The sequence below is a fragment of the Pseudomonas sp. YA1 genome (assembly GCF_058680555.1).
On sequence record NZ_JBZWBG010000023.1, the window covers coordinates 56,842 to 111,578 of the forward strand.

The 54,737-nt window shown below is 61.9% G+C and carries 58 protein-coding genes, 3 tRNA genes and 1 pseudogene; 47 read left to right on the forward strand and 15 right to left on the reverse strand.

What is annotated here, in order from left to right; translation table 11 throughout:
- Positions 1–73: 73 nt before the first annotated feature.
- Positions 74–1,033, forward strand: a complete 960-nt coding sequence (locus AC4OR5_RS26730) for a tRNA dihydrouridine synthase (RefSeq protein WP_058160369.1) — start codon at positions 74–76, stop codon at positions 1,031–1,033.
- Positions 1,034–1,047: 14 nt separating this feature from the next.
- Here the strand turns inward: AC4OR5_RS26730 and AC4OR5_RS26735 are convergent, their stop codons facing one another.
- Both AC4OR5_RS26735 and AC4OR5_RS26740 read right to left on the reverse strand, forming a co-directional pair.
- A complete protein-coding gene (locus AC4OR5_RS26735) occupies positions 1,048–1,794 on the reverse strand; it encodes an SDR family oxidoreductase (protein WP_003091407.1) in 747 nt (248 codons plus the stop codon).
- Between the two features lie 16 nt (positions 1,795–1,810).
- Complete coding sequence (locus tag AC4OR5_RS26740; protein ID WP_058156326.1) at positions 1,811–2,614, reverse strand: glyoxalase/bleomycin resistance/extradiol dioxygenase family protein; 804 nt, start codon at positions 2,612–2,614, stop codon at positions 1,811–1,813.
- Positions 2,615–2,771: 157 nt separating this feature from the next.
- Between AC4OR5_RS26740 and AC4OR5_RS26745 the strand changes: the two genes are divergently transcribed.
- Positions 2,772–3,221 (forward strand): Hsp20 family protein, encoded by a 450-nt coding sequence (locus AC4OR5_RS26745; protein WP_003091405.1) that lies wholly within the window; start codon positions 2,772–2,774, stop codon positions 3,219–3,221.
- A gap of 43 nt (positions 3,222–3,264) precedes the next feature.
- Here AC4OR5_RS26745 and AC4OR5_RS26750 read toward each other — a convergent pair whose 3' ends face one another.
- Positions 3,265–4,593, reverse strand: a complete 1,329-nt coding sequence (locus tag AC4OR5_RS26750) for an SGNH/GDSL hydrolase family protein (RefSeq protein WP_058156325.1) — start codon at positions 4,591–4,593, stop codon at positions 3,265–3,267.
- 111 nt (positions 4,594–4,704) lie between these two features.
- On the opposite strand from AC4OR5_RS26750, the gene AC4OR5_RS26755 reads away from it, so the two are divergent.
- Positions 4,705–5,616, forward strand: coding sequence for a LysR family transcriptional regulator (locus AC4OR5_RS26755; protein ID WP_058156324.1), 912 nt, complete (start codon positions 4,705–4,707; stop codon positions 5,614–5,616).
- A gap of 79 nt (positions 5,617–5,695) precedes the next feature.
- Complete coding sequence (locus AC4OR5_RS26760; protein WP_003115018.1) at positions 5,696–6,073, forward strand: RidA family protein; 378 nt, start codon at positions 5,696–5,698, stop codon at positions 6,071–6,073.
- Positions 6,074–6,165: 92 nt separating this feature from the next.
- Here AC4OR5_RS26760 and AC4OR5_RS26765 read toward each other — a convergent pair whose 3' ends face one another.
- Positions 6,166–7,059, reverse strand: coding sequence for a LysR family transcriptional regulator (locus AC4OR5_RS26765; protein ID WP_003111186.1), 894 nt, complete (start codon positions 7,057–7,059; stop codon positions 6,166–6,168).
- Positions 7,060–7,221: 162 nt separating this feature from the next.
- Here AC4OR5_RS26765 and leuC point away from each other — a divergent pair, with 162 nt between their 5' ends.
- The 16 genes from leuC (at position 7,222) to AC4OR5_RS26845 (ending at position 25,536) form a co-directional block, all read left to right on the forward strand.
- A complete protein-coding gene (leuC, locus tag AC4OR5_RS26770) occupies positions 7,222–8,646 on the forward strand; it encodes a 3-isopropylmalate dehydratase large subunit (protein ID WP_003091399.1) in 1,425 nt (474 codons plus the stop codon).
- A gap of 11 nt (positions 8,647–8,657) precedes the next feature.
- The gene (leuD, locus tag AC4OR5_RS26775) at positions 8,658–9,296 is read left to right on the forward strand and encodes a 3-isopropylmalate dehydratase small subunit (RefSeq protein ID WP_003091398.1); all 639 of its coding nucleotides are present in this window, start codon (positions 8,658–8,660) and stop codon (positions 9,294–9,296) included.
- Positions 9,297–9,367: 71 nt separating this feature from the next.
- Positions 9,368–10,129: a class I SAM-dependent methyltransferase gene (locus AC4OR5_RS26780; protein ID WP_003091396.1), complete on the forward strand. Its 762-nt coding sequence runs from the start codon at positions 9,368–9,370 to the stop codon at positions 10,127–10,129.
- Positions 10,130–10,187: 58 nt separating this feature from the next.
- Positions 10,188–11,270 (forward strand): 3-isopropylmalate dehydrogenase, encoded by a 1,083-nt coding sequence (leuB, locus tag AC4OR5_RS26785; RefSeq protein WP_003091395.1) that lies wholly within the window; start codon positions 10,188–10,190, stop codon positions 11,268–11,270.
- A 69-nt stretch (positions 11,271–11,339) separates the two neighbouring features.
- Positions 11,340–12,452, forward strand: a complete 1,113-nt coding sequence (asd, locus tag AC4OR5_RS26790) for an aspartate-semialdehyde dehydrogenase (RefSeq protein WP_003111187.1) — start codon at positions 11,340–11,342, stop codon at positions 12,450–12,452.
- 101 nt (positions 12,453–12,553) lie between these two features.
- A complete protein-coding gene (locus tag AC4OR5_RS26795) occupies positions 12,554–13,564 on the forward strand; it encodes an aspartate-semialdehyde dehydrogenase (protein WP_003091393.1) in 1,011 nt (336 codons plus the stop codon).
- 168 nt (positions 13,565–13,732) lie between these two features.
- Entirely contained in the window at positions 13,733–16,507 is a 2,775-nt protein-coding gene (gene fimV / locus AC4OR5_RS26800; RefSeq protein ID WP_058156323.1) for a motility hub landmark protein FimV, read from the forward strand.
- A gap of 21 nt (positions 16,508–16,528) precedes the next feature.
- Entirely contained in the window at positions 16,529–17,386 is an 858-nt protein-coding gene (gene truA, locus AC4OR5_RS26805) for a tRNA pseudouridine(38-40) synthase TruA (RefSeq protein ID WP_023125586.1), read from the forward strand.
- A gap of 89 nt (positions 17,387–17,475) precedes the next feature.
- Entirely contained in the window at positions 17,476–18,111 is a 636-nt protein-coding gene (locus tag AC4OR5_RS26810; RefSeq protein WP_019485538.1) for a phosphoribosylanthranilate isomerase, read from the forward strand.
- A 268-nt stretch (positions 18,112–18,379) separates the two neighbouring features.
- Positions 18,380–19,252 (forward strand): acetyl-CoA carboxylase, carboxyltransferase subunit beta, encoded by an 873-nt coding sequence (accD, locus tag AC4OR5_RS26815; RefSeq protein ID WP_003104199.1) that lies wholly within the window; start codon positions 18,380–18,382, stop codon positions 19,250–19,252.
- The gene (gene folC, locus AC4OR5_RS26820; RefSeq protein WP_058160368.1) at positions 19,249–20,538 is read left to right on the forward strand and encodes a bifunctional tetrahydrofolate synthase/dihydrofolate synthase; all 1,290 of its coding nucleotides are present in this window, start codon (positions 19,249–19,251) and stop codon (positions 20,536–20,538) included. The genes accD and folC overlap by 4 nt, the downstream gene beginning before the upstream one ends.
- Positions 20,539–20,541: 3 nt before the next feature.
- Positions 20,542–21,201: an SPOR domain-containing protein gene (locus tag AC4OR5_RS26825; RefSeq protein ID WP_023104566.1), complete on the forward strand. Its 660-nt coding sequence runs from the start codon at positions 20,542–20,544 to the stop codon at positions 21,199–21,201.
- Positions 21,202–21,274: 73 nt separating this feature from the next.
- A complete protein-coding gene (locus AC4OR5_RS26830) occupies positions 21,275–21,817 on the forward strand; it encodes a CvpA family protein (protein WP_003113932.1) in 543 nt (180 codons plus the stop codon).
- Between the two features lie 221 nt (positions 21,818–22,038).
- On the forward strand, positions 22,039–23,544 hold the full coding sequence (gene purF, locus AC4OR5_RS26835; protein ID WP_003091383.1) for an amidophosphoribosyltransferase: 1,506 nt from the start codon (positions 22,039–22,041) through the stop codon (positions 23,542–23,544).
- A 16-nt stretch (positions 23,545–23,560) separates the two neighbouring features.
- Entirely contained in the window at positions 23,561–24,772 is a 1,212-nt protein-coding gene (locus tag AC4OR5_RS26840; RefSeq protein WP_058156322.1) for an O-succinylhomoserine sulfhydrylase, read from the forward strand.
- On the forward strand, positions 24,769–25,536 hold the full coding sequence (locus AC4OR5_RS26845; protein ID WP_023106180.1) for an SDR family oxidoreductase: 768 nt from the start codon (positions 24,769–24,771) through the stop codon (positions 25,534–25,536). The genes AC4OR5_RS26840 and AC4OR5_RS26845 overlap by 4 nt, the downstream gene beginning before the upstream one ends.
- Positions 25,537–25,630: 94 nt before the next feature.
- Here AC4OR5_RS26845 and xcpQ read toward each other — a convergent pair whose 3' ends face one another.
- On the reverse strand, positions 25,631–27,604 hold the full coding sequence (gene xcpQ / locus AC4OR5_RS26850) for a GspD family T2SS secretin variant XcpQ (RefSeq protein WP_023108529.1): 1,974 nt from the start codon (positions 27,602–27,604) through the stop codon (positions 25,631–25,633).
- A gap of 4 nt (positions 27,605–27,608) precedes the next feature.
- Entirely contained in the window at positions 27,609–28,316 is a 708-nt protein-coding gene (gene xcpP, locus AC4OR5_RS26855) for a type II secretion system protein N (protein WP_042173362.1), read from the reverse strand.
- A 219-nt stretch (positions 28,317–28,535) separates the two neighbouring features.
- Here xcpP and xcpR point away from each other — a divergent pair, with 219 nt between their 5' ends.
- From xcpR to AC4OR5_RS26920, 13 genes are all read left to right on the forward strand, one after another.
- Complete coding sequence (xcpR, locus tag AC4OR5_RS26860) at positions 28,536–30,044, forward strand: GspE family T2SS ATPase variant XcpR (RefSeq protein ID WP_003091377.1); 1,509 nt, start codon at positions 28,536–28,538, stop codon at positions 30,042–30,044.
- Positions 30,044–31,261 carry a GspF family T2SS innner membrane protein variant XcpS gene (gene xcpS, locus AC4OR5_RS26865; protein ID WP_003091376.1) on the forward strand — a complete coding sequence of 406 codons (1,218 nt, stop codon included), beginning with the start codon at positions 30,044–30,046 and terminating at the stop codon, positions 31,259–31,261. Before xcpR ends, xcpS begins: the two co-directional genes overlap by 1 nt.
- Before the next feature lie 4 nt (positions 31,262–31,265).
- Entirely contained in the window at positions 31,266–31,712 is a 447-nt protein-coding gene (gene xcpT / locus AC4OR5_RS26870; protein WP_003130409.1) for a GspG family T2SS major pseudopilin variant XcpT, read from the forward strand.
- A gap of 6 nt (positions 31,713–31,718) precedes the next feature.
- Positions 31,719–32,237 (forward strand): GspH family T2SS minor pseudopilin variant XcpU, encoded by a 519-nt coding sequence (gene xcpU, locus AC4OR5_RS26875; RefSeq protein WP_003110066.1) that lies wholly within the window; start codon positions 31,719–31,721, stop codon positions 32,235–32,237.
- The gene (xcpV, locus tag AC4OR5_RS26880; protein WP_023106183.1) at positions 32,234–32,626 is read left to right on the forward strand and encodes a GspI family T2SS minor pseudopilin variant XcpV; all 393 of its coding nucleotides are present in this window, start codon (positions 32,234–32,236) and stop codon (positions 32,624–32,626) included. Before xcpU ends, xcpV begins: the two co-directional genes overlap by 4 nt.
- A complete protein-coding gene (gene xcpW, locus AC4OR5_RS26885) occupies positions 32,623–33,336 on the forward strand; it encodes a GspJ family T2SS minor pseudopilin variant XcpW (protein ID WP_023108526.1) in 714 nt (237 codons plus the stop codon). Before xcpV ends, xcpW begins: the two co-directional genes overlap by 4 nt.
- Complete coding sequence (gene xcpX, locus AC4OR5_RS26890; protein WP_023436422.1) at positions 33,333–34,334, forward strand: GspK family T2SS minor pseudopilin variant XcpX; 1,002 nt, start codon at positions 33,333–33,335, stop codon at positions 34,332–34,334. Before xcpW ends, xcpX begins: the two co-directional genes overlap by 4 nt.
- Entirely contained in the window at positions 34,331–35,479 is a 1,149-nt protein-coding gene (gene xcpY / locus AC4OR5_RS26895; protein WP_058160367.1) for a GspL family type II secretion system protein XcpY, read from the forward strand. The genes xcpX and xcpY overlap by 4 nt, the downstream gene beginning before the upstream one ends.
- 1 nt (position 35,480) lies before the next feature.
- The gene (xcpZ, locus tag AC4OR5_RS26900) at positions 35,481–36,005 is read left to right on the forward strand and encodes a GspM family type II secretion system protein XcpZ (RefSeq protein WP_003091369.1); all 525 of its coding nucleotides are present in this window, start codon (positions 35,481–35,483) and stop codon (positions 36,003–36,005) included.
- A gap of 138 nt (positions 36,006–36,143) precedes the next feature.
- Positions 36,144–36,219, forward strand: a tRNA-Val gene (locus AC4OR5_RS26905).
- Between the two features lie 16 nt (positions 36,220–36,235).
- Positions 36,236–36,312 (forward strand) — tRNA-Asp (locus AC4OR5_RS26910).
- Between the two features lie 114 nt (positions 36,313–36,426).
- Positions 36,427–36,503 (forward strand) — tRNA-Asp (locus AC4OR5_RS26915).
- A gap of 346 nt (positions 36,504–36,849) precedes the next feature.
- Complete coding sequence (locus AC4OR5_RS26920) at positions 36,850–37,083, forward strand: hypothetical protein (RefSeq protein WP_058160366.1); 234 nt, start codon at positions 36,850–36,852, stop codon at positions 37,081–37,083.
- Here AC4OR5_RS26920 and AC4OR5_RS26925 read toward each other — a convergent pair.
- The 4 genes and pseudogenes from AC4OR5_RS26925 to AC4OR5_RS26940 form a co-directional block, all read right to left on the reverse strand.
- A pseudogene (locus AC4OR5_RS26925) lies at positions 37,045–38,016 on the reverse strand (recombinase family protein); the annotation flags it as partial. The gene AC4OR5_RS26920 and the pseudogene AC4OR5_RS26925 sit on opposite strands and share 39 nt — an antisense overlap.
- Complete coding sequence (locus tag AC4OR5_RS26930; protein WP_058160364.1) at positions 38,013–38,357, reverse strand: hypothetical protein; 345 nt, start codon at positions 38,355–38,357, stop codon at positions 38,013–38,015. The pseudogene AC4OR5_RS26925 and the gene AC4OR5_RS26930, both read right to left, overlap by 4 nt.
- Positions 38,358–38,520: 163 nt before the next feature.
- Entirely contained in the window at positions 38,521–40,221 is a 1,701-nt protein-coding gene (locus AC4OR5_RS26935; protein ID WP_058160363.1) for a type IV secretory system conjugative DNA transfer family protein, read from the reverse strand.
- Positions 40,222–40,233: 12 nt separating this feature from the next.
- Complete coding sequence (locus AC4OR5_RS26940; protein ID WP_058160362.1) at positions 40,234–40,545, reverse strand: hypothetical protein; 312 nt, start codon at positions 40,543–40,545, stop codon at positions 40,234–40,236.
- A gap of 115 nt (positions 40,546–40,660) precedes the next feature.
- On the opposite strand from AC4OR5_RS26940, the gene AC4OR5_RS26945 reads away from it, so the two are divergent.
- Positions 40,661–41,260 (forward strand): hypothetical protein, encoded by a 600-nt coding sequence (locus tag AC4OR5_RS26945; RefSeq protein ID WP_058160361.1) that lies wholly within the window; start codon positions 40,661–40,663, stop codon positions 41,258–41,260.
- Between the two features lie 60 nt (positions 41,261–41,320).
- Positions 41,321–41,536, forward strand: a complete 216-nt coding sequence (locus AC4OR5_RS26950) for a hypothetical protein (protein ID WP_058160360.1) — start codon at positions 41,321–41,323, stop codon at positions 41,534–41,536.
- 709 nt (positions 41,537–42,245) lie between these two features.
- On the opposite strand, the gene AC4OR5_RS26955 is transcribed toward AC4OR5_RS26950, so the two are convergent.
- Entirely contained in the window at positions 42,246–42,812 is a 567-nt protein-coding gene (locus AC4OR5_RS26955) for a recombinase family protein (protein ID WP_058160359.1), read from the reverse strand.
- 333 nt (positions 42,813–43,145) lie between these two features.
- Here AC4OR5_RS26955 and AC4OR5_RS26960 point away from each other — a divergent pair, with 333 nt between their 5' ends.
- The 3 genes from AC4OR5_RS26960 (at position 43,146) to AC4OR5_RS26970 (ending at position 44,758) form a co-directional block, all read left to right on the forward strand.
- A complete protein-coding gene (locus AC4OR5_RS26960; protein ID WP_058160358.1) occupies positions 43,146–43,532 on the forward strand; it encodes a hypothetical protein in 387 nt (128 codons plus the stop codon).
- Positions 43,533–43,609: 77 nt separating this feature from the next.
- Complete coding sequence (locus tag AC4OR5_RS26965; protein WP_127891032.1) at positions 43,610–44,005, forward strand: hypothetical protein; 396 nt, start codon at positions 43,610–43,612, stop codon at positions 44,003–44,005.
- Between the two features lie 12 nt (positions 44,006–44,017).
- A complete protein-coding gene (locus tag AC4OR5_RS26970) occupies positions 44,018–44,758 on the forward strand; it encodes a hypothetical protein (protein ID WP_058160357.1) in 741 nt (246 codons plus the stop codon).
- A gap of 16 nt (positions 44,759–44,774) precedes the next feature.
- Here AC4OR5_RS26970 and AC4OR5_RS26975 read toward each other — a convergent pair whose 3' ends face one another.
- Together AC4OR5_RS26975 and AC4OR5_RS26980 are read right to left on the reverse strand one after the other, a co-directional pair.
- A complete protein-coding gene (locus tag AC4OR5_RS26975; RefSeq protein WP_058160356.1) occupies positions 44,775–45,632 on the reverse strand; it encodes a hypothetical protein in 858 nt (285 codons plus the stop codon).
- A 98-nt stretch (positions 45,633–45,730) separates the two neighbouring features.
- Positions 45,731–47,083, reverse strand: a complete 1,353-nt coding sequence (locus AC4OR5_RS26980; RefSeq protein WP_127891033.1) for a hypothetical protein — start codon at positions 47,081–47,083, stop codon at positions 45,731–45,733.
- A 76-nt stretch (positions 47,084–47,159) separates the two neighbouring features.
- On the opposite strand from AC4OR5_RS26980, the gene AC4OR5_RS26985 reads away from it, so the two are divergent.
- The 7 genes from AC4OR5_RS26985 to AC4OR5_RS27015 all read left to right on the forward strand — a co-directional run bounded on the left by AC4OR5_RS26985 (position 47,160) and on the right by AC4OR5_RS27015 (position 51,998).
- A complete protein-coding gene (locus AC4OR5_RS26985) occupies positions 47,160–47,765 on the forward strand; it encodes a hypothetical protein (protein WP_127891034.1) in 606 nt (201 codons plus the stop codon).
- A 9-nt stretch (positions 47,766–47,774) separates the two neighbouring features.
- Positions 47,775–48,125: a hypothetical protein gene (locus tag AC4OR5_RS26990; protein ID WP_147482393.1), complete on the forward strand. Its 351-nt coding sequence runs from the start codon at positions 47,775–47,777 to the stop codon at positions 48,123–48,125.
- A 389-nt stretch (positions 48,126–48,514) separates the two neighbouring features.
- Positions 48,515–49,324, forward strand: a complete 810-nt coding sequence (locus tag AC4OR5_RS26995; RefSeq protein ID WP_224791597.1) for an antirestriction protein ArdA — start codon at positions 48,515–48,517, stop codon at positions 49,322–49,324.
- 1,240 nt (positions 49,325–50,564) lie between these two features.
- The gene (locus tag AC4OR5_RS27000; RefSeq protein WP_124128748.1) at positions 50,565–50,888 is read left to right on the forward strand and encodes a hypothetical protein; all 324 of its coding nucleotides are present in this window, start codon (positions 50,565–50,567) and stop codon (positions 50,886–50,888) included.
- Between the two features lie 78 nt (positions 50,889–50,966).
- Positions 50,967–51,446 (forward strand): hypothetical protein, encoded by a 480-nt coding sequence (locus AC4OR5_RS27005; RefSeq protein ID WP_058160354.1) that lies wholly within the window; start codon positions 50,967–50,969, stop codon positions 51,444–51,446.
- Between the two features lie 16 nt (positions 51,447–51,462).
- Positions 51,463–51,720, forward strand: a complete 258-nt coding sequence (locus AC4OR5_RS27010) for a hypothetical protein (protein WP_058160353.1) — start codon at positions 51,463–51,465, stop codon at positions 51,718–51,720.
- A 29-nt stretch (positions 51,721–51,749) separates the two neighbouring features.
- Entirely contained in the window at positions 51,750–51,998 is a 249-nt protein-coding gene (locus AC4OR5_RS27015) for a hypothetical protein (RefSeq protein WP_058160352.1), read from the forward strand.
- Between the two features lie 25 nt (positions 51,999–52,023).
- Here AC4OR5_RS27015 and AC4OR5_RS27020 read toward each other — a convergent pair whose 3' ends face one another.
- Both AC4OR5_RS27020 and AC4OR5_RS27025 read right to left on the reverse strand, forming a co-directional pair.
- A complete protein-coding gene (locus AC4OR5_RS27020) occupies positions 52,024–52,341 on the reverse strand; it encodes a helix-turn-helix domain-containing protein (protein WP_058160351.1) in 318 nt (105 codons plus the stop codon).
- Entirely contained in the window at positions 52,338–52,736 is a 399-nt protein-coding gene (locus tag AC4OR5_RS27025) for a type II toxin-antitoxin system RelE/ParE family toxin (protein WP_199266416.1), read from the reverse strand. Before AC4OR5_RS27025 ends, AC4OR5_RS27020 begins: the two co-directional genes overlap by 4 nt.
- A gap of 201 nt (positions 52,737–52,937) precedes the next feature.
- Here AC4OR5_RS27025 and AC4OR5_RS27030 point away from each other — a divergent pair, with 201 nt between their 5' ends.
- Together AC4OR5_RS27030 and AC4OR5_RS27035 are read left to right on the forward strand one after the other, a co-directional pair.
- Complete coding sequence (locus tag AC4OR5_RS27030; RefSeq protein ID WP_058160349.1) at positions 52,938–53,819, forward strand: hypothetical protein; 882 nt, start codon at positions 52,938–52,940, stop codon at positions 53,817–53,819.
- A gap of 66 nt (positions 53,820–53,885) precedes the next feature.
- Entirely contained in the window at positions 53,886–54,653 is a 768-nt protein-coding gene (locus AC4OR5_RS27035; RefSeq protein ID WP_127891037.1) for a hypothetical protein, read from the forward strand.
- Positions 54,654–54,737: the final 84 nt, after the last annotated feature.

Consider the following 54,737-nt stretch of genomic DNA (forward strand, 5'->3'; position numbering starts at 1 on the left):
CAGGCATTCGCACTTTGTTCCGGGCGGCGGATTCTCTAGAATCCGCCGCCTGTCATTTTCGAGGTAGTGGTTCGTGCAAATCGCCCTGGCGCCGATGGAAGGTCTGGTGGATGAAATCCTCCGCGACGTGCTGACCCGCGTCGGCGGCATCGATTGGTGCGTCACCGAATTCATCCGCATCACCGATCGCCTGCTGCCGGCCACGGCTTTCCACAAGCTGGCGCCGGAGCTGCGAGACGGCAGCCGGACCCGCGCCGGGACGCCGATGCGTGTGCAGTTGCTCGGCTCCGATCCTGCGTGCCTGGCGGATAACGCCGCGTTCGCCTGTGAGCTGGGCGCCCCGGTGATCGACCTGAACTTCGGTTGTCCGGCCAAGACCGTGAACCGCTCGCGCGGCGGCGCGGTATTGCTCAAGGAGCCGGAGCTGATGCACGACATCGTCGCCGCCGTGCGTCGCGCGGTGCCGAGCGAGATTGCTGTGACCTCGAAGATGCGCCTGGGCTACGACAGTCCCGACGGCGCCCTGGATTGTGCGCGGGCCCTGGCCGACGGCGGCTCGGCCCATGTAGTGGTGCATGCCCGGACCAAGGTCGATGGCTACAGGCCGCCGGCGCACTGGGAATGGGTGGCGCGGGTGGCCGAGGCGGTGCGCGTGCCGGTGTTCGCCAATGGCGAGGTGTGGACGCTCGACGACTACCTGCGTTGTCGCGAGGTCAGCGGGGTGGAGGACATCATGCTCGGTCGCGGCCTGGTCTCGCGTCCTGGCCTGGCTCGGCAGATCGCCGCCTGGCGCAATGGCGGCGAAATCCACGAGATGCCCTGGAGCGAGCTGTTGCCGCTGCTGCGCGACTTCTGGCTACAGGCCCGGCGCAAGCTCGCCCCGCGCTATGCCCCGGGGCGTCTCAAGCAGTGGCTGGGCATGCTCACGCGCACCTATCCCGAAGCCGTCGAGCTGTTCGCGCGGATTCGCCGGGAAAGCGATTGCGAAACCATCGACCGGCTGTTGCAGGTGTCGTTCAGCCAGGCGGCCTAGCTTGCGTAGCAGGCCTAGCGGCCGCCGCTGACATCGATGAAGGTGCCGGTGCTGTAGCTGGCTTCGTCCGACGCCAGCCAGAGAATCGCCCGCGCGACTTCCTCCGCCGTACCGCCGCGTCCTAGCGGTATGCCGCCCTTCAGGCGTTCGATACGGCCGGGCTCGCCGCCGCTGGCGTGGATCTCGGTATCGATCAGTCCGGGCCGCACCGCGTTGACCCGGATACCCTCCGCCGCCACTTCCCTGGCCAGCCCGATGGTCATGCTGTCGATGGCGCCCTTGGCGGCGGCATAGTCGATGTATTCGTTGGGCGATCCCAGCCGCGAGGCCATCGAGGATACGTTGACGATGCTGCCGCCGCGCCCGCCGTGGCGGGTCGACAGGCGCTTCACCGCCTCGCGGGCGCAGAGGAAGCTGCCGGTCACGTTGGTCGCGAATACCCTGTGCAGGCGCGCCGCGTCGATGTTTTCCAGGCGCGTCTGCGCTTCCAGCACGCCGGCGTTGTTGACCAGCACGTCGAGGCGGCCGAAACGTTCGTCGATGGCGGCGAACAGCCGCTCGACATCGCCTTCCTCGGCTACGTCGGCCGCCACCGCCAGGGCTTCGCCGCCCTGGCGCTCGATGCGCTGGCGCAGCGCTTCGGCGGCCTCGCGGTTGCGCAGATAGTTGAGGACGACCGCATAGCCGCGCTCGGCGGCGAGCAGAGCGGTGGCGGCGCCGATGCCGCGGCTGGCTCCGGTGATCAGCATGACGTTGCGCATGATGATGCTCCCCAGGTCAGTAGCGAGTGAAGGTCAGGTAGTCGGCGTCCCAGCCCAGGCCCTGCCAGAACAGGTTGGACAGCGGCGCGTCGAGGGCCGATTGCGCGCGGATCAGGCCGGCGCCGCGCGAGCGCAGGGCCTCCTCGGCACTGCCCACCAGTTCCCGGGCCAGGCCCTGGCGGCGGGCCTGCGGCAGTACGTAGAGCTCTGCGATCTCTCCCACCCGTGCCTGACCGTCCTCGATCTGCCACAGGTGGGCGAGGACGAAACCGCGGGGATGCTGCTGGGCCTCCGCCAGCCAGAGCAAGCGGTTGCGCGAGGCGGCCAGGAGCAGTGCCTGGATCGCCTGCTGGTCGCCGGCATCCAGGGTTTCTCCGGCTTCGCGGACATTGGCTTGCCAGAGCGCGGCCACCGCGGGGACGTCGTCGCCGCTGGCCAGGCGAACCCGGTGTTGCTCTGGCGTCGCATCGAGCTCCTGGCCGACCCGCAGCAGGTTGCCGTCGGGATCGACCAGGGCGAATTCGCGCATGCCCCAGGGTTGGTCTTCCAGGGCCGTGATGCGTGGAATCCCCTGGCTGCCCAGGCCGAGGGCCGCGGCCTGGCGATGCAGTGCCTGGACGTCCTCCAGGCGCAGGTAGGCAGCGCTGCAGTTGGTCTTTGGTTCGAGCGCTTCGAACAGCGACAGGTGCAGCTCCAGGGCGCCGCGCTGGAGGATGGCGTAGGTCGGATAGCGAGCGCCAAGGTGGAAGCCGAGGGACTGGTAGAAGGCGCTGGCGCTGTCCAGATCGCGGCAGGGGAAGGTCGGGATTGCGCGTTCCATGGCGACGGTTCTCGAAAGGATGAGTTTCGATCTGAGCACGACGAACGGTCGTTCTCAAGGCTCTTGAAATACTTCCGACGATCCCTATCTAGTTCGTGCGGGATGCCGAAGACGGGTTCCGCACCAGAGTACTTGCTGATAATTCAGGAGATTCGCAATGAGCAACGCTTTTTCCCTCGCCCCGCTGTTCCGTCATTCCGTAGGCTTCGATCGCTTCAACGATCTGTTCGAGTCGGCCCTGCGCAATGAGGCCGGGAGTACCTACCCGCCCTACAACGTCGAAAAGCACGGTGACGACGAGTATCGCATCGTTATCGCCGCCGCCGGCTTCCAGGAAGAAGACCTGGACCTGCAGGTCGAGCGCGGCGTGCTGACCGTCAGTGGCGGCAAGCGCGAGAAGTCCACGGACAACGTGACCTACCTGCACCAGGGCATCGCCCAGCGCGCCTTCAAGCTGTCGTTCCGCCTCGCCGACCATATCGAGGTCAAGGCGGCTTCGCTGGCCAACGGCCTGCTGAACATCGACCTGGTCCGGCTGGTTCCGGAAGAAGCCAAGCCGAAGCGTATCGCCATCAATGGCCAGCGCCCGGCACTGGACAACCAGTAACCGTCAGCGGTGATCGAAAAAAGGCGCCTTCGGGCGCCTTTTTTCATTTCGTTGCGCTATCGGCCCGGGGCTCTGCCGGTGTGCCGTCAGGCACCTCGTCCAGCAGGACGTCGAGGTCGACGGCGGCCGCCATCGCCCGGTTGCCTTCGTCGCTGGGGTGCAGATGGTCGCCGGAGTCGTAGCGCGCGGCGAGCCGCGACGGCTGCTCCGGATCGCGCAATGCCGCGTCGAAGTCGATCACCGCATCGAAGGCGCCGGCATGACGGATCCACTCGTTAACCTGCCTGCGCAGGGCTTCCTTGGTGGGCTGGTAATAATCGCTCAACGGCGTGCCGGGCAGTGCGCCCTCGAACGGCGTGAGGGTCGCGCCGACGACCCGGATACCCCGGTTGTGCGCCTGTTCGATCAATTGCCGGTAGCCGGCGATCAGCGCTTCCAGGGTGGGCGGTGCGGCATTCCGGGCGAAAGCGGTACCGGGCCAGGCAATGTCGTTGATGCCGAGCATCACCACCATGCTGCTTGCGCCTGGCTGGGCCAGTACGTCGCGGTCCAGACGTGCCAGCGCGTTCGCGCCCATGCCGTCGCTCAGCAGGCGGGCGCCGGAAATCCCCGCATTGGCCACGGCGACGCCATGCGGGGCCAGGCGTTCGGCGAGGAAGTCCGGCCAACGGCTGTTCCGGTCGAGGCTGGCGCTGGCTCCGTCGGTGATCGAGTCGCCGAGCGTCACCAGCGTCCGCGTTGCCGTTTCGGTTTCGACCAGGATACCTGTCAACAGCAGGCGCGCGGTGGTGCTCTGGCTGTCCGCCGCGTCCAACTGCAATGCGTGGCTTTGGGTCTGCTCGCCGGCGACGATCCAGCCCGTCTGGCGGCCGTCCCAGTGGAAGGTTTCCATGGGCGTGGCGGCCGGCAGGTAGAGACTCACCAGCACCTGCGAGAGCGCGGCCACCGGCATCGCCACCGGATCGCTGAGTAGCGTGGCGCTGGGCGCGATGGTCGCCGTCCGGCGTCCGCCAAAGGTCACGTCATGCAGGCTGCCGGTGGCGACCGCGGCGCGCTCGGAACCGGGTTTGGCCAGGGTGGCCCGGCCGATCCGGATCGGGCGCCTTCCATAGGTATTTGCCAGGACGATGCGCACGCGCGTTCCTCCCAGGCTGATTCGCGCCAGTTGCCGCACCGTCTGGTCGTGCAGTTCGGCTGGCACGTTGCTGGGAAACAGGAAGTCCTCAGCCCAGACCGGCTGCGGGCTGGCCTGCCAGCTGGCGGTCCAGGAAGCGGCCGGCGCGGCGCAGGCGTACAACAGGCTCGTCGCGAGCGCGAAGGCCCGGGTTGCGCTGGAGGTCGCGGCGGGAAGTCTTTCGATGGGTCGTTTCATGTCGTTGAATTCAGTGGTTATCCTGTAGCTGATGATGAATTCAAAGATTTAAGGGAAATAGACCGTAGCGGGGAACATCATTTATGAAGCGAAATCATCAGGCAGGGCGCCATGGCCCGGCTTGAAGTCAACCGTTCCGGCGAACTGGAGGTGTTTGCCCGGGTCGTCGAGTTGGGGGGCTTTTCCGCCGCCGCTCGACGTTGCGGCATGACGCCCTCGGCAGTCAGCAAGCTGATCACCCGGCTCGAACAGCGCCTGGGAACCCGCTTGCTGAACCGCTCCACCCGTCAATTGCAACTGACGCCCGAGGGATGCACGTTCTACGAGCGCGGGGTGCGTATCCTGGCCGACCTGGAGGAAGCCGAGCGGTGTGCGAGCGAAAACGCGGCGCCGCGCGGGCGCTTGCGAGTCAACGCCAACGTGCCTTTCGGACATCATTTCCTGCTGCCGCTGGTGCCCGAGTTCCTCGCGCAGCATCCCGAGGTGACGCTGGATATCGTGCTGACCGATGAGGTCGTCGACATCCTCGAGCAGCGCACCGACGTGGCCGTGCGCGCGGGGCCGCTGAAAAGCTCGAGCCTGGTGGCGCGCAAGCTGGGGAGCACGCGCATGCTGATCGTCGGTGCGCCGGCCTACCTGGCCCGGCATGGCATGCCGGCCACGCCGCAGGCGCTGCTGGGGCACAACCGCCTCGGCGCCAACTATGTGCGAACGCGCTCCGGCTGGCCGCTGCGGGACGCCGGCGAGGAACTCGTGGTGCCGTTGTCGGGCAACGCCCAGGCCAGCGATGGCGAGGCGCTGCGCCGTCTGGCCGTGGCCGGCCTGGGCCTGGCGCGGCTGGCCGCGTTCCAGGTGCGCGAGGACATAGCCGCCGGGCGCCTGATTCCCGTGCTCGAGGCATACAACCCGGGCGACCTGGAGGAAGTCCACGCCGTCTACGTCGGCCAGGGCGGCTATCTGCCGCTGCGCGTGCGGGCGTTCCTGGACTTTCTGGCGGAGCGCGTCGATATGAGCCAGGGTTGATCGCAGTGCTACATGAATACGCCGATTCCGCGGCCGAAAGCTTTTCTTCCTAGCGCTTCATCCACAGGAGGCAATCCAGATGAGCGATGACATCCAGCGTTACCCCAGCAGCCTGCCGTTTCCCTTTTCCCGCGCGGTGCGGGCCGGCGGCTTCCTGTTTCTTTCCGGACAGGTGCCGATGAGTCCGAGCGGCGAGGTGGTGCGTGGCGATATCCAGACCCAGACCGAAGCGGTGATGGCACGCATCGGCGAGACCCTGGAGAGCTGTGGCGCGCGTTTTGACCAACTGGTGAAGGTCACCGTCTGGCTGTCGGACATGGCCCACTTCGCCGGTTTCAACGAGGTCTACCAGCGTCATGTGCAGGGGGCCTTGCCGGTACGCTCGACGGTGACCGCCGGGCTGGCGCTGGGGGTCGACGTGGAGGTCGAGGTGCAGGCGTGGGTCGGCGAGGGCTGAGTCGCGAGGGCATTGGCATGCAGGTCGGGTGAGCGCTGGCCGCGGACGGCGAAGAGGGGAGGGCCTACCCGTGGCGTTCGACCTGAATCGCTTCAGGCCGCTGGAGTGCCGTTGCCGAATGCCTGTTCGTCGAGCAGGCGCATGAAGGCGCGCGCGGCGTTCGACAGGGTCCGCTCGGTGTGCAGGATGTAGCCGAGCTGGCGGCTGAGCTGGATGTCCTGTAGCGGCAGGCGCACCACCTGGTCGTCGAGCATGGTCCGCGGCAGCACGCTCCAGGCCAGGCCGATGGAGACCATCATCTTGATGGTCTCCAGGTAGTTGGTGCTCATGGCGATGTTCGGCGTCAGCCCTTCGGCTTCGAACATGCGCCGCACGATGTGGTGGGTGAAGGTGTTGCCGCCGGGGAATACCGCGGGGTGCTTGGCGACGTCGGCGAGGAACACCGTGCCCTGTCGGGCCAGCGGGTGCTCCGGGGCGGCGACGAAGTCCAGCGGGTCGTCCCACACCGGGACTGCGCGCACCGGTTCGGCGGTTTCCGGGGCCAGGGTGATCACCGCCAGTTCCGCACGGCCATGAAGGATCTCCTCGTAGGCCACTTCCGAATCCAGGAACTGGATATCCAGCGCCACCTGCGGATGCGCCCGGGTGAAGGCGCGCAGCAGCGGCGGCAGGCGATGCAGGCCGATGTGGTGGCTGGTGGCCAGGACCAGCCGGCCGCTGACCTCGCCGGCGAGGTTGTTCAGCGCCCGGCGGGTGTCGTCGAGCACGTTGAGCAACTGGTAGGCGCGCGGCAGCAGGGCGCGGCCGGCCTCGGTGAGGTTGACCTCGCGGCCGACCCGGTCGAACAGCCGGGCATTGAGCTGCTGTTCGAGGGCGGCGATGCGCTTGCTCACCGCCGGTTGGGTCAGGTGCAGGCGCTCGCCGGCTTCGGAGAAGCTGCCGGTCTCGGCAATGGCGATGAAGGTGTTGAGGCTGTTCAGGTCCATTGCGGGCCTCCGCTGGTTTCGGCTGCCCGGAGCTTAGCGCCAATGGATTCCTGTTGGGAATGCTTTGGATGAAAAATATGAATTTGAGTTATTCGTAGACAAGCCATAGGATCATCCTCACAAGCCCTGTGGGCATAGAAATAAGCTGATGAGGAAATCCCGATGGCCGGCAAGACCCTCTACGACAAACTCTGGGACATGCACCTGGTCAAGCAGCGCGACGACGGTTCGGCGCTGATCTACATCGACCGCCATATCCTGCACGAAGTGACCTCGCCGCAGGCCTTCGAGGGTCTTCGCCTGGCCGGGCGCAAGCCGTGGCGGATCGACGCCAACATCGCCACCCCGGACCACAACGTGCCGACCACCCGCACCGAGCGCAAGGGCGGCATCGCCGCCATCGCCGACGAGGTCTCGCGCCTGCAGGTGCAGACCCTCGACGAGAACTGCGACGACTTCGGCATCACCGAATTCAAGATGAACGACGTGCGCCAGGGCATCGTCCATGTGGTCGGTCCGGAGCAGGGCGCGACCCTCCCGGGGATGACCGTGGTCTGCGGCGACTCGCACACTTCCACCCACGGCGCCTTCGGCGCGCTGGCCCACGGCATCGGCACTTCCGAGGTCGAGCATGTGCTGGCGACCCAGTGCCTGGTGGCGAAGAAGATGAAGAACATGCTGGTCAAGGTCGAAGGCAGGCTGCCGGCCGGCGTCACGGCGAAGGATATCGTCCTCGCGGTGATCGGCAGGATCGGCACCGCCGGCGGCAACGGCCACGCCATCGAGTTCGCCGGCAGCGCCATCCGCGACCTGTCCATCGAAGGGCGGATGACCATCTGCAACATGTCGATCGAGGCGGGCGCCCGCGTCGGCCTGGTCGCCGTCGACCAGAAGACCATCGACTACGTGAAGGGCCGGCCCTTCGCGCCGAGCGCCGAGCAATGGGACCAGGCCGTCGCCTGCTGGCAGGGGCTGGTGTCGGACGCCGATGCCCGCTTCGATACCGTGGTCGAGCTGGACGCCGCGCAGATCAAGCCGCAGGTCAGCTGGGGCACGTCGCCGGAAATGGTCCTGGCCGTGGACCAGAACGTGCCGGACCCGGCCCGCGAGAGCGACCCGATCAAGCGCGGTTCGATCGAGCGCGCCTTGAAATACATGGGCCTGCGGCCGAACCAGGCGATCACCGACATCCAGCTGGACCGGGTATTCATCGGTTCCTGCACCAACTCGCGGATCGAGGACCTGCGTGCCGCCGCCGAAGTGGCCAGGGGCCGCAAGGTCGCCGCGACCATCAAGCAGGCGTTGGTGGTGCCGGGTTCCGGGTTGGTCAAGGAGCAGGCCGAGAAGGAAGGCCTGGACCGGATCTTCATCGAGGCCGGCTTCGAATGGCGCGAGCCGGGCTGTTCCATGTGCCTGGCGATGAACCCGGACCGGCTGGAGAGCGGCGAACACTGCGCCTCGACCTCCAACCGCAACTTCGAGGGCCGTCAGGGCGCCGGTGGCCGTACCCACCTGGTCAGCCCGGCGATGGCCGCCGCCGCGGCCGTCAACGGCCGCTTCATCGATGTCCGCGAATTGCTCGCCTGAGGAGAACCGAGATGAAACCCTATACCCAGACGACCGGTCTCGTCGCTCCGCTGGATCGCGCCAACGTCGATACCGATCAGATCATTCCCAAGCAATTCCTCAAGTCGATCAAGCGCACCGGCTTCGGCCCCAACCTGTTCGACGAATGGCGCTACCTGGATGTCGGGCAGCCGGGACAGGACAACTCGAAGCGTCCGCTGAACCCGGACTTCGTCCTCAACCAGCCGCGCTACCAGGGCGCCAGCGTACTGCTGGCGCGGGAGAACTTCGGCTGCGGCTCGTCCCGCGAGCACGCGCCCTGGGCGCTGGACGAGTACGGTTTCCGCACGGTGATCGCACCGAGCTATGCCGACATCTTCTTCAACAACAGTTTCAAGAACGGCTTGCTGCCGATCATCCTGCCCGAGGCCGAGGTGGACGAACTGTTCCGCCAGGTCGAGGCGAACGAAGGCTACCAGTTGTCCATCGACCTGGCGGCGCAGACCGTTACCCGTCCTGATGGCAAGGTGCTGGGGTTCGAGGTCGACCCGTTCCGCAAGCATTGCCTGCTCAACGGCCTCGACGACATCGGCCTGACGCTGCAGGACGCCGATGCGATCCGTGCCTTCGAGGACGGCTACCGCCAGCAGCAGCCCTGGCTGTTCCGCTGAGCGCCACGCGAGTCCCCTTGCCGGGCGCATCCTGGGTAGGGTGCGCCCGGTTTTTCTCCTGGAGTAGGTTCATGAGCGACCACGATGACGTTGTCCAGCGCCAGTTCGGCGCCCAGGCTGCGGCCTACCTGAGCAGCGCCGTGCATGCCCAGGGCGAGGAATTCGCCTTGCTGCGCGACGCCCTGGCCGGGCGCCCGGAAGCGCGGGTCCTCGACCTGGGTTGCGGCGCCGGCCACGTGAGCTTCCAGGTCGCCGCCCTGGCAGGGGAGGTGGTGGCCTACGATCTTTCCGCCGAGATGCTCGCCGTGGTGGCGCAGAGCGCCGCGGAACGGGGCATGGCGAACATCCGCACCGAGCAGGGCAAGGCGGAGAGCCTGCCCTTCGCCGACGGCGAGTTCGATTTCGTCTTCAGTCGCTATTCCACCCATCACTGGCGCGACGTCGGCCTGGCCCTGCGCGAGGTGCGACGGGTGCTCAAGCCCGGCGGGGTGGCGATCTTCGTCGACGTGGCGGCGCCCGGGCAGGCCTTGCCGGACACCTTCTTGCAGACCGTCGAGCTGCTCCGCGACACCAGCCATGTGCGCAACTACTCGCCGGCCGAGTGGGCGCGCCTGAGCGGCGAGGCGGGCTTGCTGGTCACCGGAAGCCGGCGCCAGCGTCTGCGCCTGGAGTTCCAGTCGTGGGTCGAGCGGATGCGTACGCCGGAGGTGTTCCGCCAGGCGATCCGCAGCTTGCAGCTGGCGGTGGGCGAGGAAGTCAGAGAGTATTTCGAGATTGCCGACGACGGCTCGTTCAGCACCGACGTGCTGGTGCTGTGGCTGCGTCGGGAGTGACGGTTCGATCACGGCGGCGCATGCCCGCCGTTCAATGAATGAAGGACAAGAGGGTGTTATGAGCAAGCAGATCCTGGTTCTCCCCGGTGACGGTATCGGTCCGGAAATCATGGCGGAAGCGGTCAAGGTGCTGGAGCTGGCCAACGACAGGTTCCAGCTCGGCTTCGAACTGGCCGAGGACGTCATCGGTGGCGCGGCCATCGACAAGCACGGCGTGCCGCTGGCCGACCAGACCCTGCAGCGCGCGCGCCAGGCCGATGCGGTGCTGCTGGGCGCGGTAGGAGGGCCGAAATGGGACAGGATCGAACGCGATATCCGTCCCGAGCGCGGTCTGCTGAAGATTCGTTCGCAACTGGGCCTGTTCGCCAACCTGCGTCCGGCCATCCTCTACCCGCAACTGGCCGCGGCCTCCAGCCTGAAGCCGGAAGTGGTCGCCGGGCTGGACATCCTCATCGTCCGCGAACTGACCGGCGGCATCTACTTCGGCCAGCCCCGCGAGCAGCGCGTGCTGGAGAACGGCGAGCGCCAGGCCTACGACACCCTGCCGTACAGCGAGAGCGAAATCCGTCGTATCGCCCGCGTCGGTTTCGACATGGCCCGCGTACGCAACAACAGGCTCTGTTCGGTGGACAAGGCCAACGTCCTCGCCTCCAGCCAGCTGTGGCGGGAAGTGGTGGAAGAGGTGGCGAAGGACTACCCGGACGTCGAGCTTTCCCATATGTACGTGGACAACGCCGCCATGCAGCTGGTGCGCGCGCCCAAGCAGTTCGACGTGATGGTCACCGACAACATGTTCGGCGACATCCTGTCGGATGAGGCTTCCATGCTGACCGGTTCCATCGGCATGCTGCCTTCTGCCTCGCTCGACGCGAACAACAAGGGCATGTACGAACCCTGCCACGGTTCCGCCCCGGACATCGCCGGTCAGGGCATCGCCAACCCGTTGGCGACCATCCTCTCGGTCTCGATGATGCTGCGCTACAGCTTCAGCCAGGCGACCGCCGCCGACGCCATCGAGCAGGCGGTGAGCAAGGTCCTCGACCAGGGATTGCGCACCGGCGACATCTGGTCCGAAGGCTGCCGCAAGGTCGGCACCCGGGAAATGGGCGATGCCGTAGTCGCGGCACTCAAGAATCTGTAATCTGACGGGCTTGGCCGGCGCCATGATGGCTGCCGGCCAGCTCACTTCTCTCATATAGGTGTAGTTGCGATGAAGCGTGTAGGTCTGATCGGTTGGCGCGGGATGGTGGGTTCCGTACTCATGCAGCGGATGCTGGAAGAGCGGGACTTCGACCTGATCGAGCCGGTGTTCTTCACCACGTCGAACGTCGGTGGCCAGGGCCCGGAAGTGGGCAAGGACATCGCTCCGCTGAAGGACGCCTACAGCATCGACGAGCTGAAGACCCTCGACGTGATCCTGACCTGCCAGGGTGGCGACTACACCAGCGAAGTATTCCCCAAGCTGCGCGAGGCCGGCTGGCAGGGCTACTGGATCGATGCCGCCTCCAGCCTGCGCATGGAAGACGACGCGGTGATCGTCCTCGACCCGGTCAACCGCAAGGTCATCGACCAGGCCCTGGACGCCGGCACCCGCAACTACATCGGCGGCAACTGCACCGTCAGCCTGATGCTGATGGCCTTGGGCGGGCTGTTCGACGCCGGGCTGGTCGAGTGGATGAGCGCCATGACCTACCAGGCCGCCTCCGGCGCCGGCGCGCAGAACATGCGTGAACTGCTCAAGCAGATGGGCGCCGCCCATGCATCGGTGGCGGATGACCTGGCCAACCCGGCCAGCGCGATCCTCGACATCGACCGCAAGGTGGCGGAGACCCTGCGCAGCGAAGCCTTCCCCACCGAGCATTTCGGCGCGCCGCTGGGCGGCAGCCTGATCCCCTGGATCGACAAGGAACTGCCCAACGGGCAGAGCCGCGAAGAGTGGAAGGCCCAGGCGGAGACCAACAAGATCCTCGCCCGCTTCAAGAACCCGATCCCGGTCGACGGTATCTGCGTGCGCGTCGGCGCCATGCGTTGCCACAGCCAGGCGCTGACCATCAAGTTGAACAAGGATGTGCCGCTGACCGACATCGAGGGCCTGATCAGCCAGCACAATCCCTGGGTCAAGCTGGTGCCGAACCACCGCGAGGTAAGCGTGCGCGAGCTGACCCCGGCCGCCGTCACCGGCACCCTGAGCGTTCCGGTCGGGCGCCTGCGCAAGCTGAACATGGGCTCCCAGTATCTCGGCGCCTTCACCGTCGGCGACCAGTTGCTGTGGGGCGCTGCCGAGCCGCTGCGGCGCATGCTGCGCATCCTGCTGGAGCGCTGATCGATCCGGCGCCGCCCGCAATGGGCGGCGCCTCGATTGCCTGGGCGAAGGTGGGCAAGTAAAGTGCCACGCCTATTTCGCAGACCGCCGAGGCTTTTCCCATGTCCCAGCCCCTCAATGTCGCAGTCGTAGGCGCCACCGGATCGGTTGGCGAGGCTCTGGTCGGTCTCCTCGACGAACGCGACTTCCCGCTTCATCGTTTGCACCTGCTGGCCAGCGCCGAGTCGGCCGGGCAGCGCATGGGTTTCGCCGAAAGCAGCCTGCGCGTCGGCGATGTCGATAGCTTCGATTTTTCCAGTGTCGGCCTGGCCTTCTTCGCCGCGGCAGCCGAGGTGTCGCGTGCCCATGCCGAGCGCGCCCGCGCGGCGGGTTGTTCGGTGATCGACCTGAGCGGCGCCCTGGAACCGAGCGTCGCACCGCCGGTCATGGTTTCGGTGAATGCCGAACGCCTGGCCTCGCAAGCGGCGCCGTTCCTTTTGTCCAGTCCTTGCGCCGTAGCCGCCGAACTGTGCGAAGTGCTGGCGCCACTCCTGGCCACGCTGGATTGCCGGCAACTGAACCTGACAGCCTGCCTCTCCGTCTCCAGCCTGGGGCGCGAAGGGGTGAAGGAACTCGCCCGGCAGACCGCCGAACTGCTCAATGCGCGCCCCCTGGAGCCGCGTCTCTTCGACCGCCAGATCGCCTTCAACCTGCTGGCGCAGGTCGGCGCGGTGGATGGCGAGGGGCACAGCGCGATCGAGCGGCGCATCTTCGCGGAGGTGCAGGCCTTGCTTGGCGAGCGTATCGGACCGTTGAACGTTACCTGCATCCAGGCGCCGGTATTCTTCGGCGATAGCCTCAGCGTGACCCTGCAGTGCGCGGAACCGGTGGACCTGGCCGCGGTGACGCGGGTCCTCGATGCGACGAAAGGTATCGAATGGGTCGGCGAGGGCGATTATCCGACGGTGGTCGGCGATGCCCTCGGCCAGGACGAGACCTATGTCGGCCGGGTGAGGGCGGGGCAGGCTGATCCCTGTCAGGTCAATTTGTGGATTGTGTCTGATAATGTGCGAAAAGGTGCCGCGCTGAATGCCGTGCTCCTGGGTGAGTTGTTGATAAAACACTATCTGTAAAAGATACTTACCCACAGATTTGTAGAATTATTCGAGCTTGTTAATACTGGTTCGATCCGCTGCTGCCGGGGAGCGTCCGTCCATGCATGGCTGGGCGAGCGGACAGCAAGCACCGACGCACTCCCTCTCGTGAAACGAGAAAAGATATTAAAACCAAGGGATTACACTATGGTTCGGCTTCGTACACTGGTTCGGGCAATCGCGGCGGCCTCGGTCCTGACTTCCGGCATGGCGCATGGATTGGGACTGGGGGAAATCACCCTGAAGTCGGCGTTGAACCAACCGTTGGATGCCGAGATCGAGCTGCTCGAAGTTCGTGACCTGGGTTCGGGCGAGGTGATCCCGAGCCTGGCGTCGCCGGAAGAGTTCAGCAAGGCGGGCGTCGATCGCCTGTACTACCTCACCGACCTGAAGTTCACGCCGGTGGTGAAGCCCAACGGCAAGAGCGTCATTCGCGTGACCTCGTCGAAGCCGGTGCAGGAGCCCTACCTGAACTTCCTGGTCCAGGTGCTCTGGCCGAATGGCCGCCTGCTGCGCGAGTACACCGTCCTGCTGGATCCGCCGCTGTACTCCCCGCAGGCCGCGGCAAGCGCTCCGCAAGCGCCGGTCAGCGCGCCGCGCGCGACCGGCGCCCCGCGAGCCCCGCAGGCTCCGGCTCCGGTGCGTACCACCGCGCCGGCAGGCAGCGACACCTATCGCACCGTTTCCAACGACACGCTCTGGGAGATCGCCCAGCGCAACCGTACCGATCGCGTTTCCGTACCCCAGGCGATGCTCGCGTTCCAGGAACTGAATCCGGGCGCCTTCGTCGATGGCAACATCAACCGGCTGAAGAGCGGCCAGGTCCTGCGCATTCCCACCGAACAGCAGATGCTGGAGCGCTCGCCGCGCGAGGCGCTGTCCCAGGTGCAGGCGCAGAACCAGAGCTGGCGCGGCAGCCGCAATCCGGCCGCGGGCAGCGCTGGCGCCAGGCAGTTGGATGCGACCCAGCGCAATGCCGCCGGGTCGGCGCCATCCAAGGTCGACGCCACGGACAACCTGCGCCTGGTGTCTGGCGAGGGCAAGGCCAGCAAGGGGGCCGACAAGGGCGGGAAGGGCGACAGCAAGGCGATCGCCGATACCCTGGCGGTGACCAAGGAAAGCCTCGATAGCACTCGCCGCGAGAACGAGGAACTGCAGAGCCGCATGCAGGATCTGCAGAGCCAGCTGGACAAGCTGCAGAAGTTGATCCAGTTGAAGGACGCCCAGTTGGCCAAGCTGCAAGGGCAGTTGGGCGCCGAAGGCCAGGGCGCAGCCCAGCCGAACGCAGCCCTGCCGGATGCGTCCCAGCCCAATGCAGCCGCGCAGGCGCCGGCTCAGCCCGGGACTCCCGCTGCGGCAGCGCCGACTCCTGCTCCGGCCGGAGAAGCGCCCGCCGCTCCGGCGCAGCCTCCGGTGGCGCCGCCGCCCGCGCCAGCTGCCGAGAAGCCTCCGGCACCTGCCGTTCCGGCGCCCGCTCCGGTACAGGCGGCAGAACAGCCGGCACCGAGCTTCCTCGACGAACTGCTGGCCAACCCGCTGTGGTTGGCGGTGATCGGCGGTAGCGCACTGCTGGCGTTGCTGGTGCTGCTGATGATCCTGTCGCGGCGCAATGCGCAGAAAGAGAAGGAAGAAGCCCAGGCTTTCGCCGCGGATGCCGGCGAGGAACAGGAGGATGCGCTGGACCTGGGAAAGGACGGCTTCGACGACCTGACCCTCGACGAGCCTGAACCGCAGGTCGCAGCCGCTGCGCCGCAGGTCGAGAAGACCACTGCGCAGACTTCCGATGCGCTGGGCGAGGCCGACATCTATATCGCCTACGGGCGTTTCAACCAGGCCGCCGAACTATTGCAGAACGCCATCTACGACGAGCCGCAGCGCACCGACCTGCGCCTCAAGCTGATGGAAGTCTATGCCGAGATGGGCGATCGCGAAGGTTTCGCTCGCCAGGAAAACGAGCTGCGCGAAATCGGCGGCGCACAGCCGCAGGTCGAGCAGCTCAAGTCGCGCTATCCGGCAATGGTCGCGGTCGCCGCGGTTGCCGGCCTGGCCGGCGCCAAGCTGGCGCAGGACGAGCTGGATAGTTTCAGCCTCGACGACCTGTCGCTCGACGACAGCGGTCACGCGGCCAAGCCGGATGCGGCAGGACAGGATCTCGACGACGCCTTCGACCTGAGCCTGGACGACCTGGGCGGCGGCGATCTTGGCAGCGACGACGTGCAGGCCGATCTCAAGTCCGACAGCGGGGCGCTGGACGACCTGACCCTGGACAGCGATCTGGACCTGGCGGCCTCGACCGCGGCGGACAAGCCTGTCGACGATCTCGACTTCGGCCTGGATTTCGCGGAGTTGGCAGAGACTCCGAACCAACCCAAGCATGACGACCTGGGCGATTTCTCCCTGGATCTCGATGCGCCGGAAGACAAGCTTTCGGACGACGACTTCCTGCTTTCGCTGAACGACGAGGTGCCCGCCGCGGCGCCAGCCGACAACGAATTCACCCTCGATACCGAGGCTGCCGAAGAGCCGGCGTTGTCCCTGCCGGACGACTTCGACCTGTCGCTGGCCGACGAGCCGACGGAGCCGGCCGCTCCGGAGAAGGGCGAGGACAGTTTCGCCGCCCAGTTGGACGAGGTGAGTGCGCAGTTGGACGAGTTGGCCAGCAACCTTGACGAGCCGAAGAGCGCGGCGCCGAGTTTCTCCGCCGAGGATGCAGCGGTCGCCTCCGCCCTGGACGGAGACGCCGACGATGACTTCGACTTCCTCTCCGGTGCCGACGAAGCGGCGACCAAGCTGGATCTGGCTCGCGCCTACATCGACATGGGCGATAGCGAAGGCGCGCGCGATATCCTCGACGAAGTCCTGGCCGAAGGTAACGACAGCCAGCAGGCGGAAGCCCGCGAGTTGCTGGAGCGCCTGGCCTGATCCGGAAATGAAGCGACCCTCATGAACGATGTTGTTCCGCCAGCGGCAGCCGAATCGGCTGCCGCTGGCGTTTCCAGAATCGCCCTCGGCATCGAGTACAAGGGCTCCCGCTATCGTGGCTGGCAGCGCCAGGAAGCCGGCGTGCCTTCCGTGCAGGAAGCGCTGGAGCGCGCCTTGTCGAAGGTTGCCGCCGAGCCGGTCGGGGTGATCTGCGCCGGCCGTACCGACGCTGCCGTTCATGCCAGCGGCCAGGTGGTGCATTTCGACACCGCGGTGGAGCGCCCGTTGAAAGCATGGGTGATGGGCACCAACGCCAACCTGCCCGCGGATATCAGTGTGACCTGGGCGAGGGTGATGCCGGCGCATTTCCACGCGCGCTTCTCGGCCATGGCCCGGCGCTATCGCTACGCCATCTACAACGATCCGATCCGCCCGGCGCACCTGGCCGAGGAGGTCACCTGGAACCATCGGCCGCTGGATATCGGGCGGATGCGCGAGGCGGCCCAGGTACTGGTCGGCACCCATGACTTCACCTCGTTCCGGGCGGTGCAGTGCCAGGCCAAGTCGCCGGTCAAGACCATGCATCACGTGCACTTGCTGGAGCATGGTCGGTTGATCGTGCTGGACATCCGCGGTAACGCTTTCCTTCACCATATGGTGCGCAACATCGCTGGCGTCCTGATGACCATCGGTGCCGGCGAGCGACCGATCGAATGGGCGAAGGAGGTGCTCGAGGCGCGCGACCGGCGCGCCGGTGGGGTCACCGCGCACCCCTACGGACTCTATCTGGTGCGGGTGGAGTACCCCGGGGAGTTCGAGTTGCCCGAGCGCTACCTGGGGCCGCATTTCCTTTCCGGATTGCCCGATATCGTCGGCTGACGTCGAATCGGGCTTTTGCTACCATCGAGAATTCCCGCCGGACCGGCCGTCCGGCGGTTCGTCGCTCACTCGCCGAGGATTCTCCGTCGTTGCCAGCCGTTCGCATCAAGATCTGCGGTATCACCCGAGTCGAGGACGCCCTGGCCGCCGCCGCGGCGGGCGCCGATGCCATCGGCCTGGTGTTCTATGCGAAGAGCCCGCGGGCGGTGGATATCCATCGGGCGCGGGAGATCGTTCGTGCCCTGCCGCCGTTCGTGACCAGCGTCGGCCTGTTCGTCAACGCCAGCCGCTGCGAACTGGGCGAGATTCTCGATGCGGTGCCGCTGGACCTGCTGCAATTCCATGGCGACGAGCGCGCCGAGGACTGCGAGGGACATCGGCGACCCTACCTGAAAGCCCTGCGGGTGAAGCCCGGCGACGACATCGTCGGGCGCGCGGCGGCATATCCGGGAGCTGCCGGGATTCTCCTGGATACCTATGTGGAAGGCGTGCCCGGCGGCACGGGGGCGGCGTTCGACTGGTCGCTGGTGCCGGCCGACCTGGGCAAACCCCTGGTGCTGGCCGGCGGTCTGACGCCGGATAACGTCGGCAGGGCAGTCGAGCAGGTCAAGCCCTACGCGGTGGACGTCAGCGGTGGCGTCGAGGCGAGCAAGGGAATCAAGGATGCGGCGAGGGTCCGCGCGTTCGTGGACGCGGTGCGTTCGCGGCGCCGCGACGAGACATGATGTGACGACGGGCGGTCCGCCACCGTCCACTAGCGTGTCGCCGTTTCCGCGACAACGCCCGGCCGCCGATAGGGAGGCCAGATATTTCGCGATAGCCGCTCGCCGGGTATCACCCAGGTGACCGCGCAGGCGGGGGATGGGACAGGCCGCGAAACGCTTCGCAGCCGTGGGGCCCACCGCTGCCGGCGGTCACGAAGATGAATTTGCTCAGGGACGTCGTCACCGGATCGGTGCGGCCATCCCGACCTTGCACTGGAGAACAAAGAGCATGAGCAACTGGCTGGTAGACAAGCTGATCCCTTCCATCATGCGTTCCGAGTCCCAGAAGAGTTCGGTACCGGAAGGCCTGTGGCACAAATGCCCGTCCTGCGAAGCCGTGCTGTACCGTCCGGAGCTGGAAAAGACCCTGGATGTCTGCCCGAAGTGCGACCACCACATGCGCATCAACGCGCGTACCCGCCTGGACATCTTCCTCGATGAGGACGGTCGCGAGGAGCTGGGTGCCGACCTCGAGCCGGTGGACCGCCTAAAATTCCGCGACAGCAAGAAGTACAAGGATCGCCTCGCCGCGGCACAGAAGGACACTGGCGAGAAGGACGCGCTGATCGCCATGAGCGGCAAGCTGCAGGGTATGCCGGTGGTCGCCTGCGCCTTCGAGTTCTCCTTCATGGGCGGTTCGATGGGCGCCATCGTCGGCGAGCGCTTCGTTCGCGCGGCCAACGTCGCCCTGGAGAAGCGCTGCCCGCTGATCTGCTTCTCCGCCTCCGGCGGCGCGCGCATGCAGGAAGCGCTGATCTCGCTGATGCAGATGGCCAAGACTTCGGCGGTCCTGGCGCGCCTGCGCGAAGAAGGCATCCCGTTCGTCTCGGTATTGACCGACCCGGTCTACGGCGGCGTTTCCGCCAGCCTGGCGATGCTCGGCGACGTGATCGTCGGCGAACCCAAGGCGCTGATCGGCTTCGCCGGTCCCCGCGTGATCGAGCAGACCGTCCGCGAGAAGCTGCCGGAAGGCTTCCAGCGTAGCGAGTTCCTCCTCGAGCATGGCGCCATCGACATGATCGTGCATCGTGCCGAGTTGCGGCCGCGCCTGGCCAATCTGCTGTCGGCCTTCACTCATTCGCCGAGCCCCGTATCCGCATGACCCAGCGTTCCCTGGCCGATTGGCTGAGCTATCTCGAACAACTCCATCCGACGGCCATCGACATGGGCCTGGAGCGTTCCCGCGAGGTAGCGCGCCGGCTCGGCCTGGGAAGGCCGGCGAAACGCGTGGTCACCGTTACCGGGACCAACGGCAAGGGCTCTACCTGCGCCCTGCTCGCCGAGCTGCTGCGTGAGCAGGGGTTGTCGGTCGGGGTCTACAGCTCGCCGCACCTGCTGCGCTACAACGAGCGGGTGCGGATCGACGGCATCGAGGCCGGCGATGCTCAACTGTGCGACGCCTTCTCCGCGGTGGAGGCCGCACGCGGCGAGATTTCCCTGACCTATTTCGAAATGGGCACGCTGGCCGCCTTCTGGCTGTTCGAGCGCGCCGGGCTGGACTTTGCGGTGCTGGAAGTCGGCCTTGGCGGGCGCCTGGATGCGGTCAACCTGATCGACGCCGACCTGGCGCTGATCACCAGCATCGGCCTGGACCATGCCGAGTGGCTGGGCGATACCCGCGAAAGCGTGGCTTTCGAGAAAGCCGGTATCCTGCGCGCCGGCAAACCGGCCCTGTGCGGCGATCTCGATCCCCCGCAGCCATTGCTGGAGCAGGTGGCTGCGCTGGGGGCACCGCTTTACCTGCGCGGTCGCGACTACGACCTGGCGCTCGCCGATTATGGCTGGCACTGGCGCGGGCTGGCCGCGGACGGCCAGGCGCTGTCGCTGCACGATCTGCCGTTGCTCGAGTTGCCCATGGAAAACGCCGCGCTGGCCCTGCAGGCCTACGCGTTGCTCGAGTTGCCCTGGCAGGCGGAGCGCCTGGCCGAGGCGCTGCGGCGGACCCGGGTGACCGGTCGCCTCGATCGCCGCGACCTGTCCTGGAACGGCCAGCCACGCCAGCTCCTGCTGGACGTCGGGCACAATCCCCAGGCCGCCCAGTACCTGGCGCAACGCCTGCGTGCCGCAGCGCCACGAGGACGCTACCTGGCGGTCTTCGGCCTGCTGGCGGACAAGGACCTGGATGGCGTACTGGAACCCTTGACCGGCTTGGTGCAGGATTGGGCCGTTGCACCGTTGCCGACCCCGCGTTCGCGGCCGGCCGCGGAGCTGGAGGCGGCGCTGATCCTGCGCCAGGTTCCGGCGAGCAGCCATGCGGATATCGCCGCCGCCCTGGACGCGCAGTGCGCCAAGGCTACCGCGGATGATGTCATTCTGCTGTTCGGATCGTTCTATAGCGTGGCCGAAGGCCTGGAATGGCTGGCCCGTAGAACGGATAAGGGGGAGTAAATCATGGCCTTGCTGGAAAGAGGGCTGAAGCAGCGCATCGTCGGTGCGTTGGTGCTGATCGCCCTGGCGGTGATCTTCCTGCCGATGCTGTTCACCCGCGAAGACGAGTCGCGCCAGGTCGTGGTGGAAGCGCCGCCGCGCCCGCAAGCGCCGGCCATGCCCAGTGTCGAGGTGCAGCCGACCGAGGTGCCGGAACTGCAGCCCGGCGAAGAAGACATCGCTCCCGAGATCGTCGAGGAAGGCTCCTCGGCCGCCGCCGGCCAGCCCAGCCAGCCGATCGGCGGCCTGCCGGCGACCCCGCCGGCCACCCAGCCGCCCGCCCAGGCCCAGGCACCGGCCGCCAGCCCGCCGCCAAGCCAGCCGCAACCGCCCGCTGCGCCGCCGAGCCCGCCGCCCGCGGAGAAGCGCCTGGACGCCAACAACCTGCCGCAGAGCTGGTCGGTACAGCTTGCCAGCCTGTCCAACCGGGCGCGCGCCGAGGAATTGCAGAAGACCCTGCGCTCCCAGGGCTACAACGCCTACATCCGCAGTTTCGATGGGATGAACCGGGTCTTCGTCGGGCCGGTGATCCAGCGCGCCGAGGCGGATCGCCTGCGCGACCAGCTGAGCAAGCAGCAGAAGCTCAACGGCTTCGTCGTGCGCTTCCAGCCGGAACGCGGTTGACCGCGACCCGCGGCTTACCGTCGCGGGCGCGCTCTGCTAAAATGCAGCGCCTTTTCTGCTTGTGGGCTGCATAGTGGCATTTACCTGGGTCGATTGGACGATGGTCGCCATCATCGTCGTTTCCAGCCTGATCAGTCTGAGTCGCGGCTTCGTCAAGGAAGCCTTGTCCCTGCTTACCTGGATAGTCGCCGGCGCGGTGGCCTGGATGTTCGGCGGGGCGCTGGCGCAGCACCTGGGCGAATACATCCAGACCCCCTCGGCCCGCATCATCGCAGCCTGCGCGCTGCTGTTCATCGCGACCCTGCTGCTCGGGGCGCTGGTCAACTACCTCATCGGCGAACTTATCCGGGTCACCGGCCTGTCCGGCACCGACCGCTTCCTCGGCATGGTCTTCGGCGGTGCGCGCGGCGTACTGCTGGTCGTGCTGCTGGTCGGCCTGCTCAGCCTGGCCCCGGTACAGCAGGACCCTTGGTGGCAGCAGTCGGTGCTGATGCCGCATTTCCTGATGGTCGCCGACTGGTCGAAGAACTTCATTCTCGGTTTCGCCGGCCAGTGGTTGCCGGCCGCGCCGATAACGCCGCCAAGCGGCATCGGCGGGCTGCTTCCCAGCCAGTGATTTTGGCGGGACACTGGCCGAGGCCGGGTCCCGCGGTTTTCCAGGGCGGCGCGTCGATGGCGCGGCGCCGGCGGCACAGGACGTGCCGCGAGCCAGTCGGCGGCGAAGGTCGCCGATTCGCGGGAGCCAGCGGCCCACAGGCCCTGGTCAGCTCGATGGTCCGGGACGGACCGATCGCGCTTCCCATCTTTCCAGCTTGAGCCAAGTAGGGGTTGCGTCACATGTGTGGCATCGTCGGTATCGTGGGCAAGTCGAACGTCAATCAGGCGCTGTATGACGCGCTCACCGTCCTCCAACATCGCGGCCAGGACGCTGCCGGTATCGTCACCTGCCATGACGATAAGCTGTACCTGCGCAAGGACAACGGCCTGGTCCGCGACGTCTTCCAGCAGCGCCACATGCAGCGCCTGATCGGCAGCGTCGGCATCGGCCATGTGCGTTACCCGACCGCCGGCAGCTCCAGCTCGGCGGAAGCGCAGCCGTTCTACGTCAACTCGCCCTACGGCATCACCCTGGCGCACAACGGCAACCTGACCAATGTCGAGCAGTTGGCCAAGGAAATCTACGAATCCGACCTGCGCCACGTGAACACCAACTCCGATTCGGAAGTGCTGCTCAACGTGTTCGCCCACGAGCTGGCGGTGCGCAACAAGCTGCAGCCCACCGAGGAGGACATCTTCGCCGCGGTTTCCTGCGTGCACGACCGTTGCGTCGGCGGCTACGCGGTGGTGGCGATGATCACCGGCCACGGCATCGTCGGTTTCCGCGACCCCAATGCGATCCGTCCGATCGTCTTCGGCCAGCGGCATACCGAGAATGGCGTCGAATACATGATCGCCTCCGAGAGCGTGGCCCTGGACGTACTCGGCTTCACCCTGATCCGCGACCTGGCACCGGGCGAGGCGGTATACATCACCGAGGAAGGCAAGCTCTACACCCGCCAGTGCGCCAAGGCGCCGAAATACGCGCCGTGCATCTTCGAGCACGTCTACCTGGCGCGTCCGGATTCGATCATGGACGGCATCTCGGTGTACAAGGCGCGCCTGCGCATGGGCGAGAAGCTTGCCGACAAGATCCTCCGCGAGCGTCCCGACCACGACATCGACGTGGTCATCCCGATCCCGGACACCAGCCGCACCGCGGCGCTGGAACTGGCCAACCGGCTCGGCGTGAAGTTCCGCGAGGGCTTCGTCAAGAACCGCTACATCGGCCGCACCTTCATCATGCCCGGCCAGGCGGCGCGGAAGAAATCCGTGCGGCAGAAGCTCAACGCCATCGAGCTGGAGTTCCGCGGCAAGAACGTGATGCTGGTGGATGACTCCATCGTCCGCGGCACCACCTGCAAGCAGATCATCCAGATGGCCCGCGAGGCCGGGGCGAAGAACGTCTACTTCTGCTCCGCCGCGCCGGCCGTGCGCTACCCCAACGTCTACGGCATCGACATGCCGAGTGCGCACGAGTTGATCGCGCACAATCGCAGCACCGAGGACGTCAGCAAGCTGATCGGCGCCGACTGGCTGGTCTACCAGGACCTGCCCGACCTGATCGATGCGGTCGGCGGCGGCAAGATCAAGATCGATCACTTCGACTGCGCCGTGTTCGACGGCGAGTACGTGACCGGCGACGTCAACGAGGCCTACCTGAACCGGATCGAACAGGCGCGCAACGATGCGACCAAGGCCAAGAGCCAGGCGGTCAGCGCGATCATCGATCTGTACAACGACTGACAAAGGGGAGAGCGGCATGACTCAGGACTGGGATGCCGGGCGTCTCGACAGCGACCTGGAAGGCGCGGCCTTCGACACCCTGGCGGTTCGCGCCGGGCAACGGCGGACGCCGGAGGGCGAGCACAGCGAGGCGCTGTTCACCACCTCCAGCTACGTCTTCCGCACCGCCGCCGACGCGGCCGCGCGGTTCGCCGGCGAAGTGCCGGGCAACGTCTATTCGCGCTACACCAACCCCACGGTACGCACCTTCGAGGAGCGCATCGCCGCCCTCGAAGGAGCCGAGCAGGCGGTGGCCACGGCGTCGGGCATGTCGGCGATCCTCGCCCTGGTGATGAGCCTGTGCAGCTCCGGTGACCACGTGCTGGTCTCGCGCAGCGTGTTCGGCTCGACCATCAGCCTGTTCGACAAGTACTTCAAGCGCTTCGGCATCCAGGTCGACTATCCGCCGTTGAGCGATCTCGCGGCCTGGGAGGCGGCGTGCAAGCCGAATACCAAGCTGTTCTTCGTCGAGTCGCCATCCAACCCGCTGGCCGAGCTGGTGGATATCGCCGCGCTGGCCGAGATCGCCCACGCCAAGGGCGCACTGCTGGCGGTGGACAACTGCTTCTGCACGCCGGCGCTGCAACAGCCGTTGAAGCTGGGTGCGGACGTGGTGATCCACTCCGCGACCAAGTACATCGACGGCCAGGGCCGGGGCATGGGCGGGGTGGTCGCCGGTCGCGGCGAGCAGATGAAGGAAGTGGTCGGCTTTCTCCGCACCGCCGGACCGACCCTCAGCCCGTTCAACGCCTGGCTGTTCCTCAAGGGCCTGGAAACCCTGCGTATCCGCATGCAGGCGCACAGCGCCAGTGCCCTGGCCCTGGCCGAATGGCTGGAGCACCAGCCGGGCATCGAGCGGGTCTACTACGCGGGCCTGCAGAGCCATCCTCAGCATGAGTTGGCCCGGCGCCAGCAGAGTGGCTTCGGCGCGGTCGTCAGCTTCGACGTGAAGGGCGGGCGCGATGCCGCCTGGCGCTTCATCGACGCCACCCGGATGGTCTCGATCACCACCAACCTGGGCGACACCAAGACCACCATCGCCCACCCGGCGACCACCTCCCACGGTCGGCTGTCCCCCGAGGACCGCGCGCGCGCCGGGATCGGCGACAGCCTGATCCGGGTTGCGGTCGGCCTGGAAGACCTCGGCGACCTCAAGGCCGACATGGCCCGGGGGCTGGCCGCGCTGTGATCGAACCCAACCTGCGAGGCAACGGCAAGGTCGCCCTGGTCACCGGGGCGGCCCGGGGCATTGGCCTGGGCATCAGTGCCTGGCTGATCGCCGAGGGCTGGCAGGTAGTGCTGGCCGACAACGACCGTGAACGCGGTGCCAGGGTGGCCGAGGCGCTGGGCGAGCACGCCTGGTTCGTGGCCATGGACGTGGCCCAGGAGGGCCAGGTGGCGACGAGCGTGGCCGAGGTGCTCGGTCAGTTCGGCCGCCTCGACGGCCTGGTCTGCAACGCCGCCATCGCCAATCCGCGCAATACGCCGCTGGAGGCGCTGAGCCTCGGCGAGTGGACCCGCACCCTGGCGGTCAACCTGACCGGTCCGATGCTGCTGGCCAAGTACTGCACGCCTTATCTGCGCGCGCACAACGGCGCCATCGTCAACATCGCCTCGACTCGTGCCCACCAGTCGGAGCCTGACTCCGAGGCCTACGCCGCGAGCAAGGGCGGGTTGCTGGCGCTGACCCATGCCCTGGCCGCCAGCCTGGGCCCGGAGATCCGTGTCAATGCGCTCAGCCCCGGCTGGATCGATACCCGCGAGGCCGCCGAGCGCGAGGCTGCGCCGCTGACCGAGCTGGACCACGACCAACACCTGGTCGGCCGGGTCGGAGCGGTGGAGGATGTCGCGTCGCTGGTGGCCTGGCTGCTCTCCGAGGACGCCGGTTTCGTCACCGGCCAGGAGTTCCTGGTCGATGGCGGCATGACCCGGAAAATGGTCTACCTCGACTGAGTGTTGCCATGTCGATGTGAAAAAGGCGCTGACCCGCAAGGGGCCGCGCCTTTTTTGTTGTCCTCCGCTGTCTCGCAGGAGAGCCTGAGGAACGTTACTCCGCTTTCAGGTCGCGCAGGTCGACGGTCTGACCGTCGAACAATTGTCCGGCGCTGCTCGGCAAGATGCTCCCACGGCCTTCTGGGCTGCGACGGCCGTCGAGCACGCGGATGTCGCTGTACTTCTTCCCGGAAATCGCCGCCAGGCCTGCGCCGTCGAGCACTACGGTCGGGCGCAGGAAGACCATCAGGTTGCGCTTGGTGTGAGTGTCCTTGGTCGAGCGGAATAGCTTGCCCAGCCAGGGAATGTCGCCGAGCAGCGGTACCTTGGACTCTGCCTGCACCACGTCGTCCTGGATCAGGCCGCCGAGCACGATGACCTGGCCGTTCTCGGCGAGGATGGTGCTCTTGATCGAGCGTTTGTTGGTGATGATGTCGGTGTTGCTGACCTGCTGCACGCTGGGGGCGATGGAGGAGATTTCTTGCTCGATCTCCAGGCGCAGGGCCGCGCCGTCGTTGATGTGCGGGGTGACCTTGAGGTTGACGCCGATGTCCTTGCGTTCGACCGTGGTGAAAGGATTGCTCGAACCTTCGCTGTTGGTAGTGTAGGAGCCGGTATTGAAGGGGACGTTCTGACCGACCAGTATTTCCGCTTTCTGGTTGTCCAGGGTCAGCAGGCTCGGGGTCGACAGCAGGTTGCTCTTGCTGTTCGCCGACAGTGCGGTGACCAGCGCGCCGAAGCTGCTGCTGCCGATACCGACGATGGCGCCGTCGGGAAGCGCCGGCGGCTTGTCGTCCTTGAGCGCTTGCAGCAGGGTGCCGATGGACAGCCCGGTATTGCCGAAGTTGGTCCTGGTCCCGCCCATGCCGCCCTTGTTGATCGCCCATTGCACGCCGACGGCATCCTGGATGTCGCCGGAGATTTCGACGATGGCCGCTTCCACCAATACCTGGGCGCGCGGCACGTCGAGCTGGCGAACGATGTCCTCGAGGGCGTTGACCGTGTCCGGGTCGGCCAGCAGGATCAGCGCATTGGTACTTTCGTCGGCACGGATCAGGATGTTGCTCGGTCGGCCGCCGCCGGTCTGTTCGCCGCCCTGGCCGCCGTTGTTCTTCATGCCTTCGGAGATCTGGCCGAGGGTTTCCGCGAGGGTCTTGGCGTCGTTATGGCGCAGGCGGATCACCCGGGTGTTGGCCGAGCGCGCGGTCGGGGTGTCCAGCGATTGCGCCAGTTGCACCAGCTTGGCGCGCGCCTGTGGCGGGCCGAGGATGATCAGGCGGTTGGTGCGCGCGTCGGCGATCACCTGGGCGCCTGCCGCGCCCTTGGCCTGGCCGCGGCTCATGGCGTTGTTGAGCACCTCGGCGGCGTCCATCACCCAGCCGTAGCGCAGGTTGATCACGCTGTAGTCGTGGCTGCCCTTCTGGTCGAGCTGGCGGATCACGTCTTCGATTCGCGCGATATTGGCGCTGCGGTCGCTGATGATCAGCGCGTTGGCCGAAGGCACCGCGGCGAGGTGGCCATATTGCGGGACCAGCGGACGGATCAGCGGGATGAGTTCCGATACCGGGCTCTGCTGCACCTGGATCACTCGCGTCTCCAGGCGATCCGGTGCGCTCTGGCCGCCACCGGCCTCGGTCTTGGCCTCGGCGTTGGGCACGATGCGCGCCTGGTCGCCCTGGGCGACCACGGTGAAGCCGTGGGTGCTCATCACCGAGAGGAACAACTGGTAGACCTCGCTCAGCGACAGTTGCGCCTTGGAGACCACGCTGACCTGGCCCTTGACCCGCGGGTCGACGACGAAGGTCTCGCCGGTGATTTCGGAAATCTGGTCGATGAACTCGCGGATGTCGGCATCCTTGAGGTTGATCGTCCAGTGCGCCTCCTGCTGGTTGCCGGCGGGGACGAAGGCGTTCCTGCCGCTGTCTTCGGCGTGCGCCGCCTGGATGCCGAGGGCCAGGCTGAGAAGGACGGCGGGAACGTACGAACGACTGGTGGGGGCAAACAGGGCGCGGAACAAGGGCTGGGACATCGGGTCAGTCGCTTTCCGTAGGCGTGGTCGTGGGCTCGCTCGAGTCTTCTTCGGCGGGTTCTGCGATGGGCGTGGCTTCCATTTGCTGGCGCAAGGCATCCAGGCGCTCGCGCAATGCTGCAGCGTTCTCATCCTGCAGGCTTTGCAGTTGTTCGATCGAGTCGTTCTCGCTTGTAATGTCGTCCGCGCTGGCCAGCAGCCCCCCGGAACGGTGCGGGAAGGGCAGGCTTTCCAGGCGCCCGCCGCGCTGCAGTTCGACGCGGTCGCGGTAGACCGCGTGCAGCTTCACGCCGTCGCTGATCTCGCCGCCGACTGCGTAGCGGTGCGGCTTGTCGCCCTGGCGCTGGATGATCGCGCTGGACAGCTTGGGATCGCTCTGGACGAAGCTGCCCTTGAGCACCAGGTCGAGGTTGGTGGCCGGTGGCGGGGCGTTGGGGTCCTGGGCGCTGGTGCCGAAGAGGCGCGCCAGGCGGGTCGGGTCGCTGCGGGTGGATTCGTGGCTGACCGGCGAGGCGGCGACGGCCACCGGGCTGCGCTGCAGGCGCAACCAGCCGGCGGCCTGCCAGGCGAGACTGATGCTCATGGCGATGATCAGGGCAACAGCCAGAAGGGCCGGGGCGTACCGCTGCAGCCAGCGGGAAGAGGCGCCGGAGAAAGGCAATACATCACTCCTGGTCTTTATCGTTATGTCTGAAGATCGCCGAGGGATCATAGCAGTTCGTTGCCGGTAGGCTACCTACTTCTATCAATAGGTGTGACTGGCCGGGCCAGGCACGCTTGTGCTTAAGATAACGGTTCGCCAGGATACTTCTGCAAGAGGAACCCGGGACCGGCCGCACAAAATGACTAACAACTAACAATACTGACGGTAACCGTTCAGTGGTCATATACGACCAAGATACTTCTGTAAGGTTACCGCTATAAGGCATCCATGATGACAGCCCCGTTACCCGACATCGCCGCGCCGGCCGCACCGCCACGGCGTCTGCCGTTCAGTTTCGCCAAGCGCCAGGGTCTGCTGTTCCTGTGCCTGGAGGAGCAGTACTGGCTGGCCTGCCGGCCGCAGGTGGAGCTGGCGGCGATCGCCGAGGCGCAGCGCTTCGCCGGCCGCCGCCTGCCGCTCAAGGCGCTCGGCGAGGATGCCTTCAACCAGGCCCTGGCGGCGTCCTACCAGCACGATTCCTCGGCGGCCATGCAGCTCGCCGAGGACCTCGGCGGCAGCCTGGACCTCGCCGCCCTGGCCGACCAGGTCCCGGAAACCGAGGACCTGATGGAGCAGGAGGACGACGCGCCGATCATTCGCCTGATCAACGCGATCCTCGGCGAGGCGATCCGCGAGAACGCTTCGGACATCCACCTGGAAACCTTCGAGAAACGCCTGGTGGTGCGCTTCCGCGTCGACGGCGTACTGCGCGAGGTGCTCGAACCCAAGCGCGAGCTGGCGGCCCTGCTGGTATCGCGGATCAAGGTCATGGCGCGGCTGGACATCGCCGAGAAACGCATTCCCCAGGATGGACGGATTTCCCTGCGGGTCGGCGGGCGTGAGGTGGACATCCGCGTCTCGACCCTGCCCTCGGCCAACGGCGAACGCGTGGTGCTGCGTCTGCTCGACAAGCAGGCCGGGCGCCTGAACCTGCAGCACCTGGGCATGAGCGAGCGCGACCGCAAGCTGATGGACGAAACCGTGCGCAAGCCGCACGGCATCCTGCTGGTCACCGGGCCCACCGGCTCGGGCAAGACCACCACCCTGTACGCCAGCCTGACCACGCTCAACGACCGCACGCGGAACATCCTCACCGTCGAGGATCCGATCGAATACCACCTGGAAGGCATCGGCCAGACCCAGGTCAACGCCAAGGTCGACATGACCTTCGCCCGCGGCCTGCGGGCGATCCTACGGCAAGACCCGGACGTGGTGATGGTCGGCGAGATCCGCGACCGGGAGACCGCCGAGATCGCGGTTCAGGCTTCGCTGACCGGCCACCTGGTGCTCTCGACCCTGCACACCAACAGCGCCATCGGCGCGATCACCCGCCTGGTGGACATGGGCATCGAGCCGTTCCTGCTGTCCTCCTCCATGCTTGGCGTGCTGGCCCAGCGCCTGGTGCGGGTGCTCTGCCCGGCGTGCAAGGAGCCCTACCGGGCCGACGAGGCCGAGTGCGCGCTGCTCGGCGTCGATCCCGCCGCGCCGCCGACCCTGCATCGCGCCCGCGGCTGCGGCGAGTGCCACCAGCATGGCTATCGCGGGCGTACCGGTATCTATGAACTGGTGGTGTTCGACGACCACATGCGCTCGCTGATCCACAACGAATCCTCCGAGCAGGAAATGACCCGGCATGCCCGCACCAGTGGACCGAGCATCCGCGACGACGGTCGGCGCAAGGTGCTGGAAGGCGTCACCACGGTCGAGGAAGTCCTGCGCGTGACCCGGGAAGAATAATGGCCGCCTTCGAATACCTCGCCCTCGACCCCAGCGGTCGCCAGCAGAAGGGCGTGCTGGAGGCGGACAGCGCGCGTCAGGTCCGCCAGTTGCTGCGCGAGCGCCAATTGGCGCCGCTCGATGTGAAGCCCACCCGTACCCGCGAGCAGAGCGGGCAGGGCGGGCGCCTGACGTTCGCCCGCGGACTGTCCGCGCGCGACCTGGCATTGGTAACCCGCCAACTGGCGACCCTGGTCCAGGCCGCGTTGCCGATCGAGGAGGCGCTGCGCGCCGCCGCGGCGCAGTCCACCTCGCAGCGCATCCAGTCGATGCTCCTCGCGGTGCGCGCCAAGGTCCTCGAAGGCCACAGCCTGGCCGGCAGCCTGCGCGAGTTTCCCACCGCCTTTCCCGAGCTGTACCGGGCGACGGTGGCTGCCGGCGAGCATGCCGGGCACCTCGGCCCGGTGCTGGAGCAACTTGCCGACTACACCGAGCAGCGCCAGCAGTCGCGCCAGAAGATCCAGCTGGCGCTGCTCTATCCGGTGATCCTGATGGTCGCTTCGCTGGCCATCGTCGGCTTCCTGCTGGGCTACGTGGTGCCCGACGTGGTCCGGGTGTTCATCGACAGCGGGCAGACGCTGCCGCTGTTGACCCGCGTGCTGATCGGCGTCAGCGACTGGGTCAAGGCCTGGGGCGCGCTGGCCTTCGTCGCGGCGATCGGCGGGGTGATCGGCTTCCGCTACGCGCTGCGCAAGGATGCCTTTCGCGAGCGCTGGCATGGCTTCCTGCTGCGTGTGCCGCTGGTTGGTCGGCTGGTGCGCTCCACCGACACCGCGCGCTTCGCCTCGACCCTGGCGATCCTCACCCGCAGCGGCGTGCCGCTGGTGGAGGCGCTGGCGATCGCCGCCGAGGTGATCGCCAACCGGATCATCCGCAACGAAGTGGTCAAGGCCGCGCAGAAGGTCCGCGAGGGCGCCAGCCTGACCCGCTCGCTGGAAGCCACCGGGCAGTTCCCGCCGATGATGCTGCACATGATCGCCAGCGGCGAGCGTTCCGGCGAGCTGGACCAGATGCTGGCGCGCACCGCGCGCAACCAGGAGAACGACCTGGCGGCGCAGATCGGCCTGATGGTCGGCCTGTTCGAACCGTTCATGCTGATATTCATGGGCGCGGTGGTGCTGGTCATCGTCCTGGCCATTCTTCTTCCGATCCTTTCTCTCAACCAACTCGTGGGGTAATCGCGTGAATCAGAGCCGCCCATTGCAGCGTCGCCAACAGTCGGGCTTCACCCTGATCGAAATCATGGTCGTGGTGGTCATCCTCGGCATCCTCGCCGCCCTGGTGGTGCCGCAGGTGATGAGCCGTCCCGACCAGGCCAAGGTCACCGTGGCCAAGGGCGACATCAAGGCCATCGCTGCCGCGCTGGACATGTACAAGCTGGACAACTTCGCCTATCCGAGCACCCAGCAGGGCCTCGAGGCGCTGGTGAAGAAGCCCACCGGCAACCCGCAGCCGAAGAACTGGAACAAGGACGGCTACCTGAAGAAGCTGCCGGTCGACCCGTGGGGCAATCCCTACCAGTACCTGGCGCCGGGCACCAAGGGCCCGTTCGACCTGTATTCGCTGGGCGCCGACGGCAAGGAAGGCGGCAGCGACAACGACGCCGAAATCGGCAACTGGGACAACTGACCGGACATGCAGGCTTCGCGCGGCTTCACCCTCATCGAGCTGATGGTGGTGATGGTCATCATCAGCGTGCTGATCGGCCTGGCGGTGCTCAGCACCGGCTTCGCCAGCACCTCGCGGGAGCTGGACAGCGAGGCCGAGCGGCTCGCCGGGCTGATCGGCGTGTTGACCGACGAGGCCGTGCTGGACAACCGCGAGTACGGCCTGCGCCTGGAGCGCGATGCCTATCAGGTGCTGCGCTACGACGAAGCGAAGGCGCGCTGGTTGCCGGTGGCGCGCGACAGCCACCGCCTGCCGGAATGGGCGGAGCTGACCTTCGAGCTGGACGGCCAGCCGCTGGTGCTGGCCGGCAGCAAGGGCGAGAAGGAGCAGAAGAAAGGCACCGATCAGCCGCAATTGCTGATCCTTTCCAGTGGCGAACTCAGCCCGTTCCGCCTGCGCCTGGCCGAGCGCGGACCCGAGGGGCGGGCGTTGTCGCTGAGCAGCGACGGTTTCCGCCTGCCACGGGTCGAGGTGGCTCGGCGATGAAGAAGCGCGCGCGTGGTTTCACCCTGCTGGAAGTGCTGGTGGCCCTGGCGATTTTCGCCATGGTCGCGGCCAGCGTGCTCAGTGCCAGCGCGCGCAGCCTGCAGAACGCCTCGCGGCTGGAGGACAAGACCCTGGCGATGTGGATCGCCGACAACCGTCTCAACGAATTGCAACTGGAACAGACGCCGCCCTCCAGCGGCCGCAACCAGGGCGAGCTGGAGTTCGCCGGGCGTCGCTGGGAGTGGCGCACCCAGGTCGACAGCACCGCCGAGCAGGATATGCGGCGGGTGATCGTCTGGGTCGCGGCGAAGCCCCTCGGCCGCGAGCGTGGCAGCATCGAGGAACGCGCCGCGGCGCGCCTCGTCGGTTTCCTCGGGAGCCAGCCATGAGGCTACAGCGGGGCTTCACCCTGCTCGAGCTGCTGATCGCCATCGCCATCTTCGCCCTGCTGGCCCTGGCCACCTACCGCATGTTCGACAGCGTGATGCAGACCGACCAGGCGACTCGCGTGCAGGAGCAGCGCATGCGTGAGCTGGTGCGGGCGATGGGCGCCCTGGAGCGCGACCTGACCCAGGCGGTCGAACGTCCGGTACGCGACGAACTGGGCGATAACCGTGGCGCCTTCCTCAGCGAGGGCGAGAACGACCAGATCGTCGAATTCACCCGTGGCGGCTGGCGCAACCCGCTCGGCCAGGCGCGCTCGCGCCTGCAGCGGGTGCGCTGGTCGCTGTCCGGGGAGACCCTCGAACGCCGCTACTGGCTGGTTCTGGACCGCGCCCAGGACAGCAAGCCACGGGTGCAGCAGGTGCTGGACGGGGTTACCGCGCTGAGCTGGCGCTTCCTCGACAAGGAGCACAACTGGCAGGGCCACTGGCCGACCGACGAAGGCAGCGAGGAGGAGCGCCTGGAAAGCCTGCCGCTGGCGGTGGAGATGACCCTGGAGCACCGCCACTACGGCAAGCTGGTGCGCGTCTGGCGTCTGCTCGATCCGCCGCTCAAGCAGGACCAGCCGCAGGGCCAGCCGGGCGACGAGAACGGCGAGAACGGCGAGGGCGGGGTGCCGCAGCCGCCGGAAGGCATGCCGGGGGCGCCGGAATGAGGCGCGGGCAGAGCGGCGTCGCGCTGATCACCGTGCTGCTGGTGGTGGCGGTGGTGACCATCGTCTGCGCCGGGCTGATCATCCGCCAGCAGTTGGCGATACGCAGCAGCGCCAACCAGTTGCACGTGCGCCAGGCCTGGCACTATGCGCTGGGCGGCGAACGCCTGGCGGAAGCGGTGCTGCGCCGCGACCTGCGCCAGGGCGGCGAGAATACCCGCGAGCCGGTGGACCACCTGGGCGAGGCCTGGGCTCGACCGATGACGCCGTTCAAGCTGGACGACGGCGGCGAGCTGCGGGTGCGGATCGAGGACCCCAGCGGGCGTTTCAACCTCAACGGACTGGTGCGCAAGCGCAAGGTCAAGCCGGATTCGGTGAAGCAGTTCCGTCGCCTGCTGGCCACCCTGGGGATGAAGGAAGAGATCGTCCAGGGCTTGCCGGACCGGCTGGCCGACTGGCTCGACGCCGACCAGAATCCGCAGGGCGAGCAAGGCGCCGAGGACAACCAGTACCTGCTGGAGGCGCCGGCCTACCGCGCCGCCAACCGCAGTTTCAAGGATGTGTCCGAGCTGCGCCTGCTGAAATTGTCGGAAGCCGACTATCGACGCCTGCTGCCGTTCGTCAGCGCCTTGCCCGAGGATGCGCCGCTGAACGTGAACACCGCCAGCGTGCCGGTGCTGGCCGCCATGTTCGAGATCGATCCGGGACAGGCGGAAAACATCGTGGACGCCCGCGGTCGGGAAGGTTTCCAGAGCAAGGACGATTTCACCAAGCATCTGACCCAGTTGGGTTCGAAGACCGGAAACGTCAGTTATGCCGTCGGCACCCGCTACTTCCAGGTGATCAGCGAGGTCAGCCTGGGCGACCGCCGGCAGGTGCTGGTGAGTACCTTGCAGCGGGGCAAGGACGGCAAGATACGCGTGATGGCCCGCGACATGGGACAGGGCGGCCTGCCCATCCCGTCGGCGGGCGGCGACGATTGGAAGAAGGACGAGCGATGAGTGGAGTGAGTGCGCTGTTCCTGCCGCCCGCCAGCACGGCGGGGGCCGATGGGGAACTGGCGGTATGGTGGGTGCAGGATGGCGAGTGCCGGCGCGCGCCGTTCGCCCAGGCGCTGGCGGAAATCCGTGCGCCCTGGCGGCTGTACCTGCCGGTGGAGGCGGTGACCGCCTGCGCGGTGAACCTGCCTACGCAGAAGGCGCGCTGGTTGCGCCAGTCGCTGCCGTTCGCGGTGGAGGAACAACTGGCCGACGATGTCGAGCAGATGCACCTTGCCCTTGGTCCGGCGCTGGCCGACGGCCGCCACCGGGTATTCGCCGTGCAGCGCACCTGGCTCGCCGCCTGGCTGGCGCTGGCCGAGGGCGCGGGCAAGGCGCCGGCTTCGCTGCATGTCGATGCCGATTGCCTGCCGGGCGGGGGCAGCTGCCTGTTCTGGCTGGAAGAGCGCTGGCTGCTCGGCGGCAGCGGTGCCGTACGCCTGGCCTGCGGCAGCGAGGATTGGCCGGTGCTGCGCGACAGTTGCCCGCCGCCGCAGCGGGCCTTCGCCGCGCAGGAGGTGGCGCCCCTGGAGGGGGTGGAAGTCCAGGCCCTGGCGGGCAATCCGCACGTCTGGCTGAGCGAGCAGCCGCTGGGCACCGACCTGGCCCAGGCCGAGTTCGCCGCGCGCCAGCAGAGCAGCCAGTGGCGCCGTTGGCGGCCGCTGCTGGGGCTGGTCGGGCTGTGGCTGGTGTTGCAATGGGGCTTTACCCTGGTCCAGGCCTGGCAGTTGCAGCGCGAAGGCGACCGCTACGCGGCGCAGAGCGCAGAACTCTACCGCCAGCTGTTTCCCGAGGACCGCAAGCTGATCAACCTGCGCGCGCAGTTCGACCAGCACCTGGCCGACAGCGCCAGCAGCGGCGGCGAAGGTCAGTTGCTCGGCCTGCTTGGCCAGGCCGCCACGGTGATCGGCGGCGAGCCGACGGTGAGCGTCGAGCAACTGGACTTCAGCGCCGCTCGCGGTGACGTCGCCCTCCAGGTGCGGGCTCCCGGTTTCGACGTGCTGGAACGGCTGCGTTCGCGTCTCAGCGAGTCCGGGCTGGCGGTGCAACTGGGTTCGGCCAGCCGCGATGGCTCGACGGTCAGCGCGCGCCTGGTGATAGGAGGTTGAGATGAAGGTGATGACGCAATTCCACGAGCGCCTCAGGGCTCAGGCGGAAACCTCGCAGCTGGCGATCCGCTGGCGCGGGCTGCCGGCGCGGGACCGCCTGGCGCTGCTCTGGCTCGGCGCGTTCCTCCTGCTGGTGGTGCTCTACCTGGCGCTGTGGCGCCCGGCCGAGCGCCATCTGCAGTCGGCGCGGCAGTACTTCACCGAACAGCGCGCGCTGCATGCCTATATCCAGCAGCAGGCGCCCAACGTGCGCCAGGCCGATGCCGCGGCGCCACAGGCGCAGATCGACCCGGCGGCGCTGCAGGGCATGGTCACGGCTTCGGCGGCCCAGGCCGGACTGAGTGTCGAGCGCCTCGACAACGAAGGCGAGGGCGCCGTGCAGGTGGCCCTGCAGCCGGCGCCATTCGCCAAGCTGCTGCCCTGGCTGGAGCAGTTGAACGGGCAGGGCGTGCAGGTGGCGGAGGCCGGCCTGGACCGCCAGGTCGACGGCCGGGTCTCGGCGCGCCTGAGCCTGCGGGTCGAGTGAGCGGCCCGTGGCTGGGGCCGGCATGGGCCCCGGCGCCGACCGCGCCGACAGGCGATCGCCGAAATTTCAAAAAAAATTCAATCAGGGCATTGACTTAGGTTTTTCGGTCGGTAGAATGCGCCCCACTTCGAGAGTGAAGGGTGATTAGCTCAGCTGGGAGAGCATCTGCCTTACAAGCAGAGGGTCGGCGGTTCGATCCCGTCATCACCCACCAATCTCGCAAGTTACGCGCAGCGGTAGTTCAGTCGGTTAGAATACCGGCCTGTCACGCCGGGGGTCGCGGGTTCGAGTCCCGTCCGCTGCGCCATTCACTTCCCCTCCCGAGTTCACCACCCCGAACTCGCCGTCTTCCGCAAGAAGGCGGGCAGCCTGGCTGCAACGAGAGGAAGTCGCTTTACCGGGCATCTTGCCCAGCCGACGCGCAGCGGTAGTTCAGTCGGTTAGAATACCGGCCTGTCACGCCGGGGGTCGCGGGTTCGAGTCCCGTCCGCTGCGCCATTTTCAAATTGCCCTTGGAGAAATCCGATAAGGTCTTGAAGGGTAAGGATAAATCGGCGGTTCTAAACCCCGATCCACGCACATAGGCAAGACGGTCGAGAAACACCAGTTTCAGGACTGTGCGCTTATCTTCAAAACGCTCGGAAGCCCAGAGTTTGCAAGGGTTTCCGAGAAAGTCAAAAGCGGTTCTAAGTGTCTGGTCAAAGCTCCGCACCGGACGCCCGCATCGAGCCATCTGCTCACCGATAACGATCCGTTGTTCCTCCAGCTTCCGAATCCGGTCTTCGTATGTCCGGATGACTGATGGCATATCCGTATCTGTGATTCGATCAAGGAACTGACCGACTTGGCGTTCGATTTTCGCCATCTCGCTTTTCAGGTTCCGAACCCGTGCCTCGCTCATCGCCAGACGATGGTTCCACAATTCCTCGAACATCTTCTGGGCGATCTTGAACAGCCCTGGTGTGGGCTGTACGGCACGCAGGAGCGCTTCAAACTCACTCTCCAATACATCGCGCTTGATGGACTTGCCGTAGCTCTCACAGCCGCGTTTGTGGCAGAGATAGTAGGGGTAGCGTGAATGCCGCCCTGACGACCAGCAAGAGGTCAAAGCCGACCCACAGTCACCGCAAAGGACGGAACCGCGAAGCGGGAAGTCCTCGTTGATATTCTTGCGGGCAGGGGCCTTGGCCTTGCTGTTCAGTCGTTCCTCAATCTTCTTGAAGGTCTGGAAGGTAATCAGCGGTTCGTGATGCCCCTGGCGCAGCGATACGTTCCAATTCGGGGCCTCGACATAACCCGCATAAACCGGGTTGGTCAGAATGTCGGTCACCTGCTGGTTACGGACATATCCGTGATTGGTGCGCGGAAATTCCGGGAAGGATTCCAGGAAGCGTTTGACTTCGGCCTGTATCTGAAAACGCCCAGATGCGAAGCCCTCCAGGGCTTCCTGGACGATGGAGGCGCAGGGCTCATTGCGAACCAGAATCTTTCCATTGCCCGTGCTTCGTGCGTAGCGGTAGCCAACGGGAGCCTGAAAGACCCAATAGCCGTTAATCAGGCGCGAGCGCATCCGGTTTTTGGTTTGTTCGCCATTCTTCTGCCGCTGGTGTTGCGAAACACTGGCCAGCAGGTTTTCAACGAGGATCGAATCTGAATCCTCGCCAAACTCAATGGAAGGGGATTCCAGCGAAGCCCCCACACTGCTGATGGCGGAACGCAGTTGCAGGTGAGCTTCCAGGCCCCGGGCCAGACGCGAGATGTCATCAATAATGACGACATGCGGGAGGCTCCTGTTTTTATGCAGATAGCCCAGCATGGACTTCATTCCGGGACGGTCGATCAGACCGCCCGACATATCGTCCTTGAACACATTCACAACGTCATAGCCTTTGTACTTGGCGTATTCCCGACATCGTGTTTCCTGGGACGTTAATCCATCGCCTTGGACGGCCTGTTTTAGGCTCGATACACGGCAATAGATTACGGCTATTTTTTCCGTAACATCTTTCATGTTGCACCTTTCATGTTGTGGTTTGATTTTGCACCGTTCAATACATTCGCCGTGCTATTGGCCCGGACGGGCTCTGACATGCTATCTGCATTTTCAGGTACAGTTGCGTTCAACAGAAGTTGAACGGAATCCACCCCAAACCCCAGCTCCACGAACGTCGCCATGATGTTCCACAGCGTTTGCAGTAGCTCTGCCGCCTGATCTTCTGTCAGGTCGAACTCCTCTACGTCCTCCCGGTACTTCTCAACATTAAACACACATACCCCTTGCGGGCTATGCAGTTTTGCTATTTCAGAGTTATCAACTTCGCCTCCCTTCATGACGGCTTTATCGTTGTTCATGATTTACTCCTATTTTCCAAAGGCTTTTCGGTAACACGGGGAAACCGAAGAGGGGCTGGGTATAGACATAATCATTGTTGCGGGGCAACAAAAAACCACTTCCGAATATCATTGCATTCGCCATGAATTCAGATTTGCAAAATGTTTTTTGGGATATCAGGATTTAAAGCTGAAAATAAAACTCCTCGGGAATAACGATGCTACGCCACTTTCTTTTTCGACTTCCCTTTGGCTGTTGCCGCTTGGGGCGATGCCCTTTGATAAATGACCACTCTCCGGATTCGTATTGCGGGTAGTCCGCAAACTCATCAGGAACGCGCTCGGTCACAACGGGTTTTATCCGCACACCGTAACGGGTCATCACCCGCACCCGGTCATGCGGTGGATGGTAAGGATTGGGCAGATAGGCTCCGGCCATCTCCGCTCTGGTGAAGTAGGGATATTTGTCCGCCAGAATCGGCATGAGCCCCAGCCCGCTGATAAACAGCACCTGCCGATCTTCCGGCAGGTTCAGCACCTCATCTGGTGCCATGAGAGGCCGGGCCTGTTTCACCCGGTGGACAGCCGCACGCGCCTGATAGGCGTAGTGCAAGCCCGCCTCAAACGGATCATCACCAGCCATGAGGCGGTCGATGATCTGCGCTTGTGTCAGGCGGGCCTGCATCTGTTCCAGTACCGGGTCGTATTCCAGCGTTTCCGCCCCCAGCATTGCGGACACCACACGGGCCGTATCAAGGTCGCGCACACCGAAGAACTGCCGCACCTGCGAAGACCCGATGAAGCCTGAAAGCGCATCACGGCCATAGTTACGGCTGATCTGGCCTATGTCCTGCCAGATACTCCAGACCCGAATCCCCATCCCACGCCCGTAGGTATAGCCGCGCAGGAGCGATTCAAACCGCCCCAGCGTGGCCGCCTCGTCGATCAGGAACAGGACGCGCGGGGCCGCAGGGTGGCGCTGTTTGTAAAGCATCGCGGCCCCGATGATGGCCCGTAACATCGGGGCAAGCTGGTTGGCATATTCCGCCGGTATCATGTTGTAAACATTGCAGTCGCGCTGGCACAGCACCTCCAGCGAGAAATCCGAACCGCTCAGCGTCTCGCGGATCACCGGGTCGCTGAGAAAGCCAAGATACTTGACGATCTCCCCCACGATGGCGCTGTATTCCTTCGGCACGTCCTTGCGCTTGGTGCTGATTTCATGGGCCGTTCGCCGCACGTCAGACGATGGGGAACGCAACATCCGACCTTCCAGAGCAGACCAGCCATCCGGCTCTTCAATCGCGTTCACCATGTCATAAAGCGCGGGCAGGCTGACTTTGCCGAACGTCATGGCGTAGTCCTGCACCAGCGATTCACACCATTGCCGCGCCCGTAACTCGAAATACTCAGCGCTGGAACTGCCGGACAGGGGGATCAGGTCACCGACCAGCAATTTCACATCGGTATGGAAGGTCGGCGATCCTGGCTGCAACACATCCCAAGGGTTCAAACGGTGCCGGGGGAGCCCGTGCAGCCTGAACGGATTGATGCAATACGCCGCTTTGCCGAACCGCACCTGAGAGCCAATGGAAATCGCCGCCAATTCCCCGCGCGGGTCATTGACCAGAATGCGCGGCGGCGTAACCCAGCCATGTTCGCCCAGTTGGAAGCCACACAGGTTATAGGCCAGCAAGTCCCGCAACTTGCCGGAGCCTGCACCGCCAATGGTGATCATCGGCGCATCGCCATCGAGCATCATGGGGCGGTCTGCGCCATAGCCGATGAACGGCCCCGGACAATCGAACAACCCGGCCCCGGCAACATCACCGCATGTTGCCCACGCCGCCGAACCAAACCGATAGTGTTCTTTGAAGGAGTCCATGACAGCCTCCCGTCAGGAATTGTCGGAGAAGCGGCGGGCGGCGAACGTCGTAATCGCACATGTAACCACAAACGTGAACAGGAGACTGATGACGGAGTAGATGATGAAGCCCTCAACACCGCCCATCACCACGGTCAGAATCTCAGCGAAATCATGCCGGAGATAACGAGCGAGGTAGGAATAAAGAGCGTCCTTGCTCCACGTATAAATCTGTGGCGTAAGCAGTATCGATACACCCAGACCAATGGCCGAGCCCAGCCCGGAAATCCCTTGATAAATGGCGCTACCCTTGCTGCCGCCCGCTTGTGGATGCTTGCCGTACATGGGAACCTCCCAACTCGTTCATGCGTGGAATCTTGAGGAGGTTCTTACTCTTATAGGGCTGGCGGAAATTCTCATCAAGCACGGCAGAGCAATGTAAAGCAGTTGAGGCGGGGCCATGGCGAATCCCTACATCCACAACTCCGTCTTGACCCGCGAACAGGTGCTGGATCTTCTGCAATGCTATGCCCGTTTCATCGCCCCCACGGCAGCCGCCGCACGTTGCGGCGTATCACGTCAGACCACCAGCGCCCTGTATCTGAAACTCAGCCAGCGCCTCCACGAGAAACACAGCAGGCACCACATCGCTGATGATGAGGCATCGCGTATCCGCACCGCGCATGACCAGGCCGAGGTAAAAGACGCCTATGCTCGCTATCTCCACGGCTCAACCCTGGATGAATATCGCAGGGCGCGCGAGGGGCGCATGCTGGTGCCGGACGAATACGGCCCGGCACTGGTCGCCCAGGAGCTGAAAGGTCATTGGGGCAAGCTTTCTGAAAAGGCCTTTCTCTACCATTACGCCCTGATTAAGCGCACGGCAGATTACCGAATCGACTGGATGCACCTGTTCGGAACCGATGATATTTCATCACCCAATGTGGCGTTGGCCGCTTCCAATCAGATATTTAACGATCTTGAAGCTAGTCTGAAAAAAGAGCCTTTAAGCACTAAAAATAATGAAAGTGAAGAATACATGGGGTTGTCGTCGCCTTGATCGCATGGTGGGGCCGTGCTAACGTCGAAACAGTGCTAGATTTTTAGCAGGGAGCAAATCATGAAATATGACAAACCGAACGAGCCGCTGGAATTCCAAAAGGAGTTCATGGATAAATTGGCATCTATGGAGCGCCAACTGAAAGCAGGCACGCTGAAGCTTGTCTCACATGATGATCTCATGAAAGATATTGACGATATTCTTGCCGACACAAGAAAAAGGCTCGATAAGCGTCAAAGAGAACGCTTGCCTTTCCCGTCGCCTCTTCCTCGCTAGGCTTTATCCTTTATTTTATGTCACTTCTTTCTTACTCGCCGGAGTTTGATGCAGAGATGCGTCGAATTGCTCATGAGTTGGATAATTTCTTCAAGACGATCTCGTTCAAGAGGCCTAGCACTGGAGAATATCGTCGGTATGTAAGGCATAGGAGCGACTTTGATCGTCTGCAAGGTGACCTGAAAGATATTGATAACGGAACAAAACAAATATTTCAGGCCGCAATAGGGGCGATGATCGCCAGTTCCAGAATATATATCTTGTGTTACGGCCCGTGGCGCGCCTACATACACAGAGCGGATGATGGCTCCATGTGCGGCCTTATTTTCGCAGACTGCCGCTAGATAGCCATGACAACCAGAATCGTACAAAAAGCAAAAGAGTCACTAAAAGGGCTATTGGATTATACGACAACCAGACTTGTACTGCTGGCTATTCTTTCGTTCATCATAATATCAGTAGGCTTCTTCGTGTCCCTCTACATAACGAAGAATCCGAGTGATGCGGGGCGAGGCGGTGCCATTGTTGTTGCACTCTCCTTTTACTTTATTTTACGACCAAACCATCATGTACACTCATATGTTCCTGAACCTGATAAGCCTTACATTAAGGGCATCCTAGAGAAAGAAACAGCCACTCTGTTGTCTTTTATGTCTGTTATAGGAACTCTTGCGTGGGGGTTTCTGGATATACTGGCCGCGTATTTTATTTAGTGTCCAGGATTCTGATCCCGCTTCATCGCCCGCCACAACGTGGTTTTCCCGACGTTCAGGCGGGCGGCGATGGCGGCATGTGTCCAGCCCCCGGAGCAGGATAGCTCCCGTGCAAGGCGAAGCTCGGATGCGCTGATGATCCGGGGACGGCCTATCTGCTTTCCTCGACCACGGGCGGCCTGCAACCCGGCCTTCGTCCGTTCTGAAATCAACGCCCCTTCAAACTCGGCAATCGCACCGACCACATGGAACAGCAACCGCCCGGATGCCGTTTCCGTGTCGATCCCATCGGCAATACACCGGAACCCGATCTTGCGAGCCTCCAAATCCTGCAAGATGTTGATAAGGTGCTTAAGTGAGCGCCCGAGGCGATCCAACTTCCACACCACCAGAACATCACCCTCCCGGAGCCGGGCCAATGTCTCGGTCAATACCGGGCGATTATTATTCTTTCCGGTCATTTTCTCCCGAAAAATGGTTTGGCAACCATCGTTTTGCAATTGATCCAATTGCAAATCTAAACTTTGGTCATCCGTAGAAACACGCGCATAGCCAATCTTCATCTTAAAAAGACTGCTGAATTAGAAGTTTGCCACAGGATACAGGGCGGGAATAACAAAGGCGGGACGTTCCGAAAAGGAACGGTTTCGGATTATAGTCAAAACCCTCCCCAAGGCAACATGTGATAACGGCAAAATGCCTGCTCCCTCCTGCTCTCTTCTTTATTTCAAAACCGTTCCTTTGTGAAATCCCACCCGCGATTTCACGCGGGAACCGTTTTTCACCAGTCTCTGCCCGTACACACGTCGCGCCATTCCTGAGGGAGGGCTGTCTGCCCGTGGCTGTCTAGGATGCGAGGCCCTGCGTGCTGGGCACCCAACGCAGAGGACGCCCGTATGACAGCCCTGAACATTCAGCCCATGCAATGGAGCCGCATTCCCACAATGGGAAGCGAGGAGCTTGAACCATTTTCCCTGGCCGATGCGGCCTGCTTCCGTGAAATCCGCGATGTACTGGCCCGCCATAACGCCTTGCACCGCTTCGGCGTTTTCCTGATCCACAAACATTTCGACATTGCGGACGATGAAACCCTGACCGAGTTCACCGATGAGGAAAACCGGAAATTAACAATCACACCGATTAAGAAAGGCTGGGTCGATCCCGCGGACGTAACCCCAACGAACTGGATTTTTTCGGAAAAGGACGAGACCTCCATCGTTGTTTGCACTTGCGCAAAATACAGCGGTGGACACTTGGGCTACCACCGAAAATCCGCAGGCTAACCATCCCTGATCAAACAAAATCAAGACAGCGGTGAATAACTCACCGCTGTCTCTCGAAAAAAGTTCAGGAGGGGTGTATGGGAGAGATTGCGAAATTTATCGGCTATGCCTTCCTCGTTCTTGTGGCGCTTGGAATTTATGGCCAGTGGAAAGATGGAAAACTGACGCTTTTTAGCAAAGCCAACTGTCGGATTATAAGTGTTAACCACTTTGCGGAGACATTTGTCACCAACGGTAATTTTGATTTTGGTTATGTCGTGCAAACCAAAATACAGAATGTCGGAGACGAAGGAAAAATAACCGTCAAAGCATATCTTTCATCGTCGGAAGGAAATCTGGAGCGCTCACAAGTTTTGGTTTTTCCAGCCAACACTGAAAGGGTTCTCCAATATCAATTCGCCGAACCATCTCTCAACGCCACAGGCGTTCAATCACGTCTTGAATGTTCGCCGAGCAAAGCCAAGAAAGCATGAAGGATAGCCATTATGAAACAGACATATTCTGCGGCACCCTATCGACGATACTGGGGCATCCTTTGGGCTGTAATGGCTATATCCGCTTTCCCAGTCCATGCCATTGCCAGTGACGATTGCGGTACCCCGGCTCAAATCACCGAAAGGCTGAAAGCCGAAGGCCAGCGCTCATTCGCCATGGCGGACAAGGTGGAGCGGACAAACGATCTGAATACACTCTATGGCATGGTCTTCACCACGAACGCGGATATGTCCGTAGGCTATATCCTGCAATCGGATCAGCCAACGGAAGAACCCGCCACGCAGTTCTGCATTTACAAGCGACTGGAAAATATTCGCCTGTTCGATGCCCGCAAACCCGGCGTCAATCCGGCCACTTTGCTCAAAACCGATGAAGCCGAGGCGCATAAGCGTTGTGAAGAGCTGATTCAGTCAGGAAAAGTCACCGGGGTCTGCGGCTCTCTGAACTCGTTTATACGGGACAGTGAACCCTTCAAAGAACGAGTCATGTTTCAGGGGTTCATTACCGAGAAACAGGCCGATGGTTCCTACAAGAAGGATGGAACCCTTGCGACCATAACGGGGAACATCGGTGGAAGCATGAAGGACTATCCCGATAAGCCTCTCAGAGGGATAGTGTCAGCAATACTGTTCAGCTCGCTGCCAGACGGGGCAACAGTGGTCAATATGTTCACCGTGTATGCGGAATATCTTCCTTACGGGGTGGAGCTTCTAGGACGTCAAGGGCAATAACACTGGGGCGAGGGCGCTACAGCCCCAACCCCATCGCCGCCACGCGCGGAGCAGGTTGTTCGGGCAATTGCTCGGGTTGATTCATGGCCGTAGGCTGTACAGCCTGCTCAAACTGGGCGCTCAATTTCGGCGTTCCCTGGAACAGGCTTTCATCTAGCGGGGTTGCGGAAACTCGCCTGATCGCGGCGTTGGATTCCGTGGTCGCTACTGTGGCGTCTCTGTTGTGTACCTGTTGCATCTCCAAATGCACCCGCCCGGTGTCATTCTCGACCTCTTGCCCCATCCGCGACTTCTGCAACTGCTCGCATTCTTTCTTCTCGGCCTCGGTCGCAATGCCCCGGCCTTCGCGGTCTTTCAGTTCGTAAATCCGGCGAATGGTCGCTTTATATTCGTCTTTTTCGCTGGCCTGAATCCGGCCTTCCTGCACGGCCCGGTCGGCGAAGGAGTCGGCGTTGTCGATAATGTGCTTCCGGGCATTTTGGGCTTCCCCGTTCGTCATCCGAACGCCGCCCACAGTCGTCATCTGCGCATTCCAGACCGCCAGATTCTGAAGTTGCCACGTCTCTTGCCGAGTCTCGTTGGTCTTCCCGGTGTCCCGCTCCAGACGCCCCTTAACATCCAGTTTTTCTTCGTCTTTCTTGTCCTTGATCTTGGCGTCGTGGCGCAACTCACGCGCCACATCCAGAACTGACCATCCGTTGCGACGGGACAGCATGCTGAGCGCATTCTGAATCCGACTGGCATCGACCCCCTCGACCCCGACCAGCGCCGCCAGCTCGGCCCGATCCCCACGAGAATCGGGAGGCATTTGCGGGTTGTCGCGAATGCCTTCCTTGTCATTCATCCGATCCAGCCGTGTATCCATGAATTCCATAACGTCCGCCAATCCTTCGGCAACCTTGAGTGGCTGCTGGGGGCAGGGCGATAGGAAAATGATATGGGAATATGGTTAATAGGCCGTTAAGTGTACCTTCAGAGCGTTTTCAGCCCGGCGGGGGCAATCCCTGAGCCCATAAGCCAGGCATCCGCAGAGTATATCCGCCGAATATGCTTATCAGGGCATCTCGTATAACGAATATCCCCACCGGAGGCTTGTATGCCAACAACGCGGACTGAGGTATCCGGAGAGTAGGGCGAAGACACAAGAATTTGAGCGTGATTACCGCCTTCAAGCAAAATACGATTGAGGTCGCTTTGTGGATTGGTCTTCATTTCATTAACAATGTCATTCACGCGATCAAAGTGCCTTTTGAATGTTCCATTGGCTTGCGCCTCAACCGCTTCAGGCAAGAACTGTCCGTTGTCATCAATGGCTTTTAGGGTGCAGGTTTGCACATAAAGGCTCCGAAGACGTATGGCGCGTGATTCATTTGATGCAGTTGTGCCATGAGCTGCCCCCACCGTAGTGGTTTGCTGTTTGGCCACTGGCATTGAGGCTGTCATAAGGTTTTTAATTACCGTCTGGGCCACTTGCCCATCGCACCCATGCCGTATTGATAACGTAACAACATCTCTCTGCCCCTGATCGTATGTGAAGCTACTCAAAGCAAAGGCGAGAAACAGCTTAAAATAATCATCCGCTCTCTGTATCGCTCCGACAGTTACGGCCAGCCCCGCCAAATCTATTCCTACAAATCCAACTTTTGAAAGAAGTGGCTTGCAGTCAGAGTCATGATCCATCATCTGCTCTGAATCCAACATTTCAGCCATCCCCTTTACATAGGAAATAAAGCCAACAGCATCCTGTGTGCCCTGCAACTTGCTGAAGTCTCCGGCATAAAGCATGGCCATATAGTGAGGGTTCTGAAAAACGGTCGGGTCAAACCGTTCTTTCGCCAACCATTTTCCCACTTCCTCTATGGCCTTATTAGCTGGCATAAATCCGCCAGCGGCGGACTCCTTGTAAAAACGCATGGCCTCTCCAGCATTGGACTCAACGCCGTCCGGTAATCCAAGGCCGTTAACAAAGGCATCGCCAATATATTTTTTGGCGCCCGCATGCCCTAGGTCTGCTGCCTCCAAGAACGCGGCAAACGCTTCCGTAGGGCGATTTGTCACGAGATAGGCCCGACCAAGTTGGAAGTGGGTACGCGCTAGATCAGGATGGGCCTTCACTGCTTTCGAGCACGCCTCTATCACAGCCCCCGGTGCTAGGCTTGAATCCTGGATACCAGCAGCATATCGATCTGGGTCGTCGGGATGTGAAGCCAGCGCGTCGCACTTCGCCAGGTAGTCTTCCGAGGAAAACCAGTCACAGGCCGACACGGCAAAGGCGGATGCCAGAATGACCAGAAGGCGTAACCCATTACCTTTGATAACGTGCATGAAACGTTCTCCACTGTCCTTGGGAGCATCTATTTTGGGGCTCCCAAAGCCTCTGGTGCGGCTCAGATACCTCGTCATGGCACTGACAGTCGCCGTGGGTCTGGGCGTTCAGGCCCCTGCAGAAGCCGGGAAGACACAGAAAGACAACGCCGCGACACAGAGCCAAACCCAGCAGGCCGTTACGCCCATAAGCCAATATGGGGATCAGAATAGCCTAGCCGAGAAGAAGGACACGCAGGTACACGATACGAAGTCGTTAAAGCAGGCGATTTCTTCTGAAGGAAGTCGAGCGAAGGCCAATCAGAACAATAATGGCTCGACCCAAGTCAAGAAAAACTCAAGACTAAGAGAAGATTTCCGGAAGAAAGTAGCTCAGACCACTCTTCCTTCAAAAATAATAGAGAAGGCCTTTGAGAAAGTACCAAGCAGTTTTGGTTTGGGGAGCGTTAACAATAAAGGCGACGGATGGAAGTGGGTAAGCAGCAAAGGTAAGAACTTAATTAGAATTGACATGCCTGACCCTCATACTAAATTTCCACACCAAAAAATAATGCACGTAACAATACGAAGCGAAGATGAGTATGTTGGCCGGGATGGAAAGCCAACCCCAAGCGCCGAGACGCCAGCCGCTCATATACCTTATAGCGAATGGATAACGTGGAGATACTGGAACAGGCCATAGGTGATGGACATGAGCGAAATAGTCCCTAGAATGAAGCTTCGGAATGAAATACACCACATGATGAAAGAGCTGTGTCGAGCAGCCAACGGAGCTTTTGAAGACGTTGATACATATTGGATGGAAAAGTTCTGTGATAGCCAGTGCTTCAATGAGCCAGGGTGCGTTGAAGCTATTGTCGGCGAGGTATTTGTAGATCGACAGGAGGCCGAGGTCTTCAATGAAGTGATGGAGGTGTTTTTCTCTATAAATCCACCGCATGGTCAAACAGAAGGATATATGGCCGATCCTTTGTGGCCTAAACTTGCCGATTCAGCAAAAAAGATGCTTCTCATCATGAGCACAAACGATGAGAGCATGTGAGAACATCTAGTACCCAAACGACGAATTTTTTTCATTTCAGCTCTTTAGCGTTTCCACTAAGAAAGCCATTTCTACCCACCCCGTCAACGATAGCTAAATCTATCTGACGAATCCGCCTGCTTCGCAGTCGGCACGGGCTCTATGCGCTTCGCGCACCGGGCCAGTCGCTACGGTCTGTCACGGCCATCCGGTAACGATCCCTTTCGGGGAAAAGCAGAGGGGTCCTTGGCCCCTCAAAATCAAGAAAAATAGACGGTATCCACCCGGACGCTTCGCTGGGCGGAGCCTCCGCGATTTTTCTTGATTTTTCACGCCGGCCTTAGTCGCCCTAGTCGGCAGGGGTTCAGCGCACGCAATGCGCAAAACCCCAAAGCCGAAAGGAAAAGACCATGAGCCACGAAATCCGCATCTATGTTGCCGACCTCGCCGCCTATAACGCGGGCTATCTGCACGGTGTCTGGATCGACGCCACACAGGACATCGAGGACATCCAAGACCAGATCACCGCCATGCTGGCGGAATCTCCAGTGGATGACGCAGAGGAATACGCCATCCACGACTATGAAGGCTTCGATGGCTATCCCCTCGGCGAATACGCGGGCATTCAATCCGCGCACGACATCGCCTGTTTCATCGCGGACTATCCGGATTTCGGCGGGGCTCTACTCGCCAACCTCCACGACCTTGACGAGGCCCGCCGCATAGCCGAAGAGCACTATGCGGGCTGTTATACCTCACTGGCCGACTACGCCCAGGAACTCACCGAACAAACCACCACCATCCCTCAGCACCTGGCCTATTACATTGACTATCAATCCATGGCCCGCGATATGGAGTTGGGTGGCGACGTGTTCACCCTCGAAACCGCCCCGGCACGGTGCATGTCTTCTGGAACGGCTAGACGCGATAAAGAAACACCGGGGCGAATCCTCCCCGGTGTTGCTGTTTTGTGCGCCCCTGTCCTCCGGCCACCCGCGCGCCCCACCCAAGAACATGGCAGGCACACAAAAAATCGATGTGCTTTATATTCACATCAGCTCACTGGCTACGCTATATGTCCCAGTACCCCTCTCAATTTTTTCTGCTTTCTCCCTGATGTTATTGAGCTCATTTCTTGCTTCTTCTTTTTTAGCCTCGCTAGCGCCGCTCCGCAAAACTGCTTGTGCCTGTTCGGTCTTGAGTTTTATGTCCTTCATTAAATAATCTCGTGCTTCAGCTTGAGTGCCCATTACCTTAAGGCACCAGTCTGAGAATTTTTTCTGCCCTTCATTAGGGCTTGGCAATAAAAGAGCAGACATGCACAGTTGCTTTTCATCGTCTGCAAGCACTATATTGTTTACAATACCCTCGACTGTCTTTGCTATTTGCTGTAGATGGGCTTCTGACCTCTGAGTGCTCATACCAGTTGTTTCGATTTTTACCTTTGTCTCCCCGTCAGCAAGGACGCCTTTTGTTTCAGCTATTGCCTTATCTATAGCATCTCTATCGCTTTTCAAATTTACAATTTTGTCAGCTAGGCTAGAAACCTGTTGATCCATTTCTGAGGTATCAGCATTAGCATCTGTTTTCTTGGCATCACTAACTTTATTTTCTAAAGCCTTTTTCTCTGTTTCGAGCACAGAAACTCTATCGTTGACTTTTTCTCTTTCAGCCCGTTGCTCGGAAAGTGATTTTGTGGCTTCAGCTCTTCCACTTGTAGTCAAGGCTATTGGGGGGGGTTTTATCGTTCCGGTAAGCTGCTCAATCGCCAACAATGCTACCGTGTTCTTTTGAAACCGCCTCATAAGAAGATCATATTGAGGCGCACTTATAGCTCCGGACATGTAGCTCTCACACAATCGGTACCCGAAATCACGCAGTAACTGGATGCTTTGAGTGCGAACGCCCGTAAACGCTGCGCCATCCTGCATAGCTAGTGCCAACTCTCCACTTGCCTTACCTGGATATCCACCTTTTGCCGCTAATTCATAGGCAAATGAGGCCATTGCATCTGGACTTGGCTCCGCACACACAAAAACACCATTATTCTTGTATTCTTTCTCAACTAATTTCCCCTCAGAATTGTATCTCTCTATTGTATTTTCGTTTGGCGCTACCAGTATTGCCCTTTGTCGAATATCGACCATGGCACCTTCTCCACCAGAAACATCGAATGTTCGATAGATGCTGTTTAAATTAGCGCATCCACTAACAAGTATGGTTGAAATTAAAGAGACGAAAGCTCCCCTCATGGCGCATAGCTCCTTTGCGTGTTTGTGATAGCATTTTGGTATAGCCCATGAGGCCGTAGCCGGCGAATAGGCCAAGAAAAAATCTCCGTCCTAGTCCTTAGGTGCAGAGATTCGGCAGTATAGGTAGCCGCATCGCCTATCTCAGGGGGCTACAAATACGATGACTACTGTGTTTTCATACAGTCTCAGACCAGTCCGGGAGCCACACATGGCCGATGAAAAGCAGTTGATCGTGATCGCAACAGAAGCTGTGAACGTTTTTTCCAAGCTATTTGATGGGGCTGTCGTATCGTGCGGCAGTAATACCGCTTCTGTTAGAGCAAGCGGGACTGCCGCAGATTCAGTCGTTATCGATTGCCATCAGACAAACAAACGGATAGCGCTGCTCACCATGGATCAGTATCCCGATGAGTTTGCTATCGCCGTTTGTGACAAGAATAATCCTGATGACGTGAAATCTACCCGCTTGCCAATATCCGAATTGCTTACCAAAACAGTAATTGAACACATGGAAGCCAATTTCGCCAAATAGAATCTTGGGCTGATTAATTTTCTCCAATTGCTCGCGGCGCTCTGCGCCGCCACAAGTAGCTGGAAAAAGGGGCGGTAAATGTCTAAACCCAAATGGCGCTCATACGAAGAGCTGGCCCAGCACATCATCAAGGAACTGGCTGCAGAGTTTGGCCTTGATGATGTTGAAGGCAAGCAAACCCTCCCGGGAACGTCTGGGACGAACTGGGAAATTGACGCCAAAGGGATCCGGAGCGGGGACTCCGGCGTCATCCTGATCGAATGTAAATGCTATATTGGACGCTCTATTGAGCAAGGCCAAATGGGCACTATTGCTTACCAAATGAAGGATATCGGAGCCGTAGGTGGAATCACGGTCAGCCCGCTTGAGCCGCAAGAAGGGGCCAGAATCCTCGCGGAACATGAGAACATCACACACATGATTCTTGACCCCAGCAGCATGCCAGAAAACTACTTCGTCAAATTCCTGAACAAGGCTTTTGCAAAGGTCACTGAAACTATCGCCATCGGCGACTTTTACGAGCTGGAAATCTGGAAAGACGGTAAACGCATCGATTGAGAGAATAGGTATTTTAATGAAGATCAAAGAACTTCAGCAGGCGTTGGAGTGCTGGACATTCCGGCCCACCTGGTACACGTCGCACGCGATAGACACAGAGGCTATGGATGAAGCCATATCAAATATCCAGGCACTGGACTTCACCCCGAGCCGGGATGAACTGGCCGAAGCCATATACGAAAACGTAAAGAATATCCCGGCCATTCTGGATACGCCCACCGACCTCCGGAAAGCTGCTCAGGACTTCGCTGCAAAAATTTACTTACAGTTATAGCGATCATTTCAAGACTAGGGAGAAACATCATGGCAACCAAAATGTATGCAGAGGAACATCTCTATCCTGTCGGCAAGGATGGTAAAGCTGATAAGTCACAGAACCCAACAACATTTGAGGTCTATGTCAGTAACTACCACGGTGACGATCAAATTTATCTGAAATTGGTCGATGACAGTAGTGAGGAAAAGTACTTCCACTTGACCAAGGTACAAGCCAGCGAGCTATCGGAAGGGCTGGATGGTGCAAATCATTATATCGGCTATGACAACAGTTGATGATTAACTGTCTCTGCCGCTCTAGTCACGGGCACATACTCGGTGGTGTTTCGGGTTTTACACGAACACGAACATCCACGCGCGCCCCCAGGGCGTTGAGAACGCCCATAAGCCGATCAATGCTGAATCGATCGAGTTTGGCTTTGCGGATACGGGAAAAATCGGCGGCGTTGAACCCGGTCTGTTCCTGGGCCTGCCGGACGCTCAGACGTTGCTTGTCCAGTACCTTGATGATCTCTGCGGCCAGAATGGCTTTAAGTTGCCGCGCATCGGAATCGGCATAGCCCATATCCCGGTACACGTTGCCGCTACCACGCACAATCTCAATCGGTTCCTTGCTCATCGCAACATCTCCTTCAGTTGCTTCAAGCGCTTCCTGGCAAGATCAACCTCATGTTTCGGGGTCTTGATCCCGGAGGTCGATTTCTTCTGGAACGCATGAAGCACCCATATATCCTCGCCAATCTGCACCGCGTAAATAACGCGGTAGGCATTGCCGCGATAGGGCAAGGCGATTTCAAAAACACCACTGCCAAAGCCAACCATCGGCTTGGTAATGTCCGCCTTGCCGCCTTCGGCGGCCATGGTCAGCGCATCCAGCATGATGTCCCGGCTTGCATCGGGAAACCCCATAAATGCCTTCCGCGCCGCACTCACCCAGGATATGGGCCGTGTAACCCTAACAACACTCATCCTTGAGCCTTTCTTAGTGTTGGCATATTTACCAACGCTGGTCAATAATTATCTCGTCCTCCGGTTCAGGGCAGATGCCATAACAAATCTGGCCTCAGTAAATCCATAAGTTTTCATCGGGAACACAGTGGTATGACCGGAAACAACGCAAAGGCTTATCGCAGATGTGGAAAAACTTTGCTCGCCAAACTAAAATCCTGCTCCAACACATAAGAGCGGCGCATTCATTTAACACAGAGAGAAATTATGATTCTCAGTCCTAAGTCACTAGAAAAGTTAAGGCTTCTAATAAATGAAGAGACTGAGTACCGATCAGGCCCCCAGCTTGTACGATTCTTTAATGCGCTCGGGTTCAGTGACGCCTATGGGCAAGGCTTTCCTTCTCGCTGGATGTACACTGATGAGAGGCTTGCACTAATCAACGGTTCGCCTGAAATTGATAAGTGCATTAAAAGCGTTTTGAACCCGGCAAATTTTATTGATAAGTTTTCTGAGCTTGACCAGCACATTGATTCATTTAATAAATTTCTAGCCTTTGATAAATGGAAGGTTGTCCGCCAGGGGGCAGATATAACCTTCAAGAAACTTGACAAGGTCGAAGTTGAGGAGCCGGTCAACCCGAAGGGCGTAGAGACAGAGGATCAATTTCTTAAGCGAGAATTCTCCGACATATCAATCGTGAAAATCGGCTTGGATGGTTATATCTCGGAGGTGCTTGGTCAGCGGATTAAAGAGATAGAAAAGTGTTTTTCCGCAGGAGCTTATCTGTCCGTCATTCTCATTGCAGGAAGCACCTTGGAGGGCATTTTGCTCGGACTGGCAACTCAGTACCCGAGGCATTTCAACTCTGCAAATTCTTCGCCCAAGGATGGAGCCGGAAAGGTGCAGCAGTTTCATGATTGGACACTCAGCGCGTTTATTGACGTAGCATACGAGCTGAAACTGGTTCAGCATGATATTCAACGATTTAGCCATACATTGCGGGATTTTCGGAATTACATCCATCCATTTCAGCAGATGAGTTCAGGGTTTAACCCTCGTGAACATACTGCCAAAATCTGCCTGCAAGTTCTGAAGGCGGCAATTTATGAAGTTAGTGAAAATATCCCGCGCCTCAGGGCATCGTAAAGTACGGTTATGGGCGAACAGCTTTGTCGTTTATAGTCGATCAATGCTCTCTAGGTGAACGTATAGATGAAAAAGCTGAAATCCGAACGACACCATTGGTGGCCAAGATGCGTTTCCAAGCACTGGGCGGATGCCGAGGGCTTTACACACTGGATTACGCCGGACGGTACAGACAAGCGTGTGCCGCCAGCAAAGCTCGGAATGATTGGAAATGGGCACCATATCAAGCTCAGTCAGAATTCGGCAGATAGTTCACCTTGGGATATGAGTTTTGAGCGCGAATTTGACGTGGCGGATGGTAATTTTCCATCGCTCATAGAATGGCTGAATGCGCTCACAAAGCAGGAATTGTTTGGCCGTGATTTACGGGATCGTTTTGTGCCCCAGTCTTGCACTGATGATCAGCTTAAGATTCTGACCGAGTGTGTGGTCTCTCTGGTTGTCCGCAGCCCCAAAAATAGAGAGGCGGCTGTTTCTGTAGCGGAGCAGCTCAGGGGAGAGCTCCCGACTCCAGAAAGAAATGCGCTTATTGGCCTGAATATGCGGCAGTCACAGCGAATGATCGCGGATAGCATAGGAGGGCGTGCAAAATTTGCCGTTCTCTTTTCATCCGGAAAAGAGTTCATATATGGAGACGGCTTTTTTAATAACGTCACGGGTGTCGGGAACCCTCTACATAGCCCCAAGATTATTGCTCCAATCACCCCCATGATGGCTGTGATAATCAACAGGCCCACCTCTTTTATGGTGGAGCCTCGGCTTTCTACTATCGTTTTATCTGATGATGAGGTTGAAGCCTGTGTAGTGGTCAACCCATCCCGGACAGTGGGTTGAGTTTTTCTTCGGCCACCGCAGGTGGTAACCCGTCGTTGAATTGATGCGGCCTGATCCAGTTGTAGCGGTGCATCAAGTAATGAC

Excerpts from the sequence above, each read along its gene's own strand:
- AC4OR5_RS26975 (WP_058160356.1), bottom strand. The coding sequence starts at position 45,632 with ATGGAATTCATGGATACACGGCTGGATCGGATGAATGACAAGGAAGGC.
- AC4OR5_RS27000 (WP_124128748.1), top strand. The coding sequence starts at position 50,565 with ATGGCCGATGAAAAGCAGTTGATCGTGATCGCAACAGAAGCTGTGAAC.
- AC4OR5_RS27020 (WP_058160351.1), bottom strand. The coding sequence starts at position 52,341 with ATGAGCAAGGAACCGATTGAGATTGTGCGTGGTAGCGGCAACGTGTAC.
- xcpW (WP_023108526.1), top strand. The coding sequence starts at position 32,623 with ATGAGGCTACAGCGGGGCTTCACCCTGCTCGAGCTGCTGATCGCCATC.
- accD (WP_003104199.1), top strand. The coding sequence starts at position 18,380 with ATGAGCAACTGGCTGGTAGACAAGCTGATCCCTTCCATCATGCGTTCC.
- AC4OR5_RS26935 (WP_058160363.1), bottom strand. The coding sequence starts at position 40,221 with ATGGACTCCTTCAAAGAACACTATCGGTTTGGTTCGGCGGCGTGGGCA.
- AC4OR5_RS26985 (WP_127891034.1), top strand. The coding sequence starts at position 47,160 with ATGGCACTGACAGTCGCCGTGGGTCTGGGCGTTCAGGCCCCTGCAGAA.
- AC4OR5_RS26840 (WP_058156322.1), top strand. The coding sequence starts at position 23,561 with ATGACTCAGGACTGGGATGCCGGGCGTCTCGACAGCGACCTGGAAGGC.
- AC4OR5_RS26745 (WP_003091405.1), top strand. The coding sequence starts at position 2,772 with ATGAGCAACGCTTTTTCCCTCGCCCCGCTGTTCCGTCATTCCGTAGGC.
- AC4OR5_RS26760 (WP_003115018.1), top strand. The coding sequence starts at position 5,696 with ATGAGCGATGACATCCAGCGTTACCCCAGCAGCCTGCCGTTTCCCTTT.
- AC4OR5_RS26980 (WP_127891033.1), bottom strand. The coding sequence starts at position 47,083 with ATGCACGTTATCAAAGGTAATGGGTTACGCCTTCTGGTCATTCTGGCA.
- xcpS (WP_003091376.1), top strand. The coding sequence starts at position 30,044 with ATGGCCGCCTTCGAATACCTCGCCCTCGACCCCAGCGGTCGCCAGCAG.
- xcpQ (WP_023108529.1), bottom strand. The coding sequence starts at position 27,604 with ATGTCCCAGCCCTTGTTCCGCGCCCTGTTTGCCCCCACCAGTCGTTCG.
- AC4OR5_RS26945 (WP_058160361.1), top strand. The coding sequence starts at position 40,661 with ATGGCGAATCCCTACATCCACAACTCCGTCTTGACCCGCGAACAGGTG.
- AC4OR5_RS27015 (WP_058160352.1), top strand. The coding sequence starts at position 51,750 with ATGGCAACCAAAATGTATGCAGAGGAACATCTCTATCCTGTCGGCAAG.
- AC4OR5_RS26965 (WP_127891032.1), top strand. The coding sequence starts at position 43,610 with ATGGGAGAGATTGCGAAATTTATCGGCTATGCCTTCCTCGTTCTTGTG.
- xcpX (WP_023436422.1), top strand. The coding sequence starts at position 33,333 with ATGAGGCGCGGGCAGAGCGGCGTCGCGCTGATCACCGTGCTGCTGGTG.
- AC4OR5_RS26930 (WP_058160364.1), bottom strand. The coding sequence starts at position 38,357 with ATGAACAACGATAAAGCCGTCATGAAGGGAGGCGAAGTTGATAACTCT.
- AC4OR5_RS27010 (WP_058160353.1), top strand. The coding sequence starts at position 51,463 with ATGAAGATCAAAGAACTTCAGCAGGCGTTGGAGTGCTGGACATTCCGG.
- truA (WP_023125586.1), top strand. The coding sequence starts at position 16,529 with ATGAACGATGTTGTTCCGCCAGCGGCAGCCGAATCGGCTGCCGCTGGC.
- AC4OR5_RS26970 (WP_058160357.1), top strand. The coding sequence starts at position 44,018 with ATGAAACAGACATATTCTGCGGCACCCTATCGACGATACTGGGGCATC.
- xcpR (WP_003091377.1), top strand. The coding sequence starts at position 28,536 with ATGATGACAGCCCCGTTACCCGACATCGCCGCGCCGGCCGCACCGCCA.
- AC4OR5_RS26755 (WP_058156324.1), top strand. The coding sequence starts at position 4,705 with ATGGCCCGGCTTGAAGTCAACCGTTCCGGCGAACTGGAGGTGTTTGCC.
- leuB (WP_003091395.1), top strand. The coding sequence starts at position 10,188 with ATGAGCAAGCAGATCCTGGTTCTCCCCGGTGACGGTATCGGTCCGGAA.
- xcpZ (WP_003091369.1), top strand. The coding sequence starts at position 35,481 with ATGAAGGTGATGACGCAATTCCACGAGCGCCTCAGGGCTCAGGCGGAA.
- AC4OR5_RS27035 (WP_127891037.1), top strand. The coding sequence starts at position 53,886 with ATGAAAAAGCTGAAATCCGAACGACACCATTGGTGGCCAAGATGCGTT.
- AC4OR5_RS26955 (WP_058160359.1), bottom strand. The coding sequence starts at position 42,812 with ATGAAGATTGGCTATGCGCGTGTTTCTACGGATGACCAAAGTTTAGAT.
- AC4OR5_RS26795 (WP_003091393.1), top strand. The coding sequence starts at position 12,554 with ATGTCCCAGCCCCTCAATGTCGCAGTCGTAGGCGCCACCGGATCGGTT.
- xcpP (WP_042173362.1), bottom strand. The coding sequence starts at position 28,316 with ATGATCCCTCGGCGATCTTCAGACATAACGATAAAGACCAGGAGTGAT.
- folC (WP_058160368.1), top strand. The coding sequence starts at position 19,249 with ATGACCCAGCGTTCCCTGGCCGATTGGCTGAGCTATCTCGAACAACTC.
- AC4OR5_RS26995 (WP_224791597.1), top strand. The coding sequence starts at position 48,515 with ATGAGCCACGAAATCCGCATCTATGTTGCCGACCTCGCCGCCTATAAC.
- AC4OR5_RS26960 (WP_058160358.1), top strand. The coding sequence starts at position 43,146 with ATGACAGCCCTGAACATTCAGCCCATGCAATGGAGCCGCATTCCCACA.
- xcpV (WP_023106183.1), top strand. The coding sequence starts at position 32,234 with ATGAAGAAGCGCGCGCGTGGTTTCACCCTGCTGGAAGTGCTGGTGGCC.
- AC4OR5_RS26735 (WP_003091407.1), bottom strand. The coding sequence starts at position 1,794 with ATGCGCAACGTCATGCTGATCACCGGAGCCAGCCGCGGCATCGGCGCC.
- asd (WP_003111187.1), top strand. The coding sequence starts at position 11,340 with ATGAAGCGTGTAGGTCTGATCGGTTGGCGCGGGATGGTGGGTTCCGTA.
- purF (WP_003091383.1), top strand. The coding sequence starts at position 22,039 with ATGTGTGGCATCGTCGGTATCGTGGGCAAGTCGAACGTCAATCAGGCG.
- leuC (WP_003091399.1), top strand. The coding sequence starts at position 7,222 with ATGGCCGGCAAGACCCTCTACGACAAACTCTGGGACATGCACCTGGTC.
- fimV (WP_058156323.1), top strand. The coding sequence starts at position 13,733 with ATGGTTCGGCTTCGTACACTGGTTCGGGCAATCGCGGCGGCCTCGGTC.
- xcpU (WP_003110066.1), top strand. The coding sequence starts at position 31,719 with ATGCAGGCTTCGCGCGGCTTCACCCTCATCGAGCTGATGGTGGTGATG.
- AC4OR5_RS26825 (WP_023104566.1), top strand. The coding sequence starts at position 20,542 with ATGGCCTTGCTGGAAAGAGGGCTGAAGCAGCGCATCGTCGGTGCGTTG.
- AC4OR5_RS26750 (WP_058156325.1), bottom strand. The coding sequence starts at position 4,593 with ATGAAACGACCCATCGAAAGACTTCCCGCCGCGACCTCCAGCGCAACC.
- AC4OR5_RS26950 (WP_058160360.1), top strand. The coding sequence starts at position 41,321 with ATGAAATATGACAAACCGAACGAGCCGCTGGAATTCCAAAAGGAGTTC.
- AC4OR5_RS26740 (WP_058156326.1), bottom strand. The coding sequence starts at position 2,614 with ATGGAACGCGCAATCCCGACCTTCCCCTGCCGCGATCTGGACAGCGCC.
- AC4OR5_RS26940 (WP_058160362.1), bottom strand. The coding sequence starts at position 40,545 with ATGTACGGCAAGCATCCACAAGCGGGCGGCAGCAAGGGTAGCGCCATT.
- AC4OR5_RS27005 (WP_058160354.1), top strand. The coding sequence starts at position 50,967 with ATGTCTAAACCCAAATGGCGCTCATACGAAGAGCTGGCCCAGCACATC.
- xcpY (WP_058160367.1), top strand. The coding sequence starts at position 34,331 with ATGAGTGGAGTGAGTGCGCTGTTCCTGCCGCCCGCCAGCACGGCGGGG.
- AC4OR5_RS26780 (WP_003091396.1), top strand. The coding sequence starts at position 9,368 with ATGAGCGACCACGATGACGTTGTCCAGCGCCAGTTCGGCGCCCAGGCT.
- AC4OR5_RS26765 (WP_003111186.1), bottom strand. The coding sequence starts at position 7,059 with ATGGACCTGAACAGCCTCAACACCTTCATCGCCATTGCCGAGACCGGC.
- leuD (WP_003091398.1), top strand. The coding sequence starts at position 8,658 with ATGAAACCCTATACCCAGACGACCGGTCTCGTCGCTCCGCTGGATCGC.
- AC4OR5_RS26990 (WP_147482393.1), top strand. The coding sequence starts at position 47,775 with ATGAGCGAAATAGTCCCTAGAATGAAGCTTCGGAATGAAATACACCAC.
- AC4OR5_RS27030 (WP_058160349.1), top strand. The coding sequence starts at position 52,938 with ATGATTCTCAGTCCTAAGTCACTAGAAAAGTTAAGGCTTCTAATAAAT.